The organism is Candidatus Acidiferrales bacterium (assembly GCA_035934015.1).
Classification (GTDB): Bacteria; Acidobacteriota; Terriglobia; order Acidiferrales; family UBA7541; genus DAHUXN01.
Genome location: DASYYH010000027.1, coordinates 230687 through 288357 on the forward strand (window position 1 = coordinate 230687; position 57671 = coordinate 288357).

The 57671-nt window shown below is 57.7% G+C and carries 55 protein-coding genes and 1 tRNA gene (1 of these 56 cut by a window edge); 27 read left to right on the forward strand and 29 right to left on the reverse strand.

Translation table 11 applies throughout. From position 1 onward, the window contains the following. The first annotated feature begins 208 nt into the window (after positions 1–208). Genes VGR81_14030 through VGR81_14045 form a run of 4 tightly spaced genes read left to right on the forward strand, consistent with a single transcriptional unit; the run spans position 209 to position 4848 of the window. Positions 209–2380 (forward strand): hypothetical protein, encoded by a 2172-nt coding sequence (locus VGR81_14030; protein ID HEV2290058.1) that lies wholly within the window; start codon positions 209–211, stop codon positions 2378–2380. Between the two features lie 2 nt (positions 2381–2382). Further along, the gene (locus VGR81_14035) at positions 2383–2955 is read left to right on the forward strand and encodes a hypothetical protein (protein ID HEV2290059.1); all 573 of its coding nucleotides are present in this window, start codon (positions 2383–2385) and stop codon (positions 2953–2955) included. Continuing rightward, entirely contained in the window at positions 2952–4202 is a 1251-nt protein-coding gene (locus VGR81_14040; protein HEV2290060.1) for a matrixin family metalloprotease, read from the forward strand. Before VGR81_14035 ends, VGR81_14040 begins: the two co-directional genes overlap by 4 nt. A 40-nt stretch (positions 4203–4242) precedes the next feature. Continuing rightward, the gene (locus VGR81_14045) at positions 4243–4848 is read left to right on the forward strand and encodes a hypothetical protein (GenBank protein HEV2290061.1); all 606 of its coding nucleotides are present in this window, start codon (positions 4243–4245) and stop codon (positions 4846–4848) included. Here the strand turns inward: VGR81_14045 and VGR81_14050 are convergent. From VGR81_14050 to VGR81_14115, 14 genes are all read right to left on the reverse strand, one after another. Then, positions 4845–6032: an ArgE/DapE family deacylase gene (locus tag VGR81_14050; protein HEV2290062.1), complete on the reverse strand. Its 1188-nt coding sequence runs from the start codon at positions 6030–6032 to the stop codon at positions 4845–4847. The genes VGR81_14045 and VGR81_14050 overlap by 4 nt on opposite strands. An 11-nt stretch (positions 6033–6043) precedes the next feature. Beyond that, entirely contained in the window at positions 6044–6463 is a 420-nt protein-coding gene (locus VGR81_14055) for an isoprenylcysteine carboxylmethyltransferase family protein (GenBank protein HEV2290063.1), read from the reverse strand. Between the two features lie 101 nt (positions 6464–6564). Beyond that, positions 6565–6639, reverse strand: a tRNA-Glu gene (locus tag VGR81_14060). Between the two features lie 128 nt (positions 6640–6767). After that, a complete protein-coding gene (locus VGR81_14065) occupies positions 6768–7502 on the reverse strand; it encodes an alpha/beta fold hydrolase (protein HEV2290064.1) in 735 nt (244 codons plus the stop codon). A 137-nt stretch (positions 7503–7639) separates the two neighbouring features. Next, positions 7640–8173, reverse strand: coding sequence for a bacillithiol transferase BstA (gene bstA, locus VGR81_14070; GenBank protein ID HEV2290065.1), 534 nt, complete (start codon positions 8171–8173; stop codon positions 7640–7642). A gap of 46 nt (positions 8174–8219) precedes the next feature. Beyond that, a complete protein-coding gene (gene iscX / locus VGR81_14075; protein HEV2290066.1) occupies positions 8220–8438 on the reverse strand; it encodes a Fe-S cluster assembly protein IscX in 219 nt (72 codons plus the stop codon). 65 nt (positions 8439–8503) lie between these two features. Continuing rightward, positions 8504–8914, reverse strand: coding sequence for a 2Fe-2S iron-sulfur cluster-binding protein (locus VGR81_14080; protein ID HEV2290067.1), 411 nt, complete (start codon positions 8912–8914; stop codon positions 8504–8506). A 10-nt stretch (positions 8915–8924) separates the two neighbouring features. Further along, positions 8925–10766, reverse strand: a complete 1842-nt coding sequence (gene hscA, locus VGR81_14085) for a Fe-S protein assembly chaperone HscA (protein HEV2290068.1) — start codon at positions 10764–10766, stop codon at positions 8925–8927. A gap of 145 nt (positions 10767–10911) precedes the next feature. Then, positions 10912–11610, reverse strand: coding sequence for a Fe-S protein assembly co-chaperone HscB (hscB, locus tag VGR81_14090; GenBank protein ID HEV2290069.1), 699 nt, complete (start codon positions 11608–11610; stop codon positions 10912–10914). A gap of 66 nt (positions 11611–11676) precedes the next feature. Continuing rightward, positions 11677–12027, reverse strand: coding sequence for an iron-sulfur cluster assembly accessory protein (locus tag VGR81_14095; protein HEV2290070.1), 351 nt, complete (start codon positions 12025–12027; stop codon positions 11677–11679). 138 nt (positions 12028–12165) lie between these two features. After that, on the reverse strand, positions 12166–12600 hold the full coding sequence (gene iscU, locus VGR81_14100) for a Fe-S cluster assembly scaffold IscU (protein HEV2290071.1): 435 nt from the start codon (positions 12598–12600) through the stop codon (positions 12166–12168). 185 nt (positions 12601–12785) lie between these two features. Beyond that, positions 12786–14009 carry an IscS subfamily cysteine desulfurase gene (locus VGR81_14105; protein ID HEV2290072.1) on the reverse strand — a complete coding sequence of 408 codons (1224 nt, stop codon included), beginning with the start codon at positions 14007–14009 and terminating at the stop codon, positions 12786–12788. Between the two features lie 85 nt (positions 14010–14094). Beyond that, positions 14095–14532, reverse strand: a complete 438-nt coding sequence (locus VGR81_14110) for an SUF system Fe-S cluster assembly regulator (GenBank protein HEV2290073.1) — start codon at positions 14530–14532, stop codon at positions 14095–14097. 255 nt (positions 14533–14787) lie between these two features. After that, the gene (locus VGR81_14115; GenBank protein ID HEV2290074.1) at positions 14788–15645 is read right to left on the reverse strand and encodes a thioredoxin family protein; all 858 of its coding nucleotides are present in this window, start codon (positions 15643–15645) and stop codon (positions 14788–14790) included. Positions 15646–15818: 173 nt separating this feature from the next. Here VGR81_14115 and VGR81_14120 point away from each other — a divergent pair, with 173 nt between their 5' ends. The 8 genes from VGR81_14120 (at position 15819) to VGR81_14155 (ending at position 26746) form a co-directional block, all read left to right on the forward strand. Continuing rightward, positions 15819–16268, forward strand: coding sequence for a BlaI/MecI/CopY family transcriptional regulator (locus VGR81_14120; protein HEV2290075.1), 450 nt, complete (start codon positions 15819–15821; stop codon positions 16266–16268). After that, positions 16265–17245, forward strand: a complete 981-nt coding sequence (locus tag VGR81_14125; GenBank protein HEV2290076.1) for a M56 family metallopeptidase — start codon at positions 16265–16267, stop codon at positions 17243–17245. The genes VGR81_14120 and VGR81_14125 overlap by 4 nt, the downstream gene beginning before the upstream one ends. A 139-nt stretch (positions 17246–17384) precedes the next feature. Further along, positions 17385–20459, forward strand: coding sequence for a carboxypeptidase regulatory-like domain-containing protein (locus tag VGR81_14130; protein HEV2290077.1), 3075 nt, complete (start codon positions 17385–17387; stop codon positions 20457–20459). 311 nt (positions 20460–20770) lie between these two features. Further along, on the forward strand, positions 20771–21244 hold the full coding sequence (locus tag VGR81_14135) for a DUF2844 domain-containing protein (protein ID HEV2290078.1): 474 nt from the start codon (positions 20771–20773) through the stop codon (positions 21242–21244). Next, on the forward strand, positions 21241–22467 hold the full coding sequence (locus tag VGR81_14140; GenBank protein HEV2290079.1) for a DUF3443 domain-containing protein: 1227 nt from the start codon (positions 21241–21243) through the stop codon (positions 22465–22467). The genes VGR81_14135 and VGR81_14140 overlap by 4 nt, the downstream gene beginning before the upstream one ends. A gap of 249 nt (positions 22468–22716) precedes the next feature. Beyond that, complete coding sequence (locus tag VGR81_14145; protein ID HEV2290080.1) at positions 22717–23493, forward strand: sulfite exporter TauE/SafE family protein; 777 nt, start codon at positions 22717–22719, stop codon at positions 23491–23493. Positions 23494–23680: 187 nt separating this feature from the next. Next, the gene (locus VGR81_14150; protein ID HEV2290081.1) at positions 23681–24010 is read left to right on the forward strand and encodes a PadR family transcriptional regulator; all 330 of its coding nucleotides are present in this window, start codon (positions 23681–23683) and stop codon (positions 24008–24010) included. An 84-nt stretch (positions 24011–24094) separates the two neighbouring features. Continuing rightward, positions 24095–26746, forward strand: a complete 2652-nt coding sequence (locus VGR81_14155) for an ABC transporter permease (GenBank protein ID HEV2290082.1) — start codon at positions 24095–24097, stop codon at positions 26744–26746. Between the two features lie 23 nt (positions 26747–26769). Here the strand turns inward: VGR81_14155 and VGR81_14160 are convergent, their stop codons facing one another. After that, positions 26770–27120: an STAS domain-containing protein gene (locus VGR81_14160; protein ID HEV2290083.1), complete on the reverse strand. Its 351-nt coding sequence runs from the start codon at positions 27118–27120 to the stop codon at positions 26770–26772. Positions 27121–27246: 126 nt separating this feature from the next. On the opposite strand from VGR81_14160, the gene coaD reads away from it, so the two are divergent. The 7 genes from coaD to VGR81_14195 all read left to right on the forward strand — a co-directional run bounded on the left by coaD (position 27247) and on the right by VGR81_14195 (position 33935). Beyond that, complete coding sequence (coaD, locus tag VGR81_14165) at positions 27247–27750, forward strand: pantetheine-phosphate adenylyltransferase (GenBank protein HEV2290084.1); 504 nt, start codon at positions 27247–27249, stop codon at positions 27748–27750. 21 nt (positions 27751–27771) lie between these two features. Next, on the forward strand, positions 27772–28971 hold the full coding sequence (locus VGR81_14170; GenBank protein ID HEV2290085.1) for a pyridoxal phosphate-dependent aminotransferase: 1200 nt from the start codon (positions 27772–27774) through the stop codon (positions 28969–28971). Positions 28972–28975: 4 nt separating this feature from the next. After that, the gene (locus tag VGR81_14175; GenBank protein HEV2290086.1) at positions 28976–29956 is read left to right on the forward strand and encodes a type I phosphomannose isomerase catalytic subunit; all 981 of its coding nucleotides are present in this window, start codon (positions 28976–28978) and stop codon (positions 29954–29956) included. 30 nt (positions 29957–29986) lie between these two features. Beyond that, a complete protein-coding gene (locus VGR81_14180) occupies positions 29987–31102 on the forward strand; it encodes a mannose-1-phosphate guanylyltransferase (GenBank protein HEV2290087.1) in 1116 nt (371 codons plus the stop codon). Between the two features lie 97 nt (positions 31103–31199). After that, complete coding sequence (locus tag VGR81_14185) at positions 31200–32609, forward strand: phosphoglucomutase/phosphomannomutase family protein (GenBank protein HEV2290088.1); 1410 nt, start codon at positions 31200–31202, stop codon at positions 32607–32609. 51 nt (positions 32610–32660) lie between these two features. Then, positions 32661–33020, forward strand: a complete 360-nt coding sequence (locus tag VGR81_14190) for a cupin domain-containing protein (protein ID HEV2290089.1) — start codon at positions 32661–32663, stop codon at positions 33018–33020. Between the two features lie 33 nt (positions 33021–33053). Then, positions 33054–33935 (forward strand): PhzF family phenazine biosynthesis protein, encoded by an 882-nt coding sequence (locus VGR81_14195; GenBank protein HEV2290090.1) that lies wholly within the window; start codon positions 33054–33056, stop codon positions 33933–33935. An 89-nt stretch (positions 33936–34024) separates the two neighbouring features. Here VGR81_14195 and VGR81_14200 read toward each other — a convergent pair whose 3' ends face one another. The 7 genes from VGR81_14200 to VGR81_14230 form a co-directional block, all read right to left on the reverse strand. Next, complete coding sequence (locus tag VGR81_14200) at positions 34025–34381, reverse strand: hypothetical protein (GenBank protein HEV2290091.1); 357 nt, start codon at positions 34379–34381, stop codon at positions 34025–34027. An 86-nt stretch (positions 34382–34467) separates the two neighbouring features. Continuing rightward, positions 34468–34875 (reverse strand): transcription antitermination factor NusB, encoded by a 408-nt coding sequence (gene nusB / locus VGR81_14205; GenBank protein HEV2290092.1) that lies wholly within the window; start codon positions 34873–34875, stop codon positions 34468–34470. A gap of 2 nt (positions 34876–34877) precedes the next feature. Beyond that, entirely contained in the window at positions 34878–35477 is a 600-nt protein-coding gene (gene ribH, locus VGR81_14210) for a 6,7-dimethyl-8-ribityllumazine synthase (GenBank protein HEV2290093.1), read from the reverse strand. A 17-nt stretch (positions 35478–35494) separates the two neighbouring features. Then, the gene (locus tag VGR81_14215) at positions 35495–36277 is read right to left on the reverse strand and encodes an enoyl-CoA hydratase-related protein (GenBank protein HEV2290094.1); all 783 of its coding nucleotides are present in this window, start codon (positions 36275–36277) and stop codon (positions 35495–35497) included. 28 nt (positions 36278–36305) lie between these two features. After that, positions 36306–37190: a 3-hydroxybutyryl-CoA dehydrogenase gene (locus VGR81_14220; protein ID HEV2290095.1), complete on the reverse strand. Its 885-nt coding sequence runs from the start codon at positions 37188–37190 to the stop codon at positions 36306–36308. Between the two features lie 42 nt (positions 37191–37232). Beyond that, positions 37233–38420 (reverse strand): acetyl-CoA C-acetyltransferase, encoded by a 1188-nt coding sequence (locus VGR81_14225; protein HEV2290096.1) that lies wholly within the window; start codon positions 38418–38420, stop codon positions 37233–37235. A 24-nt stretch (positions 38421–38444) separates the two neighbouring features. Continuing rightward, positions 38445–41036 carry a tetratricopeptide repeat protein gene (locus tag VGR81_14230; GenBank protein HEV2290097.1) on the reverse strand — a complete coding sequence of 864 codons (2592 nt, stop codon included), beginning with the start codon at positions 41034–41036 and terminating at the stop codon, positions 38445–38447. Between the two features lie 219 nt (positions 41037–41255). On the opposite strand from VGR81_14230, the gene VGR81_14235 reads away from it, so the two are divergent. Then, a complete protein-coding gene (locus VGR81_14235; protein ID HEV2290098.1) occupies positions 41256–42428 on the forward strand; it encodes a M20 family metallopeptidase in 1173 nt (390 codons plus the stop codon). 112 nt (positions 42429–42540) lie between these two features. Beyond that, on the forward strand, positions 42541–44982 hold the full coding sequence (locus tag VGR81_14240; GenBank protein HEV2290099.1) for a M1 family aminopeptidase: 2442 nt from the start codon (positions 42541–42543) through the stop codon (positions 44980–44982). A gap of 30 nt (positions 44983–45012) precedes the next feature. On the opposite strand, the gene VGR81_14245 is transcribed toward VGR81_14240, so the two are convergent. Further along, a complete protein-coding gene (locus tag VGR81_14245; GenBank protein HEV2290100.1) occupies positions 45013–45876 on the reverse strand; it encodes an ATP-binding protein in 864 nt (287 codons plus the stop codon). Between the two features lie 266 nt (positions 45877–46142). On the opposite strand from VGR81_14245, the gene VGR81_14250 reads away from it, so the two are divergent. Continuing rightward, positions 46143–46532: an RNA-binding protein gene (locus tag VGR81_14250; GenBank protein ID HEV2290101.1), complete on the forward strand. Its 390-nt coding sequence runs from the start codon at positions 46143–46145 to the stop codon at positions 46530–46532. 55 nt (positions 46533–46587) lie between these two features. Here VGR81_14250 and VGR81_14255 read toward each other — a convergent pair whose 3' ends face one another. The 4 genes from VGR81_14255 to dnaK all read right to left on the reverse strand — a co-directional run bounded on the left by VGR81_14255 (position 46588) and on the right by dnaK (position 50653). Next, on the reverse strand, positions 46588–46983 hold the full coding sequence (locus tag VGR81_14255) for a helix-turn-helix transcriptional regulator (protein ID HEV2290102.1): 396 nt from the start codon (positions 46981–46983) through the stop codon (positions 46588–46590). Between the two features lie 12 nt (positions 46984–46995). Then, positions 46996–48156, reverse strand: coding sequence for a molecular chaperone DnaJ (gene dnaJ / locus VGR81_14260; protein ID HEV2290103.1), 1161 nt, complete (start codon positions 48154–48156; stop codon positions 46996–46998). Positions 48157–48236: 80 nt separating this feature from the next. Beyond that, positions 48237–48620 (reverse strand): hypothetical protein, encoded by a 384-nt coding sequence (locus VGR81_14265; GenBank protein HEV2290104.1) that lies wholly within the window; start codon positions 48618–48620, stop codon positions 48237–48239. An 83-nt stretch (positions 48621–48703) separates the two neighbouring features. Continuing rightward, entirely contained in the window at positions 48704–50653 is a 1950-nt protein-coding gene (gene dnaK / locus VGR81_14270) for a molecular chaperone DnaK (GenBank protein HEV2290105.1), read from the reverse strand. Between the two features lie 353 nt (positions 50654–51006). Here dnaK and VGR81_14275 point away from each other — a divergent pair, with 353 nt between their 5' ends. From VGR81_14275 to VGR81_14295, 5 genes are all read left to right on the forward strand, one after another. After that, the gene (locus VGR81_14275) at positions 51007–51717 is read left to right on the forward strand and encodes a thioredoxin domain-containing protein (protein HEV2290106.1); all 711 of its coding nucleotides are present in this window, start codon (positions 51007–51009) and stop codon (positions 51715–51717) included. Between the two features lie 4 nt (positions 51718–51721). Next, positions 51722–52459 carry a thioredoxin domain-containing protein gene (locus VGR81_14280; GenBank protein ID HEV2290107.1) on the forward strand — a complete coding sequence of 246 codons (738 nt, stop codon included), beginning with the start codon at positions 51722–51724 and terminating at the stop codon, positions 52457–52459. Between the two features lie 4 nt (positions 52460–52463). Beyond that, positions 52464–53012: a MauE/DoxX family redox-associated membrane protein gene (locus tag VGR81_14285; protein HEV2290108.1), complete on the forward strand. Its 549-nt coding sequence runs from the start codon at positions 52464–52466 to the stop codon at positions 53010–53012. A gap of 50 nt (positions 53013–53062) precedes the next feature. Further along, the gene (locus VGR81_14290) at positions 53063–53641 is read left to right on the forward strand and encodes an FmdE family protein (protein ID HEV2290109.1); all 579 of its coding nucleotides are present in this window, start codon (positions 53063–53065) and stop codon (positions 53639–53641) included. A gap of 160 nt (positions 53642–53801) precedes the next feature. Next, positions 53802–54749: an MBL fold metallo-hydrolase gene (locus VGR81_14295; protein ID HEV2290110.1), complete on the forward strand. Its 948-nt coding sequence runs from the start codon at positions 53802–53804 to the stop codon at positions 54747–54749. A gap of 40 nt (positions 54750–54789) precedes the next feature. On the opposite strand, the gene VGR81_14300 is transcribed toward VGR81_14295, so the two are convergent. Together VGR81_14300 and VGR81_14305 are read right to left on the reverse strand one after the other, a co-directional pair. Further along, complete coding sequence (locus VGR81_14300) at positions 54790–55272, reverse strand: DUF983 domain-containing protein (protein ID HEV2290111.1); 483 nt, start codon at positions 55270–55272, stop codon at positions 54790–54792. 145 nt (positions 55273–55417) lie between these two features. After that, positions 55418–57671: the 3' portion of a protein kinase gene (locus VGR81_14305; GenBank protein HEV2290112.1), read on the reverse strand. It continues 713 nt past the right edge of the window; 2254 of the gene's 2967 nt are visible here — the last part of the coding sequence; its start codon lies off the right edge, out of view — the gene reads right to left on this strand; it ends in the stop codon at positions 55418–55420.

A 57671-nucleotide genomic window follows, 5' to 3' on the forward strand; every position in this document is an offset into this window, starting at 1 on the left:
TTCGTACCTTTACCCGCTACTGGGTCACAACAACATGAGCTTCTCTCGCGGACACTTTAACGAACGAAAGACATCCATTCATCCGGCGCGTTCTCGAATTCTTCTGCCGCAGAGGTGCCTTGCGCTGCTCATCATAGCTCTGGGCGCTTCCATCCCTTTTGCCGGATGTGGCCTCACTTCCGGACCATCCACAGGCGAACAGTCAACTGTGACCGTAACGGTCCAGCCTCCAAACGCCACCGTGCTCATTGGACAGTCCGAACAATTTACCGCCGCGGTTTCCGGCGTCGCATCCAACGCCGTCATCTGGAGCGTCAGCGGCATCGTCGGCGGCAATTCAACCGTCGGCACAATCTCGTCCGCAGGCCTTTACACCGCTCCCTCGTCGCTGCCCAATCCGCCCAGCGTCTCCGTCACCGCCTCAAGCCAATCCGTGCCTTCGGCGTCAGGCTCCGCGACAGTGCAACTCCAGAGCGGCATCATTGTTTTTCTCTCGCCCAATTCCGCGAATCTCGCTCCCGGCGGTTCTGCAGATTTCACCGCCAGCGTCACCGGCGTGTCCGTTACAAATTCAGCCGCCAGCTGGAGCGTCAACAATGTCCCCGGCGGAAATTCCACACTCGGCACAATCGCCTCGACCGGCGCCGATTCCGCTACGTACACCGCTCCCGCGATTCCGCCTTCTCCTGACGTTGTCACGATCAAAGCGACCAGCGTCACGGATTCCTCAAAATTCGCTTCAGCCACTGTCACGATTTCTTGTGTTGCTCCAAATTCCCTTTCGCCGGCGACGGCAAGCGTAGATCTCGGCGCCGCCCAAAGTTTCTCAGCGTCGCTTTGCGTAGCGCCTGGCACCCCCATCACATGGGAAGTCAACAACGTCACCGGTGGCAGTTCTACTCTTGGCACGATCTCCTCCACGAGTTCTGGCGCAACGGCGGCAATTTACACCGCTCCGTCTGTGATGCCCACCGTGAATCCAGTCACGATCCAGGCAGTCGCTGGCTCGCAATCCGCTTCCGCCACGATCACCATTGTCAACACAGGCTCGATCTCGCTTTCCCTTACGCCATCTTCCGCCACGCGCGCGCCGGGCCAAACTGCACTCTTCACCGCTTCTGTCACTGGCGCTGCAAATTCAATGGTCACTTGGACCGTCAATGGCATCGCCAACGGCAATTCCACTGTTGGCCAGGTCTGCGCACTGTCCTCAAACTCTTGCGCTCCGCCGTCCGGCACGCAGGTGTCGGTCGACTATCTCGCGCCGCAATCTCCGCCGCAGCCAAGTATCGTCACGCTAACGGTCACGAGCACGATTGCACCTGCGGCCACAGCCAGCGCTCAAATCACGATCCTTCCTCCCGCTCAGCCGGGAATCAGCATCGCTCCGTTCTATACTTTCCTTGCGCCATCGCAACAATTCCAATTTCTCGCCGATACTTCTTCTCTCGCAAGCTCTGCCGTCTCGTGGAGCGTTTCCTCTGCTGTTCCCGGTCAGGGCTGCTCCGGCGCACTCTGCGGTTCCATCGACAACTCCGGCAATTTCGCGGCACCCGCCGCCGCGCCATCTCCCAATGCCATTGCCATCACGGCGGCAAGCGTCGCGAATCCATCGCTTTCCGCCACAGCCACTGTCGCGCTCACTTCCGGACCTGTGATTGAAAGAATTTTGCCCTCCGCCGTTGTCGCCGGAGCTCAAAATACCTTCACACTCGCCGTCAACGGCCTCAATTTTCTGCCGACCACAAGCAGCGGTTCGTCGCAACTCCTCGTCAATGATTCTCCGCGCACCACAAACTGCTCCACATCCTCGGCCTGCACCATCACCTTGCAACCCTCCGACGTCGCAACAGCCGGCACGCTCACCATCGAACTCCAAAACCCGGGCGCTCCCACTGCACTTTCCAATCCCGTCTCGTTCGTTATCCTCCCTGCGCCTTCATCCCCCTCGCCGATATTGCTAACGGCCGCCGCTCCCCTCGCTCAGAAACAAGACATCATTGTTCCCGAGCCCACCACCGCTGGCGCCACCACATCGCCGATGAGCGTCGATTTCGTCGGCATGGTTAGCCCCGGCGGCTCCACATGCACGATTCAAGGCTCGCCGCTCTTTGTCGCACTCCCCGCTTCCGGTAGCACAACCATCAGCATTTGTGTGCAGGGGAACTTCCTCGATCCGACTTTCTCTTACTCCTTCACTTCCCCGCAAACCGGCGGCGACATCGGCATCACCACGGGATCCATGGCCAGTCTTTTCCCGAATCTCGTCGAATTGACGCTCACTCTTTCCAGTTCCACGGCACCGGGTCTTCGCTCTCTTTTCATCACTTCGCCCAATGGCGACATTGCTGTCGCTACGGGCGTCCTCGAGGTGCAATAGCCATGAAGCTCATCGCCGCCGAATTGCTTTCAATTCTGCTTGTCGTAGTATTCGCCGTTCTGCTCACACCACTCGCACGCTCCACAACTCTCGCGCAGCTTTCTCTCCAGCAGCTTGCAGCATCCGCGCACTTCGTCGTCCGCGTCCTGTGCCTCTCGAATGAATCGCTCTGGCGCGAAGGCGAAATCTGGACCATCACTTCGTTTCGCGTCCGCGAAAATTGGAAAGGAAATTCCCCCCGGGAAATTCAGGTCTGGATGATCGGCGGCAGCATCGGCCACATCACAAGTTATATTCCCGGCGCGCCGCGTTTTCTCGCTGGTGAAGAGGCCGTTCTATTCCTCGAACCCACACGCGACGGCTCGCTTTCCGTCACAGCGTGGGGCGAAGGCACTTTCCGCATCCGGCGCGACGCGAATAATGGTGAAGCTGTCGTCACGCAGGACACCGCTCTCGCGCCTGATTTCGATCCTGCGACTCACGCGTTTCGCGCTGCGGGAATTCGCGAACTGCCTCTCGCTCGGTTCAAATCCCGCGTTCTTGCCGCGGAAAAATCACAGCGGTGCACGCAATGAAATGCTTTTTTTCACTTCGCCGCGCTTCGCGCTTGTTTGCAATTTCTACATGCGCTTTGCTCGTGCAATGCTGGCTCGCGTCCGTTGCTCTCGCCTATACGCGTGATTTCATTTTGCCCGCTTCCGGCGGCTGCCCGGTCGTCGAACGCCAGAATTTCTCCGTCGGCGCCGCGCCATTGCCGATTCAATGGAGCACTTCGCTCCCGAACCTTAATCCTCCAGTGATTCTCACCGCCGCCGCGCCGGGCACTGCCGCGCAACTCACCGAAATCGAATCCACCATCGCGCAATCCTTCGCCATCTGGACCGGCGTCATCGGCACGCTCGTCAACGCCTCCTCCTATCCCAACGCTCTCGCGCCGCTCGCCGCCACGTCCGTGCAAAACGCCTGCTCCTCCGATCCGGTCAATGGCACTCCCAATAACGTCGATGGCGTCGACACCATCTGCTTCAATCAATCTTCGTCTGCTTTCACCACCGGCGTCCTTTCCTTCACGCGCATCGTCGTCGCCAACGCTCCTTCACAATCCTTCGGCACCGCCCCCGCTTCGATTTTCGCCGGGCAAATCGTCGACGCCGACATCTACTTCCGCAATGACGGTCAGGCCACTTTCGCCACGCCTGCCGCGCTCGCGTCGAATCCGGGCGCCTACGATCTCGAATCGCTCCTTGCCCACGAGCTCGGCCATCTCTTCGGCCTCGATCACTCTGGAGTCTGGCGCGCCATCATGTTTCCTTACGCGCCGCCTCCCGGCTCATTCCTCGCCACTCGTCCCACCGCCTCCGCGCCCGATGCGCCTCTCTCCGATGACGACCGCTCCGGCCTCCGCTCGCTCTATCCCGATCCTGCCGATACAGTTGACGTGGGCTGGATCTCCGGCCGCGTTCTGCCCGCGAATCCCTTCGCACTCGCCGATTTTCCGGCCACATCCGCCGGCCAGTACGTCACCGGAATTTTCGGCGCGCAGGTCGTCGCCGTCGACTCCTCCTCCGGCTCCGTCATCGCCGCCACTCTCGGCGGCTGGACATGCGACCCCGCGAACCCTCCCGCACAGTTCGACGGCTCCTACACGCTCGGCCCGCTCCCCGTCGGCCACAGTTACGTCATCTACGCCGAGCCTTTCGTCGGTCTCGTGCAGGCCAGCGACATCGCTGGCGCCTTCGCCGGCGTCTGCTCCTCCAGCTCCTCTTCCCTGTGCACCCTCCCCTCGCCAAATACCAATTTCGCTCCCCGCTCTCAGCAATGACTCGCTTGCATCCGTCGGAGGAAGGGAGCAAATTATCTTCATGCGCGATGCCGCAATTGTTTTCTCCCTTTTTCTCCTTAGCGCAGCGCCAGCTTCTTCCCAGCAGTCGTATTTCCCAACCGATGACTTCATCGGATATCGGTTTGATAATTCCTTCACGACCGAATTCTACTCACGGAATTTGCGGGCATTGGATGAACCTTCGCTCTGGGAAGTTTCACAACAGGACAAACAGACTGTCGTTTATCGCTTCCTCTGGATACGCACGTTTGATCATCCAGTCGCCGTGCGCGTGACGATTGCGCCGAACAATACTGGCACGGTGGTCGTCAAGATGAGCGATGGATTCGGAGAGGCCGGTCCTGGCCATCTGATTAAAGACGAAAGTCACACCCTTCCCGCAACGGAAGTCGCGGATTTAATAGCACGAATCCAGCGCGCAAACTTCTGGGATGTTCCGACGGTTGAACCAATGAAAGGAACTGGCCTCGACGGCGCGGAATGGGTTCTCGAAGGCGTCAGCAGCGGAAATTACCATGTCGTGACTCGGTGGTCTTCTCAAGCAAATGGCAGCTACCGCAAGCTCTGCCTGTTCTTCGTACACGATCTCGCGCACCTGAAGATTCCGCGTTCGCGCATCTACTAGCCACAAAACTCCAAAATCATTTCCCTCAGCGCGTCGGCGCACTTTCCCACCGAGTCAATCTCCACATACTCTTCCGCGCCGTGCAGTCCGCGTCCGCTCGGCCCGAAGACAACTCCCGGAATCCCCGCCTCCGCGAGCAGCGCCGTATCGGTCCACGCCGCCATCGCGCTCAATTCGCACGCGCCGCACGCGCGCCGTATCGCATCGCTCGCGCGCTTCACCACGGATGATTCTTCCGCAATCTGATACGCCGGCCGCGAACCCAATCCGCCGCGCAGCGTCGCGCGAAATTCCGCATCCTGTTTCACCAGCGCGTCCAGCATCTCGCGCAACTCCGCCTCCACGCTCGCTTCCGTCTCTCCCGGCAGCATTCGCCGTTCGAGCTGCAATTTGCATTCCGCCGGATAACTCGAAAGCTCCTGCCCGCCTTCGATCATCGATGCGTGCAGCGACGCGCCTCCCAGCCGCGCATGCCTCGCTCGCGACGCAATTTTTTTCTCCAGCGCCTCCAGCGCCACAAGCACGCGTCCCATCATTCGAATCGCGTCGCGGCCTTCGCCCGGCAAACTCCCGTGCGCCGCGCGTCCATGCGTCACGATCTCAAACCACGCATAGCCCTTATGCGCAATCACAAGCTTCAAATCCGTCGGCTCCATCACAATCGCCGCCGCGGCCTTGTATCCACGCTTGAGCAGAGCTTGCGTCCCCAGGCTGTTGCACTCTTCGTCCACAACTCCCGCGATCACGAGCGGTTTCGCCAGCCGCACTCCATCTCGCGCAATCGACGCAGCCGCCGCGCACATCGCCGCCACGCCGCTCTTGATGTCCAGCGCGCCGCGCCCGTACATTTTCCCGTCGCGCACGCGCGGCGTGAAGGGCTCGCGCATGTCGCCCGCTCCCACCGTGTCGAGATGCGCCACAATCATCAGTCCCGGCATCGCGGATTCCGTCCGCGTGCCTCCGATCGTCGCCACCACGTTTGGCCTGCCCGCCGTGGCAGGCCTGCTCGCCGCCGCTTCTTCCAGTTCCGCCGCGATTCCGTTCGCACGCAAAAAATTCCGGACATGCTCCGCCGCGCGCGCCTCTCCACACGCGCCGGGCACCAGCGTCGAGTTCACCGACTCGATCGCCACGAGTTCCTCGAGCAGCTTTAGTGTCGCTTTTGGATCGATTGCCATTGCCATCGGCGGGCTTCTCAGAACCAGGTTTTCTTGCGGTATTCCCGGTAGGTGTCGCCGAACTTCGCTTCCAGCACGCGCCGCTCTTCCCGCACGCGCACGATTTGCATCGGAATGATGATAAGAAAGATAAGGAAAAGCCGTGGCTGCCCGAAGTACACGAGCGCGCCGAAGATCAGAATCGCGCCAAACACATACACGGGATTCTGAATCTTCGAATACAGCCCGTGCGTCACCAGTCCTTTCGCCTGCGCGCTGATTGAAAATGATTTCCCCAGTTGCAATCGTGCCAGAGCCCAGAGAAAAAACGCCGGAATCCCAATCACCAGTCCCGCAATCTGATGCGCGCTCCACGTCGCCCCGTGCGTCGTGTACGCGCCGTAACTCACTGCGCCCACTGCGGCTAAGATCCATATCCACGTCTTGCAATCTTTCATGCCCGCAGTCTACACACCTCGCCCGCACTTCGCCATCTCAGGAATCAACCGGTGCGATTCCTTCAGGCGTTGCCACTGCAAACTTGTTCGTTACGATTTTATGGTAGCGCCAACGGGAGTCGAACCCGTATTACCGCCTTGAAAGGGCGATGTGCTAACCATTGCACCATGGCGCCACGGCGTGCGCAGCGCCGAATCGCGCCGCGAAACTGCAAACTATTATTCAGGATTCCCCGCGAATTGACAAGGCGCGACCCTGTTCCGCGAAGTTGAGGGCCAAATGAAATGGCTGTGCGCGCAGCCCCTACTTTCCCAGCGTGCTTGTCAGCCAATCCGTCACAGTTCGCACGAGCCATGGCCTGCTTGTGCTGAATCCGTGATCGCTTTCTTCGCTTCGCGCCCATTGGACGTTTGGAAATCCCTTGATGGATTCCGGATAGTGCGAAGGCGGAAAGATTTCGTCTTTCCCCGCAGTGATCAGCAGCAGCGGTCGCGGCGCAAGCGCGTGCATCGAGTCTGAGAGAGGCTGCAAGCCCTTCCATTGTTCTTGCAGATCCTGGCCTGTGACTCCATTCAGCATTTCCGCGAAGCTACGGGCCATCTCATCGGAAAAATGGAACGCGCTTGGTTCGATCAGCGGGCTAATGCCCACGACCGCTCGAATGCCCGGGTCGGCAGCCGCATGGAGAAGCGCTGGATACGACCCCGTGCTGCCAGCAATCAGGACAATCCGATTCGTGTCGACCGAAGGCTGCTTCCGAATCCATTCCACCGCGGCGCGAGTGTCGTCGGCCAATCCCGCAAGCGAATACGTTCCTTGCGAACCCCAGCAACCGCGAAAGTGAAAGTAGAGGCAATTCCAGCCAAGACCGCGCAGCGCATAAGCAATGTCCAAATGCTTTTCAATCCCGGGCAAACCGTGAAGCAAAATCGCGGTCGGCCGGGGCATTTCTCCCGCGGCTTTGTAAAATCCACCCAAAAGCTTCGAGCCGCCGGATGGGAACACAACTCCATCTAGTCCCGCTTCAAACTTGCCCATGAATTCACCATGTCGAAGGATTCAAAAGCGCGCCATGCGAAAAAAATGAGAGGTTCGCTAGGAGCAGATGCAAACTCGCGTCGCCGCAGCGCGTGGCCGTCATCCAACACCCATCTTCTGACTTCTCACTTCCAATTTTACTTCCAGCCTTTTCGTTCGCGCAGGCCGGTGATGTGCGCCACGTGGTGGCGGTCGTGCCAGGCGTGGAGGCCGAGGTAGTCATCAAGAGTCATCGTGCCGCGCTCGAGGTGCTTCATCTTTCGCGAAAAGTCAGATGGACTCATTCCGCGCACCAAATTGACCCACCGTTCGTCCAGGCCGTCCAGCAGCGCCAGCGAACTCTCGACAGGCGTGGTCTTCGAATCGCTCAGTTCCGCCCAGCGCGTTTCGTTGAAAGGCATAATCGCCGGTTCATCTTCGGTCAGCGCAAACTTGAAACGCGTGTAGGCGTTCACGTGGGCATCGGCCAGATGATGGACAACCTGCTGCACCGTCCAGCCGCCGTCGCGATAGGGCGTCGCAAGCTGTTCGCGCGACAATCCCGCCACGGCCGCGCGCAGTTTCTTTCTTGTCCCTTCGACTTGCGCTATGAGTTGTTTGCGATTTTCTTCGCTCAGCTTTTCGACGGGCTGATACTCTCCGATGGGATACCGCAGTTCCGCGTCGCTCATCTCTGGTCTCCTTGCCGAGTTTAGATGCGAGTTCGGCCCAGGAGATTCAGCCGTGATTCTCCTGATATTCCTCGTGCCAGGCCATCTGAATCGCTTCGAGCTTGCCTTCGTTCGAGGCGTTCGCATCGCCAGCGAATCCGTCAAGCTCGATCACCCATTTGCGCAAATCCGTGAATCGCACTGTGAGCGGATCAACATCCGGAAATTTTTCCGCCATCCGTATGCCAATTTCTTCCGCGTTGTCCCAGTCCAATGTTCCCGGCATTTTCTCTCCTGTCGGAATTTGTCCGCGCCGATTTGCAGTTCGCAATTCAGACCTTGAGCGTTGCTTTAGTGCTCCGCTTCTTTCGCGTAATTTTTATTCCATGACGGAATTTCGACAACAATATCTTTGGTGCCGTCGGGCACGCACTGGCACCCCAAGCGCGATTTCGGCGTGACGCCCGGCGCTTCATCCAACTGATCCAGTTCCGCATCCGTCGGCTCATTGCATGTTTCTAGGCCCTCGTGGACAATCACGTGGCACGTCGAGCACGCGCACACGCCGCCGCACGCGTGGTCCAGGCCCATGTGAAATCCCGTGGCGATGTCGAGAATGCTTCCCGGCAGACCATCGTGCCCGTAGGGAAATTTCGCCGGATCAACTTCGACCGCCTTCCCTTCCTTCGCGAACGTCACCTTGAATTTCTGCGTCGCAGGAGTGTATTTGGTCTCTTCGATATAAGGATTTTTTCCGCCCATCGCCGTGCTCCTAGACTTCGTCGAGCTTTCGTCCGCCTACCGCCGCTTGCAGAGCCTTATTCATCGCCAATTCCGCCAAGTGCGCCGTCGCTTTGTTCAACTCATCGGTGCGCTTGCGCACCAGTTTGTAATCCGTTCCCGCCGCTGCTTCGCGCAAGTGCTTCACCGCCGCGTCGATTTTCGCGCGCTCTTTCGCCGCGAGAGTTTGCGACTCTTCGCGCGCGAGCGTCTTCTCCGTCGCGCGCAAAATCGTCTCCGCCTCGTTCCGCGCTTCGATCAACTGCCGCTGCTGAAAATCCTGCTCCGCGAATTCGATGGACTCCTCGAGCATCCGCTCCATTTCCGTGTCCGTCAATCCGTAGCTCGGCTGCACTTCGAGAGAACTCTGCTCGCCGGTCCGCAAATCCTTCGCCGAGACTTGCAAAATCCCGTTCGCGTCGATCAGGAATTTCACTTCCACGCGCGCCAGCCCGGCGGGACCCGGCGGCATTTTCAACTGGAATCGCGAAAGCGAACGGCAATCCCGCGCCAATTCGCGCTCACCCTGCAAGATGTGAATGTCGATTCCCGTTTGATTGTCCACGCCGGTGGTGAACAATTCCTGCGCGCTCGCCGGAATCGTCGAGTTTCGCGGAATCAGCTTGGCCACCACGCCGCCCATCGTTTCGATGCCCAGCGACAGCGGCGTGACGTCGAGCAGCAGCATGTCCTTCACGCCGCTTTCGAGGATATTCGCCTGCACTGCCGCGCCGAGCGCCACGACTTCGTCGGGATTCAGCTCGCAATGCGGCGCGCGTCCGAAATAATCGCCGACGGTTTTGCGAACCAGCGGAATTCGGGTCGAGCCGCCAACGAGCACGACTTCATCGATTTCGGATGGTTTCAACTTTGCATCGGCGAGAGCCATTTTCACCGGCGCCATCGTGCGCGCGACGATTGGCTGAATCAGTTTGTCGAACTCCTCGCGCGTGATCTCGCGCGTGTAGACGCGCTCGTCTGGCAGCACGAACCGGATCGTCGCGCGTTCCGCGCTCGAAAGCTGATGCTTGGCGTGAATCAGAGCTTTGCGCAATTCCTGAACAGCTTCCGGATGCTTCGCGAGATCAATGGCAAACTTCCCCTCGATTTCTCCGCGCGCCGTGGCCGCGAGAGCGTTGTCGATGTCGTCGCCGCCGAGATGCGTGTCGCCGTTTGTGGACAGGACTTGATAGATGTCGCCCTCGGTGGTCGAAATCAATTTCAGGATCGAAATGTCAAACGTTCCTCCGCCGAAATCGTAGACTGCGACGCGGCCGCGCTTTTGCTTGTGCAATCCGTACGCAAGCGCCGCGGCCGTTGGCTCATTCACCAAGCGCAGAACTTCGAGTCCCGCCAGCCTTCCTGCATCTTTCGTCGCCTGCCGCTGCGCGTCATTGAAATACGCCGGCACGGTGATCACTGCGCGGTCCACCGTGTCCTTGAAAAATTCCTCGGCCCACGATTTCAGTTCCCGCAGAATAAAGGCGGAAATTTCCGGCGGCGTGAAATATTTGTCGCCGAGGCGGACACGAATCACGTTGCGCGAATTTTCATCGATGCGGAACGGGAAAATTTTCAATTCGTCGCGCACATCTTCGACACCGCGCCCCATGAGGCGCTTCACGGAATAAATCGTTCGCTCCGGCTGCGTCAGCAGGCGGCGGCGGGCGGGTTCGCCGGCGATGACGGTTCCGTCGGCGTCGAGGCTGACCACGGAGGGGCAGAGGGTCTCGCCGTAAGGGCCCGGGATGCACCGCGGGGCACCCGTCGCAGGATCGACGAACGCAATCAGGCTGAAGGTTGTGCCCAAATCAATCCCGACTGCTTTACCCATTTCTTCCCTCTCTGTCCCTCGAAGAGCGTTTGCCAAAAAACGTGCAAAAATTATCGATTAGAAAAAACGATGTCCTTTGTTTACAACCACTTAGGACAAATCCTAATTTCACGCATGTGGCGATTAGAGTTTCGGCTACTGGCCATCAGCTTTGCCCCAATTCCTCGCCGACACTGCGGACGAGATTGCGAATATAGGAGCGGCGATTGAGTACTTCGTTCAATTTGGCCATGACGGCACGCTGGGTCTGGTCGTCCGCGGCCGCGTCGATGGCAGCGTCCCATTCGCCGAAGACGCTTTGCAGTTCTGCGTCGACTTCGTCGAGCTTTTCCTGGAAATTTTTCCGGGCGTCGGCGAGGCGCGCGCGAAGCTCGGTTAAATCACCACCGTCTGCTTTCGCCTCGCGCAACTCGTCGAGCGATTCATTGAGTTCAAAAACTTCCTCGAGCAACTCTGGCGGAGCTTGCTGCTTGGTCGTGCCTTCCTTGCGCACGCCGGCGCGAAGGAGAAGATATTCGACGCGCAAGATGGGATCGCGCAACGTGCGATAGGCGTCGTTCAATTCGGAGGAGCGCTCCAGGGCCAGATTCCGCTCGTATTCTGGTGCAGCGACGAAATTATCGGGATGCAATTTCCAGCTCAACTGATGAAAGCGCTGCTCGAGACCGGGTTCGTCGATTTTCAATTTCCGCAGCAGTGCGAAAAATGCGAAGTAATCAACGTCGTCGCCGAGCGGCTGAATTTTCCCGCAGGCGGCACAGAAATGACCGCCTCCTGAGGAAGCCTTGCAGCTCCAACAGGAAAGCAAAGGCGCAGCCTCAGTTTGTGTTTTCGTAGCGCTCATCGAATTCTCAGGATTTCCCCCGCAGAGGACTGAAACGCAGGAGCCGGCCTACCTCTCATACAATTCTCACGCAGTGAAGGAGCTGCCGCAGCCGCAGTTTCGCGTCGCCTGCGGATTCTGAAAGATGAATCCCTGGCGTACGAGCGTCTCTTCGAAGTCCAGCGTGGTCTCCGAAAGATACAGAAAGCTCTTGGGGTCCACGAAGACGCGCGCGCCGTTCTCTTCAATCACTTTATCGCGATCGCGCGCATGCGTCTCCAGACGCATGGCGTAGGAAAGCCCCGAGCAGCCGCCGCCCTGCACGCCGACGCGCAGTCCGCCGGAGTCCGCGGGCACGCCTTCCCTGGCGAGCAATTCGCGGATTTTCTGCGCCGCTTTTTCGGTGACGCGGATCATGGGTTTTTGAACTGGCGGCATAAAGCCACCGCTACAAAACCTAACTGCAGATTCCTCGTCGCTGCTCCGCGCTTCGCACGGAGCAAAACGCTCCTCGGAATGACAACTGAAACCATCAATGCGAGATCCTTCTCTACGCTCAGGATGACAGCAAAGCTGTCAGCTGTGCGACGCCTGCGTCGCGCTGGCTTCGGTCGTCGCGGACTCTTCGCCGGCCTTGTGCTTCCAATCGGAGATAGCCGCCTTGATGGCGTCCTCGGCGAGCACGGAGCAATGGATCTTCACCGGCGGAAGCGAAAGCTCGCGGACGATGTCCGTGTTCTTGATGGCGAGCGCCTCTTCGACGGTCTTGCCGCGGACCCATTCGGTGGCGAGCGAAGAACTGGCAATCGCCGAGCCGCAGCCGAAGGTTTTGAACTTCGCTTCCTCGATGACGCGGGTATCGGGATTGATTTTCATCTGCAGCTTCATGACGTCGCCGCATTCCGGCGCGCCGACGAGGCCGGTGCCGACGTTTTTATCCTTCTTGTCGAGCGAGCCGACGTTGCGCGGATTATTGTAGTGATCGATCACTTTGTCCGAATAAGCCATCATGCCCTCCAAAAAAATTTGTTCAGTTCTGCATCGCAGAACCTATGAACTTCAGGGGTTAAAACCCCTGAAGAACCGAAGCCGATACGCCGGAGCTAAAGCTCCGGCCCCCTAAAACTGCATATTCCCTGCCTGCCCGCCACGGCGGGCAAGCTCGTCGCCGCACCTCGGAATGACAACATTACAAATCACGCTGTTTTCCAATTCATTTTGCTGACGTCGACGCCTTCTTCCTTGGCCATTTCGTAGAGCGGCGAAAGCTCGCGGAGACGCCTCACGGTCTCGACGACGCGATCGGCAACGTAGTCCACTTCTTCCTGCGTGTTGAACCGGCCCAGGCCAAAGCGAATCGAGGTATGCGCCAGATCTTCGCCGACGCCGAGGGCTTTTAGGACGTAACTTGGCTCGAGCGTCGCCGAAGTGCACGCGGAACCGCTGGACACGGCGACGTCGTTGATGCCCATCAGGAGCGACTCGCCTTCGACATAGGCGAAGCTGATATTGATGTTGTTGGGCAGATGATGCTCCATCGTGCCGTTGATGAATGTTTCGTCGAGCTGCGACATGATGCGCTCCTTCAGGCGGTCGCGCAGCGCGCCGAGCCGCTTGGCCTCTTCTTGCATCTCCAGGCGACAAAGTTCGCAGGCCTTGCCGAATCCGACGATTCCGGGCACGTTCAGCGTGCCGGAACGCATCCCGCGTTCGTGGCCGCCGCCATCAATGATAGCGGTCAACTGCACGCGCGGATTCTTGCGGCGAACGTAGAGCGCGCCGACGCCCTTCGGGCCATAGAGCTTGTGCGCGGAAATGGAGAGCAGATCGATTCCATCTTTCTGCACATCCACTGGCACCTTGCCCACCGCCTGCACGCCATCGCTGTGGAAGAAAACGCCCTTCTCCTTGGCGATCTTGCCGATTTCCGCGACCGGCTGAATGACGCCGATTTCGTTATTGGCGTACATGATGGTGATCAAAATCGTCTTCGGCGTGATGGCATTGCGCAGCTCGTCGAGGCTGATGCGACCGTCCTTGCCCACGGGAAGGTAGGTCACTTCGTAGCCTTCTTTTTCGAGGCGCTTGCAGGTGTCGAGTATGGCCTTGTGTTCGGTGACCTGCGTGATGATGTGGTTGCCCTTTTCGCGGTACATCTCCGCGACGCCCTTGATGGCCAGATTGTCGGATTCGGTGGCGCCGCTGGTGAAGACGATCTCCTTCGGCGTCGCGCCGATGAGCTGCGCTACCTGCGCGCGCGCGTTTTCGACTCCCTCTTCGGCCGACCATCCGAAAGCATGATTGCGGCTGGCGGCGTTTCCGAATACTTCGGTGAAGTATGGCGTCATGGCGGCGACAACGCGCGGATCCACCGGCGTGGTCGCATGATTATCCATATAAATCGGCAGCTTGATTCCCATTCTCATCTCCTAGATTTTCGTAATGCGTCAGTTTGAATTTTGACTCTTTGTGTCACGATCAAGAAAATTCAAACTGACCCATGGCCTAAATTCGCAGCTCGACCACCTCGGAAGCCGGGGCGTCGTCCGCCATCTGTGAAATCGTTACTTTGCTCAACATTTCGAGAATGCTGTTGTTCACTTTGCGCAGCGGTTCTTTGATGGTGCACGTTTTGGACTGCTCGCAGTTTCCGTGATGCGTGACGCAGGACGTGAGCGACAACGGGCCGTCGATGGCGTCAATGGCTTCGAGGGCGGTGATCAGCCGCGCATCGCGCGCCAATGTGTAGCCACCGCTCGAACCGTGCCGCGCGACGACGATTCCCACGCGCGCCAGCCGCTGCAGAACCTTGGCCATCAATGGCGTGGAGATGCCGTACGCTTCGGCGATGTCCGCTGCGCTGCACGAGCCTTCCTCGGCGTGCAAGGCAAGATGCTTCAAAGCGATCAGCGCGTAATCGGATTTTTTCGACAGTTTCAGCATGTCGTCGCGACCATATACGACTGCTCAAGTCGCATATTTATATTAGGCCTTTTCTCCTGGGGTTGTCAAGAGCTAGATTTGAAGCAAACCTATTGCTAACATGCAGTTAAATCAGGACTAATTGAGTCCAATTTGGCTGGTTTGGTTCGCACAGCGAACGGCAATTTGGCGCGGTTGAATGGCAAACTTTCGGCGTCGAACCGTCATTTCTATTGCCACCGCCAAAACCCATTTTTCCGGCTCGCGAGCGGAGTTTCAAGGTTTCCACTTCTCGAGAAAATTTTCGACATCCTTCGGGGCAATTTTCGTCGTGTTCTCGAAATCGCCTTGCTTCTGGGAGACGAGCAAATTCCCATTGGCGTCGAGCACGGCCAGGCTGGGAACACCTTTTTTCAGGGGAATCTGATATTTGCCGGCAAGGTCCAGATTTTTGTCGTACTGGCCGATATTGATGTGCACGACGACGTAATTCGGATCGAGGATTCGCTCAATGGCCGGATAGTGAAACGAAGCGTCCAAGACATGGCAGTCGTAGCACCAGTTGCCTCCGAAATCGAGGAGCACGCGCTTGTGCTCACGTTTGGCAACGGCCAGACCCAAGCCAATGTCCGTTCGCGCCTCGGTCGGATCGGGATAGAGGTCCGGCTTTGACTCGACCGGCTGAGGCATGGTCCCGAGATACGATCGTGCCGTAGCTACAATCAGCGGCTTGCTGTTTTCGTCCATCCAATACTGGGCGATGGTCGCAAAACGCTTCGTGATTCCATCGTTGACGCGCAGAGTCGCTTCAAGGGTGAACATCACACTCTGCACGCCCGGCTGCGGCGACTGAATTCGCAGAATCTTCGTGTCGAGGCGCTCGAGGCCCACTGGTTTCAAGGCCGACCAAAAATCCGGCTCGGCCGCGGGGTTGGGATCGTCGCCTTTGGGTGTGCGCAGCGTCGCGGGCGGTTCCGTGCTATAGAGGGCGCGCAGAGCGGCCGCGTCTCCGGAAAGCACCGCCGCTTTCCAAGTCTCCAGCGGTGCAAAACTTTCCGCGGCTGATGAACCTTGTGCTTGCGCTGCGCTCGCCATTGCGGCGCAAACTAACAACGCCGCCAGAACAGCGCCCATTCTTAGCTTGCCTATTTTTATCATGTTCGCCCGCTTTCCCAGCGCACGCCCACAAATCAGAATCCGGCCGCAACAAATTATACGTTTTCGTCGCGCCTCCGAAAGCGATAGAATTCCGGCACGCGTATGCCGAGAGAGGATGTCGGCCACGATACTAAGGATGCGCGATTCGAATGACGCGATTCATCAAAAAGCCGACTGAGGACGCGACCGACTCGCCAATTGGGCTGTTCGACCTTGGGCAGCTCGAACTCGGCGTTATGGAAATTCTCTGGCGGCGGGGAGAATCAAGCGTTCGCGACGTGGTGGGGAAAATCGCGCGGCCTCTGGCGTATACCACCGTAATGACCACGCTCGACCGGCTGTATAAAAAGAATCTGCTGGAACGGCGCAAGTCAGAGCGCGCATTCCTTTATTCTCCGCGACTCTCGCGCGCGGATTGGGAACGCAAACGCGCCGGCAATCTGGTCGCAGGATTCCTGGGAGGCACGCAGCCTTTGCGTGACCTTCTGATTTCCTGTCTTGTTGATGCCGTGGGCGAAAACGACCGGGCGCTGCTCGACGAGCTGGAAAAGAAAGTCCGCGAACGGCGGAAGGAACTTTTCCGAAGAGGGCGCTCATGACACTGCCCTATGCGCTCCGGCTTCTCTGCCTCTGCTTCGCCGCATTTTTCCTGATTCATGCGGCACTGAGCCTACTGGTTCGTTTTTTTTCGCCGGCAGCGATTCGTTTGAGCGAATCCGTGCGTCCGCGCCTCGCCGCACGCGTTCTTTTTTTTCTGCGGCTGACGCCTTTTGTTTTGACCATTTTCGCCGTGGCGGCCTTCTGCATACCAAGCTATCTGTGGTTTGAAGCCAATGCCGCTCCTGAACAAGTCGGCATCCTTTGTGTCTTCGCCGCGATCCTCGGACTCGCGACTTGGCTTTCGTCCATCAGCCGCGTCGCTTCCGCGTGGTTCAAGTCGCGCCGCAATCTGCGGCATTGGGAGCGCTCTTCTCTCAGAAGACAAATTGGAGGTGAAGATTCGCGCGTCCTCGTCGTGGCCAGCGAAGCCCCGCTGCTGGCGCTCGCTGGCGTCATTCGCCCGCGCATTTTCGTCGCCAATCGTCTGTTGCACGCTTTGCCGCCGGAACAACTGGATGCCGCTTTGCGCCACGAGCGCGGGCATACCGTCTCGCACGATAATCTCAAGCGTCTCGTTCTTCTTTTCGCTCCGGGAATTCTGCCCTTCTTCCGCGGCTCTTGGCTGCTTGATCGTTCCTGGGCGCGATTCTCCGAATTGGCCGCTGACGATTTCGCGGTCGCGGGCGATTCCTATCGGTCGCTTTCTCTTGCTGCTGCGCTTGTTCGCGCTGCGCAACTGGGTTCCTCTCCGGCCATTTCACCATTCGCCAGTTCCCTGCTTGCCAGCGCCAGCGATCTCTCCGAACGCGTTGACCGCCTTCTCGGCGCGCAGCGGCCGGTTCGTTCGTTGCACAAAGGAACGCATTTCTTTTTTGCCGGCGCTGGTCTCGCCGCGCTCATTCTTCTGATTGCCGCCCTGTCGCGGCCCGAAACCTTTCATTCTGTTCACAGCCTCCTCGAACTTCTCATTCACTAAATCCCTAACTTCTTCGCTTCCGCTCAACCCTTCCGCGCTACCTGTCGTCGTCCATACGAGTTCTAATTACGACCTGTGGTAGTAATTCGGCGCCTGCATTAATTTCCATTTGTTTCTTCTATTTCACGAGGGGCCGACCTTGAGGAATTGGCGGATTGCAATTCTCCTTCTTGCGCTTTTCCTATTTTCTCCGCCCGGCCAGGCGCAGGATTTTCGCGGCAGCATCGTCGGTGAGATCGTAGATGCGACCGGTGCGCGGGTTCCCTCGGCGAAAATCGTGGCTCGCTCGACACATACTTCCTTCGAGCGAGAGACGACCTCCGATGCGCACGGCGAATTCCGCCTGGAGGATCTTCCTCCGGGCCCGTACCACCTGACCGTTACGGCTTCAGGCTTCGCGGAGGCCACGTCTGACGTCTCTGTTGTCGTGAGCTCCGTTCAGGATGTTAGCGTCACATTGCGGCCCGCGTCGCTTCAGCAAAGCGTCACAGTTCAAGGACAGTCTTCTTCCATCACCACCGAACCAATCGACATTACCAGTGCGGTCCACGGCGGCGCAGTCACGCCGCAGGATCTTGCGACCATTCCGCTGGCGCATCGCACATTCGCGAATATTGCTTTTCTTGTGCCCGGGACGGAGCCCGTTGAGCCCTCCGACCCCACAAAGGCGCGCATTACCGCCGTTTCCTTCGGCGGCAGTTCGGGACTGAATGACGTCCTGAGCGTGGACGGCGGCGATAATTCGGACGACTACATCGGAGGCTTTCTGCAGAATTTTTCGCCGGACGCGATCCAGGAATTCGCTGTTCAGTCCTCGCAACAGAATGCGGACACGGGACGCACGGTCGGAGGTTCGGTGGAAATCACGACGAAGCGCGGCACAGATGAGTGGCACGGCGAAGGCGCCTTCCTGGAACGCGCGGCAGCCCTGAATGCGCGGTTCCCCATCGAAAATCCCGCGCCGCTTCCGAAGCAGCCTTTCTCTTCCCAAGATTACTCCGCCACGCTCGGTGGCCCGATCGTGAAGCACAAGCTGTGGTTTTTCACGTCGTTCGAATACCAGCACGAAAACGCCAGCATCGGCTACAGCCCGGCGAGCCTGACGCAGTTCAACGCGCTCGCTTCGATTGCCACGGATGGACTGATTCCTGGCGTGAATTCGATCGCCGTTCCGAACAACGTCCCGGTGCCTTTTCGCGACGCGATGGGTTCCGCGCGCATCGATTGGTCGCAGTCCAATCGCTCGCAGTGGTTTTTGCGCACCTCGGAGGACAATTACACGGCCAACAACTTCGCGGTGCAGCAAGGCACCCTGCCATCGACTGGCGCCGACTGGCACAGCAATTATCTGAACATGGTGATCAGCAACCTATTCTCGTTCAGCCCGACGTGGCTTGGTTCGTTCGTCTTTGACGCCAGCGGCCTGCACCTGACGGAAGTTCGCAATTCGGACTACGGTTTCGCGCTCGCGTTTCCCTTCAGCGCGACGTCGCAGACAATTTCCGGTTATGAAACTTTTGGGGACAACCAATTCGTTACGCCGATCACTGCATTCCCGGTTCTGCGCAACCAGGAAAAATACCAGTTTCGCTATGACGTCACTCATGCGACGGGCGATCACAATCCGCACTTTGGCGTGGATTTCATACACGAACCGGTGCTGAGCGGAGCGCTCTCAGGGACGGCGGAAACCTTGATCACGTATCCGAATGATCCCGCTTTTTATGCCGCGAATCCGTCCCAGTTCTATTTTAGCTCGCAATGCGCGACAGCACCATCGGATCCGGCCATCACATGCACTCACACGCCGCAAAGCAATGGCAGTTTTTCGCAGGATATACAGCGCCTCGGCTTATATGCCGAGGACTTCTGGCGGGTAACACCGCACCTGACGATTGATCCGGGAATTCGTTACGACACGACATGGGGACTGTTCACCGGCTCGGGGCAAACGCAATCGCAGAATCCCGCGTATCTGACACTGCAAGCGCTGCAAATTCCGCTTATCAACGGCGCGCCGCATGACGATCGCGGACAGATCGCACCGCGCCTTGGGATTGCGTATTCGCCGGGTTCCTCGGAAAGCACGGTGATTCGCGCCGGCATCGGCCTGTACTTCGACGACCTGGCGCAAAACGGCTGGGTTACCGCACTGCAGGCCGTCAACACGGTCCCCGGGCGTTGCACGGTTGTGAGCAATGTGCCGACAGGCTCGGGATGCTTGCCCGGAGGGGCCGAAGGCTCGATCATCGCACCCGGTTATAAAACGCCCTACGCTCTGCACGCGAGCGCGGGCGTGGAACACGCGTTCAACGAATCCTGGTTGATGAGCGCGGACTGGACGCATGAGGAAGGTAATCACGGATTCCGGCGCTATCAATACGAAGCGGGATACACGCTGACCACGCCGCTGATCCCGACATCCGATCCGAATTATCGGGCGGATCAGCAGGCCGTCGTTCCGAATTTGCAGATTTTTCGCAGCGACAATCGTTCGCGCTATGACAGTCTGACCATCCACCTGCAAGGCAACGTGACGCGACATGTCAACTTAATCGTGAATTACACGCTGTCGAGGGCCGACACGTGGGGCTGCGTTCTTGCCGAGCTATTCGATTACGTAAACGGGGTTTGCAATCCGCTCAATCCATTCGGCCCGGGAGATTACGGGCCATCGGGCGAAGATGTGACCCATCGCGCCGTCGTCGCGGGAGTTTTTCATTTGCCGGGCGGATTCGAGGCAAGCACGCTTTCACAATTCGAAAGCGCGCGTCCGTTTACGATGACAACACCCGTGGATGTAAACGGGCTGGGCGATACAGTGGACGATCGTGCAGTCATCAATGGAGTGCAGACTTCGCTCGATGAATTTCGCGGCACGCCCTACATCCAGGCGGATGCGCGCATCATGCGGCCTTTCAAAATCAATGAACGCTACACGTTCATGCCCTACATTGAAATGTTCAACCTCTTCAATCGCAACAACCCGGGAGCGAACTACGTGACGAATCTCGCGGCGCTGCCCACGCCAGTGAATAACCTCGCCAATGCCACGGCGCTGTGCATGAATCCTCCGGCCTGCACGACGATGCAGCCGATTACGAGCCTCAATCAACTGCGCGTGGCGGCAGGGGGACTTGGCGATTTCTTCGGACCAGGGACGACGGTGGGGATTCCGTTCGCGGCGCAAATCGGCGCGCGACTGACGTTTTAGGGGTTTTCGGGAATAACGCACTCCGAGAAAAGCTGTGGGCCGGGGAATGGTGCGGTGGCTCTGCTTTTCGAGCATCTGAATCGCCTGCTGTAGTTTATCCAAGCAATCGAGCAATCTCCCCTGTCGCTGTTGCACACCACACGGCCCAGAAAATACAGGCTGGAAAGCCAGGAATACGCGCTGCCTGCACGCCGGCGCGATGAGTGGCTGGTCCCTCGGACAGGCTTGCGATGGAAACCGACGCGGTGAATGACGGAGCGGAAAATTTGGCGAGAGTTAGAATCGGGGAGAGACGAGGAAGGAGCGATCCCGTGAGGCGAATCCTCATTGCAAGTGCAACATTCATCGGCGCGATGATTGTGATTTTGACTGTTCCCTTTTCTGCGAGGGCTTCGCTGGGAGGAAGCGCCGTCTCCGTGATCGCGGACCAAGCGCACATGCAAGGAAAACTGATGAGGACGGCCAAGAGCGCGTACACGGTGCAGGAGATTCAGGCGCCGACGGGAGTCGTGGTGCGGGAATATGTCTCGCAGAGCGGAATGGTCTTCGCTGTCGCCTGGCAAGGGCCGACGCAGCCGGATCTGCGGCAGGTGTTGGGGACGTACTTCACGACGTTTACGCAGGCCGTGCAAGCGCAACGAGCAACGCGCGTCGCGCGCGGGCCACTGGTGATCAAGCAGCCGGGGCTCGTGGTGGAAATCGGCGGGCATATGCGGTGGTTCGTGGGGAGAGCCTACGTTCCCGGGATGGTTCCAGTGGGAGTGGCGCTCGAGGAGATCCGATGATGCGGAATGCGGCGCGAGAAATTCTCGTCTGGGCGATGAGCGGAATGATGGCGCTGTGGGCGACGGGCTGCTCCCATGCGAATGTAGGCGGAGGAGGCACGCCTCCGGGAACGAATAACGTGCTGGCGATTTCCGTGAACACAGGACCGACGGCGGCGATGGGGTCGCCTTACATTAATGGGGCGTTTACGAGCGTCACGGTGTGTGTGCCGGGGAGCACGACGCAATGCCAAACAATCGACGGAATTCTCGTGGATACCGGTTCGCCGGGATTGCGCCTCCTGTCTTCGGAGCTGACAGTGGCGTTGCCGCAGCAAACCGATTCGAGCAACAACCCGGTTGTGGAATGCGCGCCGTTCGCGTCGGGCGTCATCTGGGGGCCGGTGCAGACTGCAGATATGACCGTGACGGGAGAAAAGGCGAGTTCACTGCCGATTCAGGTGATCGGGACGAACAGCTTTCCGAATATTCCCGCGGCGTGCTCGAATCAGGGCACGCCTGTAGAGGATCTGCAACAGCTGGGAGCCAACGGAATCCTGGGGATTGGTCCGTATCAGCAAGATTGCGGCGCGGCCTGCGCGACAAGCGGAGCGACAAACCCGGGCGTGTATTACACGTGTCCTGCGACGGGCTGCGTTGTGGCTGCGGAGCCGCTTGCGTCACAAGTGACGAATCCGGTGGTGATGTTTCCGAAGGACAATAATGGAACGATCATCGAATTGCCCGCGCTGAGCGGATCAGCCGCCAGCGTGAATGGACAATTGATATTCGGCATTGGCACGCAGTCGAACAACGGCCTGGGCAGCGCAACGATTTATACGATGGACCCTGCGTCAGGCAACTTTTCGACGGTGTTCAACGGACAGACATACACCAATGAGGCTTTTCTCGACAGCGGATCGAATGCCATGTACTTCCTAGATTCGACGACTACGACCATCCCTACATGCACAGATTATACGTTTTGGTATTGCCCCGGCGGCACGCTGAATTTCTCGGCGACCAATATGGGAGCGAACGGGAATTCAGGCATCATCAATTTCTCAGTGGGAAATGCCGATTCGCTGGTGGCAAATCCCGGGGATGGCGCTGCAAATGGTTTGGCGGGACCTTTCCCGAGCACCTTCGACTGGGGATTGCCGTTCTTCTACGGGCGAAATGTGTACACGGCGATCGATGGGATGAGTACGCCGGGAGGAACCGGGCCATATTGGGCGTATTGAAGAAGACTGGCAGCAGGAGGAAAAGTACCCTTGCGACGACGATTTGCCTCCTGAATGCCAATACGCCTCGTGACGACTGACTCCTGTGCGCTTGTTTTTCTTTCCTTCCAGATTCTTTCACACCGGCAATACGAACCAACGACGGGTCGCGGGTAAAACCATCGGTCATTGGATATTTTTCGCGCCGTGTGAATCACAACCCAATTCAAAGGAGAATGACAGCACGCAAAGGAAAAGATATTCTGAGGCGTGCACCTAGGCGAGGGGGTTTTCCTTTTCTTTGCGGCGCTGGTAGCAGGCGCGCTGAATGCAGTGGCGGGCGGCGGGAGCTTCATTTCGTTTCCGTCGCTGCTATTTGCGCGCATCGCGCCGATCTCCGCGAACGCCACGAATACGATGGCGCTGTGGCCCGGGACGATCGCGAGCACTGTAGCCTATCGCGACGCACTGAAAGATCCGCAAGCGCGCGAGCTGCTGCTGCCGCTGCTGGTGAATGGAGTTTTGGGCGGCATTCTGGGCGCGTACATCCTGCTGCGTACGCCGCAACATATATTCATGGAACTTGTGCCGTGGCTGCTGCTGGGCGCGACGCTCCTGTTCATGGCGAGTGGGCGCATTACGGCGTGGGTTCGCAGACAGGGCGGACATGCACACGAAAAGCGAATGCTCTTCACGGCGGGGCTGGCGCTGGAGCTGCTGATTACGGTTTATATCGGATATTTCGGAGCGGGTGCAGGAATCTTGACGCTCGGAATGTTGGCGCTGCTGGGTATTGAGGACATCCATGCCATGAATGGAACGAAGACGCTGCTGGTGAGCGTGGCGAATGGTGTGGCGCTGATCCTGTTCGTGAGTGCGAAAGTGATTGTCTGGCCGGAAGCGATCGTGATGCTGGCGGGAGCGGCGGCGGGCGGGTACGGCGGGGCGCATTACGCGCAAAAAGTGAATCCGCGGACGATTCGAGCGCTCGTAATTGTCGTGGGTTTCGGGGTGGCGGCGTATTTTTTCGCGACGCAGTTCGCATAAGCAGTTTTCCTTTCATAGCAAGACAATCCCAAGAGACAACTGAAGATAGCGGCGACGCGCGAAGACGAGGCGGATCGCTGCGAGAAATATCGAGCGCGGAGGGAACATTTGCGGCGTGTGGGACGTATTGACATTCGATAGGAGCGAGAGTAACCTAGCGTGCTACAGAACGTCTATAGGAGGCAAGATGACGCGGGAACAAACCGAATTGCTGCAAGGAACGCTGGACATGCTGATTTTGAAGTCGCTCGCCCTGGGAGAAATGCACGGGCTGGGCATTTCGCGGCGCATCGAGCAGATCACCAAGGGGACGTTTCAAGTGAAGCCGGGGTCGCTCTTCCCTGCTCTGCACCGGATGGAAGAAGAGCGATGGCTGGAAGCGTCGTGGGGCGAATCGGAGAATAACCGGCGCGCAAAATACTACCGGCTGACGAAGGCGGGCCGACGGCAGTTCGAAACGGAAACGCTGCGATGGGGGCGAATTTCGCTGGCCATCGAGCGAGCGCTGGAAGCGTGAAAGCAGTGGCTAGTGGCGCTTCGTTCCCGCCCAGGCGGGCGAGCCTCAGGGCAAGCAAGTGACGAGTAAAGGCGACTGCAACCAATGTGGATAAGAAACGCAATTCGGAATTGGCGTCGGAAGGCGCGGGCGGATGCGGAGCTCGACGAGGAAGTGCGCGGGTACGCCGAGATGCTCGCGGAGGAAAAGATTCGCAACGGCAGTGATGCGCAGGAAGCGCGGCGGGAGGCCAAGATGGAACTCGGCGGCGTGGAACAAGTGAAAGAACAGACGCGGGAGGTTCGCGCCGGACATTTTTTCGAAACGCTGTGGCAAGACGTTCGCTATGGCGGACGGATGCTGCGGAAGAATCCGGGATTCACAATCGTCGCGGTGCTGACGCTGGCGCTGGGGATTGGCGCGAACACCGCCATTTTTAGCGTTATCGAGAGCGTGCTCTTGCGACCGCTACCCTATGACCATCCCCAAAGCCTCATCGAGATTTGGAATACGTACTTGCCGGCAGTTCCTCTCGGGGGATTGTCGCCGGGCGACTTTCGCGATTGGCAGAGAGAAACAACGACGGTCTCGGAAATGGCCGCGTACGCCTGGATTCAGCAGGGCGCAAATTTTACGGGTGACGGCGATCCGCAGCGCGTGGAGCTGAACTGGGCAACTTCTAATTTTTTCCCGATGCTGGGCGTGAGACCTGCAATCGGACGGCTCTTCGCACCAGAGGAAGATCGGCCGGGGAGCGCACCGGTCGTGGTTCTTTCACATCGATTCTGGCAAAGCCGCTTTGCGAGCGCTTCAAATGTTGTTGGCCGCGTTCTGACGCTTGACGGATTGCGCTACACGGTTATCGGCGTTCTCCATGAAGGATCGCACTTGCTCGATGCGCCGGATATGTGGATGCCGATGGGCCAGTTCGGGGACGATTTGACGGAGCATGTCCATCATGAATTCGTGGGAATCGCGCGACTCAAACCTGGCGTGAAGGTTGCACAAGCGCGAGCGGAGTTCGAAGCGCTAAACCAGCGGTCCGCCATCGCGTACCCCAAGGAGCACAAGAATTTTGGCTTGGTTGTGCGACCGATGCAGGATCCTTCCGCCGCCCAACTGCGCGGAACTTTGCTGGTCCTGTTTGCGGCGGTGGGACTGGTGCTGCTTATCGCGTGCGCCAATATTGCCAATCTGCTCCTGGCGCGGAATGCGAGCAGGGAAAGAGAAATCGCGCTGCGCACGGCGCTTGGAGCTCATCGCGGGCGGCTTATTCGACAGTTGCTAACCGAAAGCATCCTGCTTGCGCTGCTCGGAGGAGCGCTTGGGATCGCGTTCGCGGCTGTGGGCGTGCAGATTTTGGGTGCATTGGCACCACGGAATATGCAAGCGGTGCAGCAGATAGGGCCGGATGGCACTGTATTTCTTTTTACGATCGTCATTTGCTTCGCCGTTGGCGTGATCTGTGGCTTATTGCCGGCGCTGCAGATAAGAAAAACGAACGTGAACGTCGCTTTGAAGCAGGGAACGCGAGGAAGCGGCGCGTTCGCTAGCCGCAAACTTCACAGCACACTCGTAGTCTCCGAAATTGCGCTGGCGCTGGTTCCGCTCACTGGCGCGGGCTTGTTGCTGCGCAGTTTGCGCGATTTGCTGAATCAAAGCCCCGGGTTCCGCGCAGAGCATCTGCTAAGTATGAATATTCCACAAGCAGCTGTTCCGCCCGCTGAACTCATTAAAATGACTCCTGCTCAGCAACAGCAGTTAGCTCAGAAGCAATCTCTTCAGTTTGAGCAAATCATCGAGGGCGTCGAAGCCCTGCCCGGAGTGAAATTGGCCGCGGGCATCGACATCTTGCCGCTCGGCACGCAACTTCAGGCGGCCGCACGGTTCGTTATTGAAGGGAGGCCTATTCCGGACGCAGGCGTCCGGCCCCTCGCCGAACTCCGTACTATTACTCCCGGATATTTTTCGACGGCAGGGGTTTCTCTGCTTCGCGGACGGTCGCTCGACGCGGAGGACGCAGGCAAGCAGAATATTGATATTAATGAAGCGATGGCGGAACGATTTTGGCCGCAGGGCAACGCAATTGGCAGTCGCATCAACATCTGTTCGCTCGATCCGAGCCCGTGCTGGTTTTCGATTGTCGGAATTGTCGGCAACGTTCATGAATACGGACTTGATGCGGCTCCGACCTATGATGCTTATTTTACCGGCGGCTGGACCCCGAACCTGCTCATCCGCACCGCCTCGGACCCTCATCGCACAGAAATCGCGGCCGTAAACGTGATTCATAAAATTGACCCGGCCTTACCTGTGACCTCAGTGATGACCATGGACGAATTGGTTGCGGATTCTGTTGCGCCCCGCCGATTTTCCGCAGTTCTTACCGGAGTGTTTGCGGCGCTTGCGCTGCTCCTCGCGACCGTTGGAATTTATGGTGTGATGAGTTACATGGTTGGGCGCCGCACGAATGAGATTGGCATCCGCATGGCTCTCGGGGCGCGACCGCGCGATGTTCTCAGGTTGGTTGTAGCGCATGGCGCGAGACTGGCGCTGATCGGCGTAGCCTTCGGAATTTGCGGATCGCTGGCGCTGGCCCGCTTCATCTCCAGCATGCTTTTTGGTGTTCGTTCCTACGACCCGCTCACGTTCATCGTTGTGGCGTCGCTCCTATCGGCGGTGGCCATTGCGGCCTGTTACGTTCCGGCGCGGCGGGCGATGAAAGTCGATCCGATGGTGGCGCTGCGGTACGAGTAAAGCGGCCGAATGCGCATGAGGCGCTAGGGTAGAGCGACCTCTGCTTCAACGCGCGAAGCGTACATCGGGAAGAATTGCTCCAGATTCGACATGCGAATCAGAGCGGCGACGCGCTCGGAAACGCCAACGAGGACGACTTTGCGGTTCGCGTGACGCGACGAAATAAACGCGCCAACGAGTGCGCCCAAGCCAGCGGAATCCATGTAAGGAACCTGACTGAAGTCGACGAGAACGGCACCCGAGCCATTGAGTTCGCGGACGACGCCTTGAAATGTGAAGAGCGTTTGAATGGTGAAAGGACCCTTGCAGGTCAGGACGACGTGGTGTTCGCGAGAACCAGAAGAACGTTCGACAGTTAGCTTGTCATTTGACATGGATGGCAGAGTATTTTGAACAATCCGTCACAATGTTAATGAAGGATTAATTCTGTGTAAATTCGCTGCTGCGGAAGCTGGCGTGCCGGCTGAATTTTGAAGCGACGGCCTGTTTTCTAGGTTAGAATGCGGCTCGTGACTGCCGCAGGAAATCCAGTACTGGCAATTTATCCGGGGTCGTTCGACCCTGTCACCAACGGACATCTTGATTTGATCGGCCGGGGTGCGAAGATCTTCGACCGCCTGACCGTCGCCATTCTTCGCAATATGGAGAAGGACCCACTGTTCACGGTAAGTGAGCGGCTGGAAATGCTGCGGGAAGTGACGCGACCGTGGCCGAATGTCGAAGTGGATGTGTTCGAAGGACTGCTGATGGATTACGCGAGGCGAAAAAATGCTCATGTCGTGCTGCGTGGCATTCGCGCCGTTTCGGACTATGAATATGAGTTGCAGATGGCGCTGATGAACCGCAAGCTGGAGCCGAAAATCGAAACTGTTTTCATGATGCCCGCGGAAGCGTACAGCTATTTGAGCTCGCGGCTTGTACGCGAAATCGCGCGGCTCGGCGGGTCAGTGAAGGATCTGGTGCCGCAAGTTGTGGAAGAGCGTCTGAAAGCCAAGGTAATCTGAGTTCGAACCGGGAGCGTGGAAATGGAGCTATCGGAGCGTGTAAAGCGCATTGAACCTTCGGCGACACTGGCCGTCTTGAACGAAAAAGAGAAGCTCGTAGCACGTGGAATCGACGTAGCCGACTTTGGGCCGGGCGAGCCGGATTTTCCGACGCCCGAACACGTCAAACGCGCCGCCATTCGCGCCATCGAGGAAAACAAGACGAAATACACGGCCGCGGGCGGCATCATGCCTCTGCGGGAGGCGGCCGTGGAATGGCACGCGAAATATCTGGGCACAAGTTACGGCGCGAGACAATGCGTTATCAACGTTGGAGGAAAGCACTCGCTCTTCAACGTGATTCACGCGCTGATCAATCCGGGAGATGAGGTCTTGATCCTCGCACCATACTGGGTGAGCTATCCAGACATGGTGAAATGTGCGGATGGGACTCCGGTCATTGTGGAAACGGATGCCAAGGAAGGATTTATCGCACGCGCGGCGATGATCGAAAAGGCGATCACGCCGAGAACGAAAATCCTGATCATCAATTCGCCATCGAATCCAACGGGCGCAGTAATTCCCGAGGATGAATTCGCAAAAATTCTCGAAGTGGCAAAGAAGCACAACGTCGCGCTGCTCTCCGACGAGTGCTATTCGCACTTTGTCTATGGAAAGGCGCGGCCTTTTTCGATCGCGAGCTTGCCTGGGGCAAAAGACCACGTGATTATTTCCGGCTCGCTTTCGAAGACTTTTGCGATGACTGGATGGCGCATGGGCTACACACTTGCCCCGCAGTCAGTTGCGGATGCAGTGCTGAAACTGCAGAGCCAGTCAACTTCGAACCCCACATCGATCGCGCAGTACGCGGCGCTTGAAGCGCTGCGTGGCGGGATGGAAAGCACGGATAAAATGATTGCCGAGTTCGCAAAGCGGCGCGCGAGAATCATCGCCGGCTTGCGAGAGATTCCTGGCGTGACCTGCCACGAGCCGGATGGCAGCTTCTATGTGTTTCCGAACGTGGCTGCGGCAGCCTCGGGGATGAACACGGTAAAACTGGCGAAAGAACTGCTCGAGCAAGCGCACGTCGCCGTGATTCCAGGCGATGCGTTCGGAGCACCCGGCTACCTCCGGATCTCTTACGCAACTTCGATGGAAACGATCGAAGAAGGCTTGCGGCGGCTCAATATTTTTTTTCGCGCCCAGACGGCAGCGGTGAGTTCCGCGGCGAACCACGGATAATCGCGTGGCGCTGCGGCCGGTTCGGCTCGAACCGATATTTGTTCCGCGCATTTGGGGGGCGCGAAATCTCGCGCCTCTTTTTCCAGAGATGAAATCCCTCCGCGAGCCGATCGGAGAAGTGTGGCTGACGGGAAATGAGTGCCGATTCGCTGGCGGACCGTTTGCGGGCCAGAAGCTTGGCGAGACTTGGCCACAGATGAGCGAGGAATGGGCGGGAGAAAATGCGCGGCGTGACAAGCCTTTCCCTGTGCTGGTGAAATTCCTTTTCCCGGAAGACAAACTTTCTGTCCAGGTCCATCCAGATGATGAATACGCTGCGAAAAACGAAGCAGCGGCAGGCGGAGTCGGAAAAACGGAAATGTGGTACGTGATTTCGGCGCGGCCTGGCGCGGAAGTGCGCGTCGGTTTGCGCGAATCGACGACGCGCGGAGGGTTTCGCCGGGCAATTGCAGAGGGAAATGCGGAGGAGCATGTCGAACGAGTTGCGGTGCAAGCGGGCGATGCGATTTTTGTGCCGGCTGGTACTGTGCACACGATCGGCCCGGGAATGATTCTTTGTGAGGTCCAGGAGAACTCGGACTTAACCTATCGGGTCTATGATTACAACCGACGAACAGTGGAAGGAAAACTGCGCGAACTGCACGTTGAGAAAGCCATGGACGTGATTCGCTTCGGCAAGCAGCAAAGCGGCAAAGTGGGGCAAGAGTTACGCGAAGATTCTTCTTCTGGAATCACGATTCTCGCAGATTGTCCGTACTTTAGCGTCGTGAAGCACACTATCAGCGAGTCGCGATACTTGGTTAAACCTAAGGGGCGCCTTGAAATCATTGTAATTCTTGAAGGGCGCGGCGAGCTATGCACGAACTTGAATGACGAGCGCGTCGAATACGGACCAGCGGAAGCATGGGTCATTCCTGCGGCAGTCAGGGATTGCATCTATGATCCGCAAAAGACGACGACGCTGCTATCAATCGCAGCTCCTTAGTAAGTTCGATGGTTGCGGGACAATTTTGAAATGACGAAAAGCAAAAATACCAATGTGTGTGCGGTGCTTCTGGCTGGAGGGCGTGGAACACGGTTCTGGCCGCGAAGCCGCACGCGCTCGCCGAAGCAATTGCTCGACATTGTGAGCACGAAGACTATGCTGCGCGAGACGGCCGATCGCGTGGCACCGCTCTTCAAGCCGAATCAGCTGTGGGCGGTTACAAACGCTGAGCAAATTGCTGCGGTTCGGTGCGAATTGCCCCGTGTGCCAGGCAGCCAGATTTTGGCCGAGCCAGTTGGGCGGAATACTGCGGCAGCGATTGGTCTGGCTGCGATTCACATCGCGCATGCCGGTGGCGACGCGATCATGGCTGTGTTGCCGGCGGATCATTACGTCGCGAACGCGGCACGCTATCGCAAGATTGTCCGCGCGGCGATGGAGATCGCGAGAAAACAAGGAAACTTGGTCGTGCTGGGAATTCCGCCGACACGGCCGGAAACAGGATTTGGGTACATCGAGCGAACGGACGCAGCGGAGCGAGCGCGGGGATTTTCAGTGCACCGGGTGAGGCGATTCACGGAAAAACCACAATTCGAGATCGCAGAAAAGTACGTGAAATCCGGACGATATTTCTGGAATGCGGGAATGTTTTTCTGGCGCGTCTCGACATTTTTCGAATGCTTGCGAAAATATTTGCCGAAGGCATGGAGCGCCCTGGGAGAGCTGCAGCAATCCATCGGTACGCCGAACTATTCGCGCGCACTCAAGAAAATCTATCCGCGGCTTGAGAATATTTCCGTGGATTACGCCATCATGGAGCTTGCGACAAGGCGTGGAAGCACGGAAAGCGTATACGTGCTGCCCGCTGCGAAAATCGGCTGGAGTGACATCGGCTCGTGGGCTGCGGTTTACGAGCTTCTGGTGCAAAGAAAAGAAGCAAATGTCGCGGCAGGGGATTCCTATACGCTGGATGCCAGTGGAAACTTCTTGTGGAGTCCGAAGAAATTTGTCGCTGCAATCGGTGTGCGGAATTTAATTGTAGTAGAAACTGCTGACGCGTTGCTCGTTTGCCCTCGCGAACGCGCTCAGGACGTGGGCAAAGCGGTGAAATGGCTCGAAGAAAAGCGCCGCGACGAGCTCCTGTAGTCTGCCCGGCTGAGTCGTCGCTCTGTATTTCCTGTGTAGCTTGCCTGCCTTTGCGGCGTCTTTTCGGTCACGCGCGTATCGCATATACTTCTGAACCGTGACGAAAATCCACTTTGGAACCGACGGCTGGCGCGGCGTCATCGCCGAGGATTTTACGGCGGCGAATGTACGCAAAGTGGCGGCAGCGATCGCTCGCTACGTGGTGCGCGCCGAGAAATCGCGGAATGGCGTGATCGTGGGATATGACACGCGATTTGGCGGACCGATGTTCGCGCGCGCGGCTGCGGAAGCGGTATCCGCCGCAGGAATCCCCGTTTGGCTTTCCGATGAGCCATGCCCGACACCGGCCGTGTCGCTGCTCGTGAGGCAGCGCAACGCTGCGGGCGGAGTCATGATCACGGCGAGCCATAATCCCGCGAAATGGAGCGGCGTCAAATACAAGGCCAGCTACGGAAGCTCTGCACTTCCAGGAATTGTCGCGGAGATTGAAAAAGAGCTTGAAACCGTGCTGGCCGGCGGAGCGCCTGCCCTGCCGCCACGAAACGATTTGATTCAAACCCTGCATGTACGAGGGCCGTATCTCGAAGCGATCGACAAGCTCGTGGATTGGGAAAAGTTGCGAGAACGACAATTCCGGTTTGTGGCGGACCCCATGCACGGCGCTTCCTGCGGTTTCTTGCGTGAACTTTGCATGCGCCACGGGATTGTCTGCGATGAAATCCGCGGGACGCCCGACCCGCTCTTTGGCGGCGTGAATCCTGAACCGATCTTGCCGAACATCGCGGCGCTGCAGGAGGCGGTTGTCGCCGGCAAGTACGACGCGGGATTCGCTGCGGATGGCGACGGCGATAGAGTCGGAGCAGTCGACGCGGACGGCACGTTCGTCACACCGCATCAGATTTTCGCGATTCTGCTGTGGCATCTGGCGGGAACGCGAAAAATCACCGGCGACGTCGCAAAGACCTTTTCGACGACGAAAATGATCGACAAAATCGCCGCGAAATTTGGTCGAAAGCTTTTCGAGACGCCTATAGGCTTTAAGCACATCTGCGAGCTGATGCTCGAGCGCGACATCTTGCTCGGGGGCGAGGAAAGCGGCGGGCTCGCGACGAAACTTCATGTGCCGGAGCGTGACGCCACGGTGAGCGCGCTGCTGCTGGCCGAAGTGATGGCATGGCATGGAAAGCGGCTGGGCGAACTGCTGAAGATGTTGCACGACGAATTCGGCGAGCATCACTACGGGCGAGTGGATCTGGAATTGAGCGCAGGGCAGAAGGAAAAAGCGATCGCGCACTATGGATCGGAGAAAGTGAAACAGTTGCTCGAGTGGCCGGTCGAAAAACGCGAAGATCTGGACGGAGAAAAACTTTATCTGGGCGGAGCCGGTTGGGTGCTGCTGCGCGCGTCGGGAACAGAACGAATGCTTCGCGTATACGCGGAGACTACGCACGCGAAAACCACCGAGCGCGTTCTGAAAGAAGTGTGCGCAAAAGTTCGAAAGCTTTGACCTGCGGCAAGGCGCCCGGCGCGGGAATCACTTGGATCGAGATGTCGAACCATGGAAAAAGTGAACTTGAAAGAAAAATTTCGCCTCTTCGACGATGCGTGGAGCCCAAAAATCTTCGGTGAATTGAACGATTCTTATGTGAAAGTTGTGAAGTTACGCGGCGAATTCATCTGGCACCATCATGATAACGAAGACGAATTGTTTCTGGTCGTGAATGGCCGGTTGCGGATGCGCTTTTGCGACGGAGACGTAACGGTCAATCCGGGCGAGTTCATCATCGTGCCTCGTGGCGTCGAGCACATGCCGGTTGCAGACGAAGAGTGCCAGATTGTGTTGCTCGAGCCCAAGACGACACTGAACACCGGGCATGTGCAGAACGAGCGAACCGTGGCAGAATTGGAACGCATTTAGACAAGCAAATTTGGCAAATTTCGCGGGGACGAATTGAAGAGGCGTTTTTACCAACTGGATGTGTTCACGACGAAGCCGTTCGCAGGAAATCCACTGGCGGTTGTCACGGACGGCGATGGACTGACCGCACGGCAAATGCAGGCCGTGGCGCGCGAAATGAATCTCGCGGAAACAGTTTTCGTGCAGCGGCCGACGAACAATCGCGCTCTGGCGCGATTGCGAATCTTCACGACCACTCGCGAATTGCCGCTCGCCGGGCATCCGGTGGTTGGAACGTGGTTTCTCCTCGCGGAGCTGGGTGTGGTCCCTGCGTCGGAAGGAGAAGTGCTGATCCAGCAGCAAACCGGCGCGGGAATTTTGCCAGTCGAGATTTCGTTCCACGACGGCCGCCCCGCGCGCGTCACCATGACGCAGAAGGATGCGAAATTCAAGTCGTTGAAAATTTCGCGCGACGCTCTTGCCGAAACGCTGGGGTTGAAGCGGGAAGACATTGATCCCGAATTACCGATTGAAGCTGTCTCGACGGGAATTTTCAATCTAATGGTGCCGCTATCGGGCAGAGCGGCGCTCGGGCGCATCCGGCTGAACATGCACGCACTGTTTCGCGTGCTCGACGGCAACTGCACGATGGCTTATTGCTTTGCACTGGGCAAGCGTGGAAAAGCGTTCACCCGCGGCATGTTGCCATGGGAAATCGTCGAGGATCCGGCGACAGGCTCGGCCGGCGGATCGCTTGGCGCATATCTGGTGCAGCATGGGAAGCTGAAGCCGGGTGAAGAACTGTCGATTACGCAGGGCGTTGAAATGGGCCGGCCCAGTGAGATTCATGTGCGAGTCACAAGTAAGAAAGGCCGCTTGGTGCCGTACGTGAGCGGGTCAGCCGTGAGAATTCTCGAAGGTCACATCGAAATCTAGGGACGCGATTTCGGCTGCGAAAAAGCGACAGGGCCGGTCCAAAGCGAGCCGGCCCTTTTCATGTCTCTCGCGTTCTCGTGCGCTTATTGTCAGCGGCCGCGGCGATCGCGCCATAGCTCGCGTCGGTCCTGGCGAATATCACGGTTCATGGCGTAGCGCTGGCGGAAATCGCGGCGCATGTCACGTCGAATCGCGCGCGATTCCGGGCTGCGCGCGCCAAATCTGCGGTTCGAACGCCGCAACTGACGAAAATCGCGCCGAACGTCGCGGTTCATCGTGCGGCGTTCACGCAAGTCCTGCCGCAAATCCCGGCGGTCGTTCGGAAAATTCCGATAGGTGTCATAGCGCGGGGCTGCATTCGCCTGTTGAACTAAACCTCCCATGGCAAAAAGGCTCCCGCACGCAACAGCAAGAAAGCTTTGACGAATGATCTTGGCGAAATTCATGTGCGGCCTCCTGACGACCTGCCTCGAATCCTTTGCTGGCCAGGAAATAGAACACAAACCCCAGCGGGAAGTTGCGGCTTTGCGAACTAGCTCTTTTCAAAAGATTTGGAGGCGGCGTCGAGAACGCCATTCAGGAAGGGCACAGAGTCAGTCGTAGAGAACTTCTTGGCAAGCTCCAAAGCCTCGTCGATGACAACCTTCACGGGCGCAGTACCAGAGCGAAGTTCATAGATGGCTAGATGGAGAATGCTGCGGTCGATTTCGGGCATGCGCTCGAGTCGCCAATTCTTGGAAAGATCGGCGATCAATTTATCGGCCGACTCCTTCTGTGCGGCCGCGCCTTCAAAGAGCTGATTCGCAAAGCGGCGAGTGGATTCCGCGCCGCGGGCGGATTTCCAATACAAAGCTTCGACTTGAGCCGGCGTCAGGCGGTTCATATTCCACTGAAAGAGCATTTGCAGAGCGCATTCGCGAGACTTGCGGCGAAGGGTCATGACTAGTGGCGACGTCGAGGGCTCGATTTACGCGGGCGAGACCTACCATGGGCCGTCGACCTGACAGTGGATTTAGCCGCAAGTTTGCGCGAGAGATTGGCGATTTCGATAGCAGTGAGTCCGGCGTCGAAGCCTTTATTGCCGCTCTTCAGGCCCGCACGGTCAATTGCCTGCTCAAGCGTGTCGCAGGTGAGAACACAAAAGACCATCGGCACACCGGTATCAAGTTGGGTGAGTTGCACGCCGCGCGCGACCTCATTGCAGACGTAATCAAAGTGCGCCGTAGTGCCGCGAATCACGCAACCGATGCAAATGATGGCGTCACAGCGGCCCGTTTGCGCGAGTTTTTTTGCAGCAATGGGAATTTCGAGAGAACCCGGCACGCGAACGAGCTCGATTTGCTTTTCCGTGGCACCGGAGCGTTCGAGGGCGTCAAGCGCGGCAGCGAGAAGACGATCCGTAATGAATTGATTGAAGCGGCTGGCGACGATTCCGAAATGCAGCCCCGCGGCGGAAAGCTCTCCCGTGATAGGTTTGGGATGGAGATTGCTTGCGGCCTTCTCTTCTTTTCGCGTCGAATTTTCCGCGCTGTCTTTTGCCATGACCTCTTCCAAGCGGACTATTTCCCTTTGAATTGTGCCGGGCGCTTTTCGAGAAATGCGCGCGTGCCTTCGCGCATGTCCTCGGTAGCGCAGCAAAGACCGAAAAGCGTCGCTTCAAGGAACAGGCCTTCCTCCTGCGACATCTCCATGCCATGCTCGACGGCTTCCATCGCGAAACGTACGGCGAGCGGTGCATTGGCAATGATTTTCTTGGCGATGGATTCTGCTGTGGGAATCAGTTCCGCCAAATCGACCACGCGATTCACGAGCCCGATGCGCAGCGCCTCATCGGCGGAAATCATTTCGCCGCCAAGGATCATTTCGTGGGCCACGCCTTTGCCGCACAGGCGCGCAAGCCTCTGCGAGCCTCCATAGCCAGGCATAATGCCGAGTTTGACTTCCGGCTGGCCGAGACGCGCGTTCTTGCTCGCAATGCGCATGGTGCAAGCCAGCGCGAGTTCACAGCCGCCGCCGAGCGCAAACCCATTGATGGCCGCAATCGAAGGCTTACCCATGGTTTCGAGCTGATGCAGCACAGATTGCCCAGCGAGCGCATGGTCCTTGCCATCGACGGCCGTCCGCACGGCGAGCTCGTTGATATCCGCTCCGGCGATAAACGATTTTTCGCCCGCGCCGGTGATGATGAGGACGCGGACGGACGAATCTTCGTGCGCGCGGCCGAGAATCGCGCTGAACTCATTCATCGTCGGCGTATTCAGCGCGTTCAAGACCTTAGGGCGATTGAACGTGACATACGCGATGGAATCCTTCACTTCGTAGAGCAGATTTTCGTAGGTCATGCGATAGGCTCCGTCTGGCAAATTCGCATCAGGTCAGTTGCATTGCGCGCGGTTTGGCCGCGTCGGAATAATCGTAGAACCCACGGCCGGCCTTGCGTCCATTCCACCCTGCAAGAACCATGCGCTTGAGCAGCGCAGGCGGTGCGAAACGCTGCTCCTTGAACTCGTCGAACATGATGTTGGCGATGTAATAGGTCGTGTCGTTGCCGACGAAATCCAGAAGTGTGAGCGGACCCATCGGATAGCCGCAGCCGAGTTTCATGGAATTATCGATGTCTTCGACAGACGCGACTCCTTGCTCGAGAACGCGAATGGCGTCGAGGAGATACGGGACCAGCAGGCGATTGACAATAAAACCCGTGCGATCGGATGTGCGGACAGGCACTTTACCAACGCGGCCGGCGAACGCCACGGCATCATCAAAAACTTTCGGGTCCGTGGCGATCGTGCGAATCACTTCCACGAGCTTCATCAGCGGGACAGGATTAAAAAAATGCAGGCCGATGAAGCGGTCGGGGCGGGCGGTGAAAAAGGCCATCTCGGTGATGGAAAGCGAAGAAGTGTTGCTGGCGAAAATCGTGTGCTTGGGGCAGATTTTGTCGAGCGCAGCGTAAAGTTCACGCTTATCCGGCAATTGCTCGATGATGGCTTCGACGACGAGGTCGGAGTCCTTCAAATCTTCGAGTTTCGTTGTCCCGCGAAGGCGTGCGCGCGCGGCGTCGCGATCCGCAGCGGAAAGAGTTCCCTTCTCGACGAATTTCGCGAGGCTCTTTTCAATCGAGGCGATGCCTTTGCTCAGGCGCTCTTCGCTGACCTCACGAACAACGACTGAGCAGCCCGCCTGCGCAGCGATCTGTGCAATTCCAGAGCCCATCAATCCGCAACCGACGACTCCGACTTTTTCAATAGCCATTCCGTTCTCCTATATGAGTATGGAATCGATAAATCATGAATGCTACGCCATGGACTCGACGATCACGGCGATGCCTTGCCCGCCGCCGATGCATGCGGTCGAGAGCCCGTAACGCTGATTGCGGCGGCGCAGCTCCAAAAGCAGCGTGAGAATCATGCGCGTGCCTGTCGCGCCCAGCGGATGGCCGAGGGCGATCGCGCCGCCATTCACGTTGGTCTTATCACGATTCAGGCCCAGGGCTTTTTCGACGGCAAGATATTGTGGCGCGAAGGCTTCGTTCACTTCGATCAGATCGATTTGTTCGAGCTTAAGGCCTGCAAGCGCCAGCGCCTTCTTGCTCGAAGGCACGGGGCCAATGCCCATGATTCGCGGTTCGACGCCAGCGGTTGCCCACGAAACGATGCGGCCGAGGGGCTTCCAGCCACGCTGCTTGGCGACAGATTCTTTGGTCATCACGACCGCCGCTGCGCCATCAACGATGCCGCTCGCGTTGCCCGCAGTGACGATTCCATCCTTGCGGAACGCGGCGGGAAGCGCAGTGAGACTTTCCATGGTCGTGTCCGGACGGCGATGATCATCCTGAGAAAAAAGATGAGCTTTCTTGCCCTTGCCGACTTCGACGGGAATGATTTCTTCGCTCATACGGCATGCTTTGTAAGCAGCTTCAGCCGTTTGCTGGCTGCGGAGCGCGTATTCGTCGGCTTCCTTGCGCGTGATTTTGTATTCGACGGCGAGATTCTCGGCCGTGTCAGACATCGTGCAGCCGCTGATGGGATCGAGAAGGCCGGCCATGAGCGCATCTTCGAGTTTGCCTTCGCCGAGACGGAAACCGGAGCGCGCGCCGCGAATCACATGCGGCACTTGCGTCATGTTTTCCATTCCGCCCGCAAGAACCGTTTGGCACTCGCCGAGCAGAATACGCTGCGCGGCCTGGCTAATGGACTCCATACCGGAGCCACAAAGGCGGTTTACGGTTATGGCGGGAGTTTCCACTTTCAATCCGGCTTTCAGACCAACATGCCGCGCGCCATAGTGTGCGTCTGAGCTGCTTTGCTGTACGTTGCCGAAGACAACGTGTTCGATTTCGCCAGGGTCCACGCCGGAGCGCTTGACTGCTTCCTTCGAAGCAATTGCACCAAGGTCAATCGCAGAAATGTTTGCAAATTCTCCATTGTAGCGTGCCATAGGCGTGCGCGCTCCAGCGAGAATCACAACATCTGTGGGAAACATGATTCCTCCTCGAAATTATCCGTGCTATGCCGGCTGCGGCGCAGCCAGAGTTACCAGTGTATTGCCGCCACGATGACGGGTTTCATCCAATCCGGACTCCGCGCGGTTGATCCACTCTGTGACCCGGTCCTCATTTTCATCGGATGCCCGCGCAGCGGCATCGGCCACAACGGCGCTAAACGTGATTGGAGAACTGGCCCAGTTCGGCTGAACCTGAGCCGCCGCAAGGCGCAGCTTCGCCGCCAGCGCCTCGGCATTCTCGCGTGGCGTGTCTGGAAGCACAAAAGCGAGCGACCAGGTCGTATATTTCACGGCAAGGTCTCCCTGGCGAATAGAAGGCTCAAGCGATCGCGCGAGCTGGTTCAAATAAGCTTCGAGGACCCCGTCGCCTTCCTGGCGCAGGAGTTCCGGTCCGTGATCCATTTGCAAAATGATGAGCGTCAGGGGCGTGCCTTGCATGCGCGAGCGTTTGGACTCGGCAAGCAAACAATCGATGTAAGCGCCGCGCCCCAGCAGGCCGGTTTTCTCGTCGGCAACGGCGAGCGTGCGGACCAGCGAACGCAGCCGCGTGTGATTCACGGAGATCATTATCTGGTCGCCGATGGCTTGAAGGAAAAAGCTCTCATTGGGCTTCCACTGCCGCGAAACCGTATCCCCGAGAAAGAGCACGCCGGCAGCCGACTGCGTGTCCTTGTCCGTGAGAGGCACGCCGAGAATCGTTTCCACTTCGAGGGCGCGCATTTCGGAGAACTCCGACACGGTCATGGAAATTCCGCCAACCGCGTCGGGCGACGCCTTGGCAAGACGCGCAGCGACTTTCGCTACGGCCGCGGCAGCAGCCGCTTTCAGTCCGCTGGGTGAGAATTCCGAAACGATTGGAGCAGCCTTGCCGGGAGCGCCGACCACGGCGATGCAACGGCGAACGTTGAGATACTTGCCGATCTCGCGCACGGCGGTGCCCAAAACTTCGCGTGGCGTGACTTCGCGATACATCAGACGAGTAATTTCCGCGATTTCCGCCAAATCGCGATGCGTGTCGGCTGCCGCCGCGGCGCTTACGGCAGAGATTGGCAGAACAGCTCCCTGAGTGGGGGCCGCCGCCGAAGCTTGCGTACGGGCTGTCGAACCCTTGGGCCACCAATTCGCGCGTTCGTAGAGCAGCCGCAGGCGGTCATTCTTTTCTTCCTGCCCCGGATACAATTCGGCGATGCGCTCGAGGCGCTCCACGGCTTTGCTCTGCAAGGAATACTGCAGGAAGATCTCAGCCTGCACGATCAGATCGTCAATCGCGCGCTGTACCTTTTCTCCTGCACTCTCTTCCTCCGAGGCCTGTGCACGCACGGAATCGCCGAGGCCGAGGCCGGTACCGCCCGTGGCCTGCGTTCCCTGTGGGCCTCCGGAGGCTTTGGCCGCTCGAACACTTATGTTGCGCAGAAATGCAGGGCTGGCCTTGCCCTCAAGTTTCGAAATGCGTTCATGAATGCGGTAATCGTAGGGATCAATTTCCACCAAGCGGTCCAGCGCGTCACAGGCCGCGTCAATCTTGTTGCATGCCAAGGAAACATCAAAGAGGCGGACAAGCGCGTCGAAATATTTCACTTCGCGATTGAGCTGATCATAGACCTTGGCCCAAAACTGAATCAGCGGAAGACATTTGGGATGAGCTTCGACAATCATGTCGAGGCGCGTCGCGAAAATCGATTCGTTACGAATGGCAAGCATCCACTCTTTGGCTTGATCCAGGACGGACACGGCCTGCTCTTCTTTGCCTGCTTCGATGTAACGCTCCGCGAGCTGGAAAAGCATGTCAAAGCCCTCGGGCTTCTGCTTGCACAACGCGAACAGAACATCCCGCGCCGAATCCAGTTGATTCGTCAGCAGCAAAGCTTCGCCAAATGTTGTTAAGAAGGCTGTGTCCGCCGGATCTGCGGGAGCAAATGGCTGGAGCAAAGCAACAGCACCCGCAGCATCGCCACGATGCAGGCGCGCATCAGCAAAAAGCAAAGTTACACTGCGATCGCCTGGAGTAATGCGATGAGCATGGGAGAAAAGTTCGAGCGCGCGATCGTATTCTCCAGCTGCCTGCGCAAGCTGACCGCCCCTGAGATAGGCGCGACCGGCGGTCTCCGCATTGCCCAATTTCTCCGCCAGATTTGCCAGTTGCGTCTGGCGGTCCGCATTTTCCGGATCGAGATGAGCGACGCGCTGCAGACATTCGAATTGTGATTTCCAATCGTTTTGATCGCCAAACTTCTGCGCGGCCGCGACATAGCATTCGATCGCTTCAGTGGTGCGATTCTGCTTCTGGAGCAGGAATGCGTAACGGACGAGCCTGTGCCCCGGCTGCGGATACGATTTTAAGTGGCGGGTGAAAATCGCCGTGGCGCGGACCATATCTCCAGACTCCGCCAAGCGATCAAACTGCAATCCGTAATAATAGGCCGCCTGGACCAAATCTCCGCTGCGAACGTAAAGGTCTGCAAGCATTTGTGTCGCTTCGGGGTGATTCGGGAACGCTTCGAGCGCCGCCTGGTAATCAGCGATGGCGTCCTGAAGCTTGTTCTTCTCCAGGTGTTTGCGGGCCCTCTCGAGATATTTGGTGACGTCTTGGCTCATGCTTTTGACAGCGCTGCCGGCAACCACCGGGAAAGATGAAGGGCAGACAATCGCTTTCCCTGGCTAAAACTCCGAAGAAAATCCGCACAGGCGCGCTTAACCAATATACCGGACGCACCGGCGAGCACAAAACAGGAATTTGCGCTACCGTGCGGGTGAAACCAAATCAAAGCGCGCATGGCGTTGCTGAATGCCTGCGCGGTTGTTAGGATACGCCACATGATATTGGTCAAAGCAACGACGATTTCGATGAGGGATTTGCTCAACTGGATGAGCGATCACGAAACGTCAATCCTGCGTTTGATGAAAACCATGGTTGAAATCGAGTCACCCACAGACAATAAGGCGGCCGTGGACGAACTCGGCGCGATGGTTGCGAAGGAATGGAATCACCGAGGTGCGCGAGTCCGCCTCTTGCGGCAACGAGAACGTGGAAACCATATCGGCGCAGACCTGTGGCTTGGGCGCGGACGTCCTTCAGGGCAAATCATGATCCTTGGCCATCTCGATACGGTCTATCCGCTGGGCACGCTCAGGAAAATGCCATTCCTAATAGCGAATGGACGCGCGTGGGGACCGGGCACATTCGACATGAAAGGCGGGTTAACGATTGCGCTCGCGGCCGTCGACGCGCTGCGGGCTTTCGGCATCCGCCCGCGAAAGAAATTTACATTCCTGTGGACGTCGGACGAAGAGACAGGTAGCCATAGCTCTCGGAGAGCAATCGAAAACACGGCGCGCGAGAGCGACGCGGTGTTCGTGCTCGAACCTTCGTTTGGATTGGACGGCCGTTTCAAGACTCAGCGGAAGGGCGTCGGCGAGGCGCAGCTGACTGTCACCGGCCGCAGCGCACACGCGGGAATCGATCCTGAGCGCGGCGTCAATGCCGTGCACGAAATTTCACTGCAAATTGCGCGATTGATGGAGCTAAACAATCCGCGCCGGGGGATTACGTTGCAGGCGAATGTCGTCGAAGGCGGGACGGCGACAAACGTCGTCCCGGATCGCGCATGCGCGCGCATTGATGTCCGTGCAACGCGTGCGGAAGATGCTGCTGCGCTGAATCGGCGGCTCCATGCGATACGGCCAATTATGCCCGGTGCGAAAATTGAAGTCCGTGGCGGAGTGAACCGGCCGCCGATGGAACGTTCCGCGGGATCGCGCAAGCTCTTTCAGCTCGCGCGCGAACTGGCGCGCGAGATGGGGCTTGACCTCAACGAAGCATCGACGGGCGGGGGATCAGACGGCAACTTCACCGCCGCTTTGGGCATCCCTACACTCGACGGCATGGGCGCGGTCGGCGACGGAGCGCACAGCCCCAAAGAACACGTGGTGATTCGCGGACTTCTGCAACATGCTGCATTGCTCGCTGGCTTGCTCGCAACAATATAGAAGGCCGGCATTTCTCGTGCATCGGGACTGCTTCCATCCGCGCCACACTCACAAAGCAATACGTCTGCTCATGACTTGCCGGTATATGCCACAAGTTGCTAGAGTCAAAGACATGTTCGGCAGGTTCCTAATCATCGCGGGATTTTTTCTTGTCAATGGCGCCACGTCCGCGATGCAGGCTCCTCCGATGCCACAAACGCAGACTTCGGAGGAGCTCTATCAATCGTTGAGCACGGTCCAGGTGGATCCGTCGCGCATCTATGCAGTTCGAGACTTGACGCTGCGCCGCGATGGCGTGGCGCTCACTTTAGGGGATGGCAAGTTTGCTTTCTTGATGGCCGTCGACGGCCGCGTTACAGGAGCCGTTTTCCTTGGCCGAGGGCATTTCTTCGCGCTGCCGCCCAATGCCGCCGAGCGAGCCTCTGTATTTCGTTTTTTGAAAGTCCCCTTGATCGATCTGGACATTTCGCAGGCCTACCTGCGTTTCGATGATAGCTTCCGCAAGGAAATCGAGCGCGAGTTGGCGGACCAAAAGGCTACTGCGTCGAACGATCCTGAATTCGTGCGAACATGGGCGCCCATCGTGGCAAAACTAAATCCGGGATTGACACTTCGCGCGATGGAGGACTGGCTTTCGGCCTCGCCGAAACCTTATTTCTATGCCGCGCTAAGCTCAGAAACGATGGATCCTTTTGATGCCTATGTGGACGAGCAGCGCGCCGACACGGTGACCATTGGCCAAGTCCGCGACGCAAATGGCGCTTCTTATCTCGACACATGGAGCGCATTTGCCGCTCCAAATCTTCCCGCTCCGCTTGCTGAATTCACGCCCTTGGACTATGGGATAGACACAACGATCAACGACGACCTGAGCCTCTCAGGCACAACCGAAATTCATCTGAGGATTCATGGCAATTACGAGCGCATGCTCGAATTGGAGCTTTCACGGTCCTTGCGAGTACAGAGCGTCACGGATTCCGCCGGTCAGAAACTACCGTTTTTCCAGAACCAGGATTTGAGCCGTCAGGAAATCGCCCGAAGAGGAAACGATGCGCTATTCGTCGTATTGCCGGCCGAGGCCCCGCCCAACGATGAATATCGCCTCCGCGTAACATACTCGGGAACCGTGATTGAGGATGCCGGCAATGGAGTGTTTTTCGTTGGCGATCGCGGGAGCTGGTATGCGCGCGTGGCCGGACAGCAATTATTCGTGCCTTACGACTTGAAGTTCCGCTGGCCAAAGCATCTGACACTCGTTGCCACGGGGCAACAAATAGAAACGGCAGACGAAGGCTCAGCCCGCACGGGCCATTGGCATACATCTTCTCCTGTTGCTGTCGTAGGATTTAATTTGGGCGATTATGCCTCCCTGACTGTTCCTGGCAACCCGGCAATCAATCTTTTCGCAAACCACGATCTCGAGCAGGCGATCGTAAATCGATTGCAGCAGAACTCGACCGATCGTTTGTTACCTGGCCAGATCCAGCAGTCGATTGACGCTACCGGCACTCAGGGCCTATTGCCCAATCCCGCCGGAGTGTTGAAGGACCTCGGTAAAAGTCTTGCGGGCTCCGTGGATTACTACGAAAAACTGGACGGCCCTTTCCCTTTCCCCGAACTGGACGTCTCCCAAATCCCCGGCTCTTTTGGCCAGGGCTGGCCTGGCCTTCTCTATTTGACGACACTGGTTTTCCTTCCGCCACAGGCTCAACAGCAGGCAGGATTGGCAGTGGAAGCGCAGGAAGAAGTGCAAAGACTGGTTCCTTACCACGAAGTCGCCCACCAGTGGTGGGGCAACGTCGTCGACGCGGCAAGCTACCGAGACGTCTGGCTGGAAGAGGCCGTGGCCGATTATTTGTCTCTGATGTATGACGAGAGCCGCCATCCGGGGAAACATTCCATGGACCGCTGGCTTTCCATCTATCGCGATGCGCTCCTCGCGAAAGTGCCCTCTGGCGAAGAAACAATCGAGCAGGCCGGCCCGCTTGATTTCGGATATCGCGTGGATTCCTCTAGATCGCCCGACGCCTACAACACAATCATCTACGACAAGGGCGCCTGGGTGATTCACATGCTTCGCATGATGCTGCGTGATCCTCACGCAAGGAATCCCGACGCCCGATTCGCGGAACTCCTGCGAAATGTTCTCGAAAAATATCGCTTCCAGCCGCTCTCGACTGAGCAATTCGAAGAAGAGGTTAATCATGTCATGACGCGGTCCATGGATCTTGAGAATGACCACTCCGTGGATTGGTTTTTCGACGAGTGGGTGCGCTCCACAGGAATTCCGGAATACAGCGCGACATTTCATGTACGTCCGCGGGGAGATCAATTCGAAATCGAGGGCACGTTGCAACAGGATGGCGTCCCAGGCGCGTTCACGGAATCAGTCCCGATCTACGAAACTCTGGCAAACCCGCGGACAAAGGAAACGATTTACCTCGGCAATGTGGTTACGACGGGAAGCTCGACGGACTTCCGCTTCGAATCGCGCGTGCGTCCCCAGAAACTTGCGATCGATCCCGAACACACGATTCTCTGCCGTACAAAATAATTGTCAAATCCGGAGCGGCGGGAATCGAAACTATGCGTGAAAACCCGCGTGACGGACTTCCTTGCGGTAATCCGGCGCGACAATTTCGACTGTGCGGCACATTTCGTAGAGCCGCGAGCGAATGCGCATTCCGACGCGATCTTCGAGCGTATCGCCGCCGGGCACAGCAATGGCCTCCCCTGAAGGCAGAGTGGCAGCCGGCCGTTTAAAATCCTTATCCAGGAAGTTTGACGTCAAGAGCGTCACGCGGTGTTCGTTATAGCGCGTATTGAGAATGTGTCCAACGGTCTCGAGCGCCCACGGCGAAGGCTTCGAAGAGCCTACGTCATCCAGCAACAAGACTTCTGTTTTGAGCACGGGATCGAGGACGCTCATCTCCGTCGAATTGCTCTCCGGATTGTAACTATCCTGAATTTCCTTTAGCAGTTCGCGGTAGTCATAAAAAAGCCCAGAGTGGCCTCGTTGCACGATTTCTTCGAGCGCCGCAACCGCCAGATGCGTCTTGCCCACGCCGCATGGCCCCATTAACAATAGTCCATGCTCTGTGCCCACGGGAAAATCACGGGCAAACGCCTGCACAACAACCTTCGCTTGCGCCAAGCTGCGATTCCATGCCTTGGCTTCGCCGCTCCGGTAATCGAGGTCTGTGTCGTAGCTTTCAAAATTGCAGTGCAGGTAACGCCGTGGCAGCCGCGCGCGGTCAAGTACGCGGTCACGGCGATCTCCGGCGGTACAGTCACACGGGACAGCCCAGACCGTCTTCGGTTCACCTGCAGCTGAACCGGCACGAGAGCTATTTGCTGGTACGAAAACTTGCGCTTCAGCGTTTCCATCCGGCCGTTCGACAATTCTCCAGCCGGTCCCCTCGCAATTCGGGCAATCCGCTTGAGCCATAACGCAAGGATATGCGCAGCGTGCCACCCGCGCAAGCAGACATCCTGTGCACAGATGTGGAAGCTGTGGATACTCGACAGTTACGCATGTTTGGTTCTGATAGCCGCCGATTGGGCGGGCGCTACAATCGAGTTATTATATTTCCGTGCTATAATCCGCGCGTTTTCAGACAAAGATTCGATTTGCGCCGTAGCCGTTTGTCGTGCAGTCTGGCGCAAGGTCTCTGGCGAAGGCATCACGGTTAAGACCCAAGGAGCGAACCTGCCATGAAGAGTCTGTTTGTTGGCAACTTGAACTTTCAGACGACCGAAAATGAATTGCGCGAGCTTTTTGCTCCCTTCGGACAGGTGGCGCGCGTGCACATCGCCAAGGATCGTGAAACGGGACGCGCGCGCGGCTTTGCATTTATCGAGATGCCCAATGATGCGGAAGCATCTGCCGCGATCCAAGGCCTCGATGGAAAAGAAGTCGGGGGCAGAAATTTGAAGGTTAACGAAGCGCGCCCCAAGGGTGAAGCCGGCCCCAAGCGCGGCGGCGGATTTAACAAAGGTGGCGGGAACCGTGGCGGAGGAAATCGTGGCGGAGGCGGAAAAGATCGTTTTTCGACCGAAGATTATCGCGACTCCGCACGCCAGCCTCGCGAGCCTCGCTGGTAATTTCAAACCTGCGGTTAGCTGCCTCTTTCTATTTTCCTGTCGAAAGAAAAAAATCCTACTTCTCGATGTGAATAGCCTTCGGCGGAATGGCGCGGACAATGGCATTGCGCATTGCGCGGCGATCTTCGGCGCTAAAGCCTTTGGCCAGTTCGCCGCGCACGAACCCGATAAAGGCCTCCATCTGATGCTGCATCTCTGACATTTTGTCGCGCATGTTGAGGATGATTTCGATTCCCGCGAGATTCACTCCGAGCTCACGAGTGAGCGTCAAAATCACTTCGAGTCGTTCGAGATCTTGATCGGTGTAAAGGCGCGTGTTGCCCTGCGAACGTGACGGTTTCAGCAGACCCACGCGTTCGTAGAGGCGCAGCGTTTGCGGATGAAGCTTATACAGTTCCGCAACGGCGCTGATCATGTATCCAGCCTTGGCCCTTTTTCTCGGACGCGCCATTCGTCGTTCCTCTTATAGAGCGCCATGCGAAAAGATTTCTTTTCGCGGGTCTTCCGTGTCGTGTTTGGCTAAATCGCGCAAGAGTTGCCGCACTCGTTCGTCTTCCGGCCGTGGCACGACCACACGTACCTCAACCAGTTGGTCTCCGCGGTGTCCCTGCCGCCGCACTGATGGCGCGCCTTTGTCGCGCAGGCGCAGAACCTTGCCGCTACTTGTCCCCGGCGGAATACGCACTTGGGCGCGGCCGTCAATCGTAGGCACTTCGATTTTCGCTCCGAGTGCCGCCTCCGTCACCGTCACAGGCACGATCGTGTAAAGGTCGTCGCCGCGCCGCTCGAAAAATGGATGCTGTTCCACACGCGTGATGACGTAAAGGTCGCCCGCCGGCCCGCCAAGCGTTCCGGCATTGCCGCGTCCCGGAACGCGAAAACGCGAACCTGTCTGCGCTCCCGGCGGAATGCGAAAGTCAATCGTATCCGCGCGGCGCACACGTCCTTCGCCACCGCACGTGCGGCAAACCGTGTGCAACTTACCTGTGCCGCCGCAGCGTGAGCACGCAATCTGAAAACGCATGCCCCCGCTCACTTGCGTAATATGCCCTGAGCCTCCGCAGGTGGGGCAAACCTGCTGGCTCGTCCCCGGCTGCGCGCCCGTTCCGTGGCAGACGGAGCAAACATCCAGCCGCGCAATCGTAATTTTCTTCACTGCTCCGCGCATTGCTTCGGAAAATGAAATATCAATCTGATATTCAAGGTCTGTACCTGGCTCCGCTTGTGTCGCCGCGCGCGAAGCGTTCGCGCCGCGAAAGACCTGGCTGAAAAGGTCGCGAAAGCTCGTGCCGCCCGCTCCGCCAAAGTCGAAGCCGCCGAAATCGAACTGCACATCTTCGGGAGGCGCGCCCTGCCCCGCGTACCCATATCCGCCCGGTGCGCCTTGTGCATTTGGCCCGTTGAAGCCGAATTGGTCGTACATTTGGCGCTTTTTCGGATCGGAAAGCGTTTCGTAGGCTTCCTGAATCTGCTTGAATTTTTCTTCAGCCGATTTATCGCCGGGATTCAGGTCAGGATGATACTTGCGGGCAAGCTTGCGATAGGCCTGGCGAATGTCCTTCAATGGCGCTTTGCGCGGAACGCCAAGGAGTTCGTAATAATCTTGTTTGGTTGTTGTCGGCATATGTTGTTTGTATCAGGGCCGCGATTTCTGCGTTTCGTACATCCGAGCGTCAATTTCTCAGCGTCTGGAATGCTGGCAATCTAAAGCTTGGCCCAGCGGCCGTTCCACTGGCTCAATTCCTCAGTCTCGCGCGCCAGCTCTTCGCGCTTGCGGCGCTGCTCTTCATTGCGATTGCCCATGGCCGCATCTTTTTCGTTGGCGAAGGCAGTCCACTGGTCAATCAGCTTCACGCGCTGCTCCACCGCCTGCGGTTCTGTGCGAAAACGCATCAGCGCGCCGGAAATTTCCACCGAGCGCGGCTCAAAGCCGGTTCCCTTCTCGTGCCTTGCCTCATAGAAAAGCCGCCGCCAATCCGCGGAAGGCGAGGCCGTCAGCAAAATCTGCACAAGAAAATAATTCTCGCGAACCTTTTGGACCGCTTGCGGCGGACCCGACCTCTTGATTCCCCCCGAATCTTCCGTCAAAGCCGATCCCCCCTGCTTTCTTTTTGTGAAAAAAACTGTGCTCCGGGCGGAGTCACACCCACCCGAAGCACTTTGCGCTCGAATTAATTCGGCTTCTTCGACTCGTCAACGTCGACATATTCAGCGTCGACAACTTCGCCCTGGCCCGGCTTCGGATTGCTGTCCGCAGCCGCGCCCTGCCCTGTGCTTCCCGGCCCCGGCTGCGCTCCGGCAGCGGCGCCGGATGCCGCTTGCGCACGATAGAGAGCCTCGGCAAGTTTGTGCGACGCTTGCGTCAGCTGATCCACCGCTGCATTGAGTTTTTCCGCGCCGCCCTCGGCGAGCGCCCGCTTGGCTACTTCGATCGCCTCTTCCGCCGCTTTGACGTCTGCTTCCGCGAGCTTGTCGCGATTTTCGCGAATCAACTTTTCCGTCTGATATGTGAGATTGTCGCAACGATTGCGCGCTTCAGCTTCAGCGATTTTGGCCTTGTCCTCGTCCGAGTGCGACTCCGCCTCCTTGCGCATCCGTTCAGCTTCTTCCTTGCTAAGGCCAGTCGATGCTGTGATGGTGATCTTTTGCTCCTTGTTCGTAGCCATATCCTTCGCCGATACGTTCAAAATGCCGTTCGCGTCAATATCGAACGTGACTTCGACCTGCGGAACGCCGCGCGGCGCGGGAGGAATCCCGATGAGATGGAATTTTCCGAGCGTGCGATTGCCGCTGGCGACAGGCCGTTCGCCTTGCAGTACGTGAATCTCAACCGACGTCTGATTGTCAGACGCCGTCGAGAACATTTCCGCTTTACGCGTCGGAATCGTCGTATTGCGCGGGATGAGCACAGTCATCACGCCGCCCATCGTTTCGACGCCCAGCGAAAGCGGCGTCACGTCGAGCAGCAGAATGTCCTTCACTTCCCCGCCGAGCACTCCGCCCTGAATCGCCGCGCCGACCGCGACCACTTCGTCCGGATTAACGCCCTTGTGCGGTTCTTTGCCGTTGAAGAGGCTCTTGACGATGTCCACCACGCGCGGAATGCGCGTCGAACCCCCGACCAACACCACTTCGTCAATTTTGTCTGGTGTGATCCCCGCGTCGGAAAGCGCCTGCTTCACCGGCCCAACCGTGCGCTGCAGCAAATCCTCCATCAAGCGCTCCAGCGTTGCGCGGTTCAACTTCAAAACCAGATGTTTCGGCCCGGAGGCATCCGCCGTGATAAACGGCAAATTGATTTCCGTCTCCTGCAACTGCGATAGTTCGATCTTGGCCTTCTCGGCTGCTTCCTTCAGGCGCTGCAAAGCCATGCGGTCTTTTGTCAGATCGATATTCGGATTGTCTTTTTTGAATTCGGCAGCAATCCATTCGACGACTTTCTGGTCGATATCATCGCCGCCCAGATGTGTATCGCCGTTCGTTGATTTCACTTCGACGACGCCTTCACCGACCTCCAATATCGAAATGTCAAACGTCCCTCCGCCCAAGTCATAAACAGCAATCGTCTCGTCTTTCTTCTTGTCGAGGCCGTACGCCAGCGCTGCCGCGGTCGGCTCGTTGATGATGCGCAGCACTTCCATGCCCGCGATTTCGCCAGCTTGCTTGGTGGCTTGGCGCTGCGCGTCGTTGAAATACGCCGGAACTGTGATCACCGCTTTGCTCACTTTTTCGCCAAGAAAATCCTCCGCGGCGGTCTTCAGTTTCTGCAAAATCATGGCGGAGATTTCCGGCGGGCTATACGTCTTGCCGGAGATTTCCACGCGGGCATCGTCATGCGGGCCACGGACGACTTTATACGGCAAGCGCTTCATCTCCTCGCCAACTTCGTCATAGCGCCGGCCCATGAACCGTTTGATCGAGTAGACAGTATTCTCCGGATTCGTGATCGCCTGCCGCTTGGCTACCTGGCCAACCAGACGCTCACCAGTCTTCGTGATCGCTACCACAGAGGGCGTTGTGCGCGCGCCTTCCTGATTGGGGATGACGGTCGGCTCCCCTCCCTGCATAACGGCCACAACGGAGTTCGTCGTGCCGAGGTCAATTCCGATAATCTTGCTCATTGGTGATGCCCCTCCTGGGTCTTAATGACTCACATTGAAATTCGCCGAATCATAGCTATATGCTTACAGGAGTGCATTCTACACATTGAGCATGCTGTTGTCAAGTTTATTGAATGCGCTCGTATTATATTGTCGCGGAAGCACTTAGCCGCCACCGTCACATCTCTCTTCACCTTATCGATCCCCAAGCCAATAGATTCCATTGCGCAAGCATCGCGTTTCACTGCGCCCAGCATCTCACGTCGAAGCGTTCAAGGCTTTTCAATCTTGACAAGGGTTTTGGAATTCGAATTACTGCGGTTCCCGATTCGCGCTAGAATAAGGCTTCGTTTGGATCTCATTCGGAGGAACAGTTGAGTCGCACTAGCCTACGATTTCTAACGATAGTATCCGCTGCATTCTTGCTGACAATCGCGCTGGACGCCTTGCCTGTTCCCAAGGGCCCGCAAAAGTCAGCGACCACGCAGCCCACTGATCTTTCATCTCAAAAGTCTCTCGGCTTGCCAAGTGCGCCCATCAAAATAGAAGTCTTCGACGACTACGAATGTCCTTCCTGCGGTATGTTTTACGAGCAAACTCTCAAGCCAATGATCGACAGCTACGTCGCCGAGGGAAAAGTGTATTTGATTCATCGCGATTTCCCTCTGCCTATGCACGAGTATTCGCGCCAAGCGGCTCGCTGGGTGAATGCCGCGGCGCGTATCGGAAAATTCGAGGCTGTCGAGCGAGCGCTTTTTGATAATCAAATGGCGTGGTCAGAATACGGAACCGAGAATCCCAAGGGAAACATCAAGCCGATTGTGAAAGGTGCGTTGACGGCCGCCGAATTCGAGCGCGTGGATCGCCTGATGGAAGGTTGCGAATCGGATTCACACGATGAGCTCAAGGGCTGCGCTGTGGATGCCGCAATTCAGCACGACATTGCCATCGGCCAGTTGGTTCCAGTCACGCAGACTCCCACATTCATCATCACGTTCCGCGGGCAGCAGTATCCTCCGGGCGCGGGCGCGATTTCGTGGCCGCTGATGAAGCAGTTCTTCGACCAGCTCCTCAGCCAAAGGTAACCGCATGACGCTACCTGGCCGCTCAACAAACGAAAATCCCAGTCGCCATCACCTTCGGACACTAGGAATTGCCTCGGCGGCCGCGTTTCTCTGCCTGCTTCCCATTTTGTCTGTGCAATCGGTTTTCTCCCAGACTCCTGCCGAATTGGCGCGCTTTACCGCAGAGAAATCCCTTGGCAATCCGAATGCACCGATCAAGATGGAAGTGTTTGACGACTATGAATGCCCCACTTGCGATGAGTTCTACGAGAATACGCTCAAAGTCATGATCGATACTTATGTTGCCGAAGGAAAGGTCTACTTGATTCATCGCGATTTCCCTATTCCCGGCCATCTGTATTCCCGCCGGGCCGCGCGCTGGGTAAATGCAGCGGCGCGCATCGGCAAATTCGAAGCCGTGGAACGGGCTCTCTTTGACAATCAAATGGCCTGGTCGGAGTACGGCACAGAGAATCCCAAGGGCGTCATGGAGCCGTTTGTCAAAGAGGCGCTGACGCCTGCCGAGTTTGAACGAGTTCAGAGATTAATGAAGGGCTGCCTGGTCAATACGCAGGAAGAAATCAAAGGCTGCGCCCTCGATGCCGATATTCAGCATGATGTCGCGCTCGGCGAATTGATTCCGGTCAATGGAACTCCTACTTCGATTATCACCCATCGTGGCGAGCGCTATCCTCCGATTGTCGGCGCGATGTCTTGGCCCCTGCTGAGGGAGTTTTTTGACCAGCTCCTGAGCCAGAAATAATCCCATGCCCACTGCCACACAATGGACGAAAGGCCGCATCTTGCTTCTGATTGGCCGGCTGGCTTTGGCAGTCATATTTCTTGCCGCAGCTTACGGCAAACTCCGCCCGTTGAATGCCACGCCTTGGACCTTGCGCTCACTGGAAGTCACGCCGTCGTCCCTCAATTTATCCATGACGTTTTTCGCCATGCAGGTCGATTCGTATCAGATATTGCCTGCCTGGGCTGTTTCGCCCTTTGCGCATACCCTGCCGTGGCTGGAATTGGCTGTGGGATTGCTTCTTCTCGCGGGATTTGCACTGCCCTACGTGTGCATTGCGGCGACTCTCCTGCTCACGATGTTTTACGGCGTCGTGATCCGCTCTTACGCACTGCATCTCGCTATCAATTGTGGTTGTTTCGGTCCGAATGAGAAGCTCGACACGTGGACGCTGGTGCGCGATGGCCTTTTTTTTGTCTTCGGCATCGCCGTAACCATCGGTGCATTCGTCATGCGCAAGCGGAATCGTCCAGCGGTTTCTTCTTCCACTCGAGCCGAACTGTCCGCGCAATAATTTTGCTGTCCCTCGGCCGTCGCTGCGCCGTATGATTCGCACAAGCCGCGATGAAAACTCTAGATGAATATCTCGAACTGGCCGCACAGGCGCACGGTCACATCTGCGCAGGACAAATCCTCGGAGTGCGTCTGGCGATGCTGGGGCTGCGCGAAATTGGCATCGAAGATCCTGAGCGTGAGCGCAAGCGTTTCGTCACGTACGTTGAGATTGATCGCTGCGCAACGGATGCTGTGGCTCTCGTCGCAGGCTGTCGCCTCGGCAAGCGCAGTTTGAAATTTCTCGACTGGGGCAAAATGGCCGCCACGTTCGTTGATTTGCAAACCGGCCGCGGCGCGCGAATCGTAGCGCGGGAAGATTCCAAAACCCGCGCTCAGGAAATGTTTCCGGCACTGGACAAAGAGCACGCGCAGCAAAACGCATACCGCATACTTTCGGACGAAGAGTTGTTCGATAAAAGCATCGTGCGCGTGGAAGTGCCCGCCGAGGATTTGCCGGGCTTCAAAGCTCCGCGCGTGATCTGCGAAAAATGCGGCGAAGGAATCAACTTCAAGCGCGAAGTGGTCGTCGCCGGCCGTACGCTCTGCCGCGGCTGCGCCGGAGCAAGCTACTACTCTCTTCATCCATAGTTCTTCCCATCAGATTTTGCGGTGAGTCATCGGCAGTCCGAAGATGCTATTTCATTGGCCAGAGTCGCGCCCCAAGATAGAATAGCCGCCTTTTTGAAGTCGGGCCGAGCGGACAAAGTGAGATTTGCCTGCGCGAATTTTTGAGAAGGAGAAGATAACCATGCGAATCAAATTTCTAGCGCCGCTTATACCGATTCTTGCACTCCTGTGCGTGGCCGCGACAGCCGACGCGCCGGCTCCCTTCACGCTGCACGACCTCGGCAACGGCGCATGGGCGGCCATTGACAATCCCGATGCGAAAGCCGCGCGCGCGGGAGCAAACGCCGGATTCGTCATCAGCAATGATGGCGTGGCAGTTGTGGACACGTTCGAGCACGCTCCGGCAGCACAGGAACTTTTGAATCAGATTCGCGCGAAGACCAACCTGCCGATCCGCTTCGTCGTCAACACGCACTACCATCTCGACCATGTCGCCGGAAACAGCATCTTCGCCGCCGCGGGCGCGACCGTAATGGCTCAGGAAAACGTGCGTGCCTGGGAACGCACCGAGAATCTGAAATTCTTCGGCGCGAAAATCACGCCAGAACAGAAGGAAATGGTCGAGTCGCTCGGCCTGCCTTCGGTTACATACAAAGATGGCGTGGAGATTTATCTCGGCGCGCACAAGCTCATCGTGCGCTCGCTTCCCGGACATACGGGCGGCGATTCCGTCGTTTACGATCCGGCTGCAAACGTGGTCTTCTGCGGCGATCTGTTCTGGGATCACACGCTGCCGAATCTCATCGACGCGTCCACCAAGCCGTGGATCAAATCGCTCGATACACTCATCGCCGATTATCCGACCGCGACATTCGTGCCCGGTCACGGTGAAGTCGGCCACGTCCAGGACGTCCGCGATTTTCGCGGCTATTTGACCGATTTGCGTGACTTTATCGCGCAGGCGCAAGCACAGGGAAAATCGGGCGACGAGCTAATGAACGCAGTGCTGCCACAAATTCAGCAGAAATATGGTTCTTGGAACTTCTTCGGCTTCGCGAAAACTGATATTCAACTCACGGATCAGGAATTGCGCGGGCAGAAGCGCATCCCGCAGCCGCCGAGCCAATAACGGCCGGAAGAAAGCCGCACCCAGCCATGCGGACCAGCAATTAGAAGTTTTCAGAAGAGTGCGGCGAATCTTCGTGCGAATCGCGACCGCTGCCGCTGCGAATCGTCAGGCTCACAAGTGGAACTTCCAGGCGATCTTCCTCTTTCTTGGCGGGTGGCTCCGCCTTCCACGGCGCGACCCAAAAATCAATCGCGAGCCACAGGCTATAAGAAGGCTTGGCCATGCCGAGGCACACAACCGCGCCAAAGAGAACCCACAGGAGATCCTTCTGCATGTAGGTAAGGTGCGTGAACGTGGGCAGGAAAAGCGAAGGAACAAAAATCGCCAGAAAAATTCCCGCGGAAATCATGTAATCCAGATACATTGCGCCCGCGTAGTAGCCCGACTCCGGGTAAAACGAGAGTCCGCACACGGAGCAATTGTCGTTCATCTTGAAAAAGCTGGAAAAAACGCTGCCCTGCCCACACTCAGGACAACGGAAGCGCAGCCCGCGGCTGATTGTCCGGCGAAATGGCGGCTTCATCGTCGTTCTCCTCGCAGGGCCGAAAAATTGTCTTTTCTCTCATGCCCATTATGAGATCTTGGGCTGCCTGCCGGCCTTTCAATACTTTGATTCTCCGGATGCGTCCTAAGTTTCCTGCAATTCTTGCGTCCTCTGGCTCGGAGCTTTAATGAAGCTTCGCGTACTCCGCCTTGGCTTGCATCAGGATTGGAATGTTGGGATCTGCATCCTTCCAATAAGCAAAAAAATCCTGATAGGCCGTCCGTGCTCCGGCGGTGTCTCCTTCCAGCATTTTCGCCCGCGCCAGGCCCACATAAGCGAGCGGGTAGGTCGGATCAAACGAGTACAGTCCGGGATTATTGAGCACAGCCTGAAAGTTCGCCGCTGCTTCGTTGCCTTTTTTCGCCTGCAAATCTGCCAGTCCTTCAACGTACAGATAATCGCTGCCCGGCGACAGACGATATGGCTCTGCTGGCTGCAAGAGTGCTATTGCCCGCTGTGGATCATTGCGATCGAGCGCCACAATCGCACGAACGATTGGCAAGTTAACATTGTTGAGGAGCCAATCTTGTGGACTCGCCTTGGCCAAAGCGGCTATCGCAGCTTCGCCCCTCGCAGCGTCTCCGCAAACGGCAAACGCTCCCGCCACGGACGCATCTGCCTGAGTACCCGCGATCGCCGCCGTTTTTTCTGCGTCAGCGCGCCCAGCCTCCGTGTCGCCGTACTCGCATTCTGCGCCAGCTTGAAATGCGAGCGCTTCGAACGCCTGGCTCTTTGAGCCGGCAGCCGCAATTTGCTGGGCAAACAGCCTCTTGCTCTCATTCATCCGCCCAAGGCTCATGTCTGCGAAACTCTGCAGCCGGTCCGCACCCGCCGCCGCCACATCACTCGAGCGAAGCCAGTCCATCTCTGACTTCTGCGTGGCGGCATCTCCTCGCAGAAACGCAATCTGCCAGCGCAGCCCATGATACGCCGGGTTCTTAGGAGTCTTGGCCAAGCCTCGCTGCGCGACTGCTTCCGCCTCATCGAATCGGCTCGCCATGATATAAGCGTTGGTCAATTGGCTTAGCGCGACGACGCTGCTCGGATTGAGCTGCGCCGCCATCGACTCCTGCTGAATTGAGCCTTCCATTCTTCCCATCTGACGGTAGACGTTACCCAGATTGATCCACGGAACTTCGTCACGGGGATAGGTCTGCTCCCAAAGCAGGTACGTCTGTTCCGTTTTGCCAAGATCGTCTTCCACAAACTCATAATAATGCGAATCGATGTAAAGCCTTTCGCGTTCGCTGACCCGGTCACGCAAAGCAAAGGCCTTTTTCATGTTGTCCATCGTTTGAGGATTGTTATTCCCATTGTTTACATTAGAGTAAACAGTGGCAAGCGTCGCATAGGCCATTGCAAAATTCGGATCCAAACTGACCGCTTGCTGCAGCGGCGGAATAGCCGATGTGCCATAGCTCATATCCAGGTCTTTCCGTCCAAGGGAGTAAGCTTTCAAGGCATCGAGAGAACTTGTCGTCGCCATCTCGACTGGTACATCGAATTTCTGAATTGTCGCCAGCGATTCCCCGAGTTTCGAACGCATCTTCGACGCCACCTGTCCGAGCGCTGGCAACACGCTGTTTTTCCCATTCGCATTGACCTCGACGCTGGCAAGCGACGCGCCGGTCTCGCAATTCACAGCCGTCAGCGTCAAAGCATACTGATCGCCGATTCCCGCGATCGTTCCGTCCAGCACGGCCCGGCTGCCGTCGCGCTGGCAAACCTGTTGCGCCAGGTCGGGCGTCAGTCGCGCGTTGGGCTGCTGCTCCATGAAATGCAGTGTCTGTTGAATTGAAGAATCGGAAGTAACGTTCAAGTAGGGCGACTCTGCCAGTTCCGCCGCCAGCGCCTCCCGCAGCGAGCCATCGAAAACCGCGTCGCCGGTGGTATTCACGAAATCGGCAAGCACGATCGAGTCCTTCGCCGTCAGCATCGGCTTGCCATGCGCGGAGAAATATGCGCCCGCGGCAATCACGATAACGATCACGGCAGCCAGCCCCGCATACAGCGGCCAGCGTTTCGCGGCAACGGCACTGACCGACGCTGCCGCTCCCGAAGCCTGCGTCGTGGCCGCAGCAGCCACGCCAGTCGCCGCTGTGAATTCCGAACTGACGCGCGACCGGCCTGTTTGTGACACGCCGGAAGGCGCTCCCGATTCAACCGCGCTCGTCCGCGCAGCCATTCGCGCTGACGTGCGGCCGGAATCCGTGTCGCGCTTCAGCCGCGCCAAATCCGCGCGCATCTCCGACGCATGCTGATACCGCAGATTGCGCTCCTTTTCGAGCGCCTTATTGATGACTTCTTCGAGCTTCTCCGGCACATCTGGATTCAAGCGGCTCGCCGGCGCGGGATCGCGATTCAGAATCGCTTCTTGG

Bases quoted from the DNA above. Each gene is read 5' to 3' on its own strand.
- VGR81_14080 (HEV2290067.1), bottom strand. From the start codon at position 8,914: ATGGGCGGAAAAAATCCTTATATCGAAGAGACCAAATACACTCCTGCG.
- bstA (HEV2290065.1), bottom strand. From the start codon at position 8,173: ATGAGCGACGCGGAACTGCGGTATCCCATCGGAGAGTATCAGCCCGTC.
- iscU (HEV2290071.1), bottom strand. From the start codon at position 12,600: ATGATGGCTTATTCGGACAAAGTGATCGATCACTACAATAATCCGCGC.
- VGR81_14035 (HEV2290059.1), top strand. From the start codon at position 2,383: ATGAAGCTCATCGCCGCCGAATTGCTTTCAATTCTGCTTGTCGTAGTA.
- VGR81_14295 (HEV2290110.1), top strand. From the start codon at position 53,802: ATGCGAATCAAATTTCTAGCGCCGCTTATACCGATTCTTGCACTCCTG.
- VGR81_14235 (HEV2290098.1), top strand. From the start codon at position 41,256: ATGATATTGGTCAAAGCAACGACGATTTCGATGAGGGATTTGCTCAAC.
- VGR81_14230 (HEV2290097.1), bottom strand. From the start codon at position 41,036: ATGAGCCAAGACGTCACCAAATATCTCGAGAGGGCCCGCAAACACCTG.
- VGR81_14150 (HEV2290081.1), top strand. From the start codon at position 23,681: ATGACGCGGGAACAAACCGAATTGCTGCAAGGAACGCTGGACATGCTG.
- iscX (HEV2290066.1), bottom strand. From the start codon at position 8,438: ATGCCGGGAACATTGGACTGGGACAACGCGGAAGAAATTGGCATACGG.
- VGR81_14160 (HEV2290083.1), bottom strand. From the start codon at position 27,120: ATGTCAAATGACAAGCTAACTGTCGAACGTTCTTCTGGTTCTCGCGAA.
- VGR81_14180 (HEV2290087.1), top strand. From the start codon at position 29,987: ATGACGAAAAGCAAAAATACCAATGTGTGTGCGGTGCTTCTGGCTGGA.
- VGR81_14055 (HEV2290063.1), bottom strand. From the start codon at position 6,463: ATGAAAGATTGCAAGACGTGGATATGGATCTTAGCCGCAGTGGGCGCA.
- VGR81_14280 (HEV2290107.1), top strand. From the start codon at position 51,722: ATGACGCTACCTGGCCGCTCAACAAACGAAAATCCCAGTCGCCATCAC.
- VGR81_14245 (HEV2290100.1), bottom strand. From the start codon at position 45,876: ATGGCTCAAGCGGATTGCCCGAATTGCGAGGGGACCGGCTGGAGAATT.
- VGR81_14240 (HEV2290099.1), top strand. From the start codon at position 42,541: ATGTTCGGCAGGTTCCTAATCATCGCGGGATTTTTTCTTGTCAATGGC.
- VGR81_14140 (HEV2290079.1), top strand. From the start codon at position 21,241: ATGATGCGGAATGCGGCGCGAGAAATTCTCGTCTGGGCGATGAGCGGA.
- dnaJ (HEV2290103.1), bottom strand. From the start codon at position 48,156: ATGCCGACAACAACCAAACAAGATTATTACGAACTCCTTGGCGTTCCG.
- VGR81_14050 (HEV2290062.1), bottom strand. From the start codon at position 6,032: ATGGCAATGGCAATCGATCCAAAAGCGACACTAAAGCTGCTCGAGGAA.
- VGR81_14040 (HEV2290060.1), top strand. From the start codon at position 2,952: ATGAAATGCTTTTTTTCACTTCGCCGCGCTTCGCGCTTGTTTGCAATT.
- hscA (HEV2290068.1), bottom strand. From the start codon at position 10,766: ATGGGTAAAGCAGTCGGGATTGATTTGGGCACAACCTTCAGCCTGATT.
- hscB (HEV2290069.1), bottom strand. From the start codon at position 11,610: ATGAGCGCTACGAAAACACAAACTGAGGCTGCGCCTTTGCTTTCCTGT.
- VGR81_14290 (HEV2290109.1), top strand. From the start codon at position 53,063: ATGAAAACTCTAGATGAATATCTCGAACTGGCCGCACAGGCGCACGGT.
- VGR81_14045 (HEV2290061.1), top strand. From the start codon at position 4,243: ATGCGCGATGCCGCAATTGTTTTCTCCCTTTTTCTCCTTAGCGCAGCG.
- nusB (HEV2290092.1), bottom strand. From the start codon at position 34,875: ATGACCCTTCGCCGCAAGTCTCGCGAATGCGCTCTGCAAATGCTCTTT.
- VGR81_14120 (HEV2290075.1), top strand. From the start codon at position 15,819: ATGACGCGATTCATCAAAAAGCCGACTGAGGACGCGACCGACTCGCCA.
- VGR81_14285 (HEV2290108.1), top strand. From the start codon at position 52,464: ATGCCCACTGCCACACAATGGACGAAAGGCCGCATCTTGCTTCTGATT.
- VGR81_14105 (HEV2290072.1), bottom strand. From the start codon at position 14,009: ATGGGAATCAAGCTGCCGATTTATATGGATAATCATGCGACCACGCCG.
- dnaK (HEV2290105.1), bottom strand. From the start codon at position 50,653: ATGAGCAAGATTATCGGAATTGACCTCGGCACGACGAACTCCGTTGTG.
- VGR81_14255 (HEV2290102.1), bottom strand. From the start codon at position 46,983: ATGGCGCGTCCGAGAAAAAGGGCCAAGGCTGGATACATGATCAGCGCC.
- VGR81_14220 (HEV2290095.1), bottom strand. From the start codon at position 37,190: ATGGCTATTGAAAAAGTCGGAGTCGTCGGTTGCGGATTGATGGGCTCT.
- VGR81_14170 (HEV2290085.1), top strand. From the start codon at position 27,772: ATGGAGCTATCGGAGCGTGTAAAGCGCATTGAACCTTCGGCGACACTG.
- coaD (HEV2290084.1), top strand. From the start codon at position 27,247: ATGCGGCTCGTGACTGCCGCAGGAAATCCAGTACTGGCAATTTATCCG.
- VGR81_14095 (HEV2290070.1), bottom strand. From the start codon at position 12,027: ATGCCGCCAGTTCAAAAACCCATGATCCGCGTCACCGAAAAAGCGGCG.
- VGR81_14110 (HEV2290073.1), bottom strand. From the start codon at position 14,532: ATGCTGAAACTGTCGAAAAAATCCGATTACGCGCTGATCGCTTTGAAG.
- VGR81_14200 (HEV2290091.1), bottom strand. From the start codon at position 34,381: ATGAATTTCGCCAAGATCATTCGTCAAAGCTTTCTTGCTGTTGCGTGC.
- VGR81_14155 (HEV2290082.1), top strand. From the start codon at position 24,095: ATGTGGATAAGAAACGCAATTCGGAATTGGCGTCGGAAGGCGCGGGCG.
- VGR81_14225 (HEV2290096.1), bottom strand. From the start codon at position 38,420: ATGTTTCCCACAGATGTTGTGATTCTCGCTGGAGCGCGCACGCCTATG.
- ribH (HEV2290093.1), bottom strand. From the start codon at position 35,477: ATGGCAAAAGACAGCGCGGAAAATTCGACGCGAAAAGAAGAGAAGGCC.
- VGR81_14215 (HEV2290094.1), bottom strand. From the start codon at position 36,277: ATGACCTACGAAAATCTGCTCTACGAAGTGAAGGATTCCATCGCGTAT.
- VGR81_14125 (HEV2290076.1), top strand. From the start codon at position 16,265: ATGACACTGCCCTATGCGCTCCGGCTTCTCTGCCTCTGCTTCGCCGCA.
- VGR81_14250 (HEV2290101.1), top strand. From the start codon at position 46,143: ATGAAGAGTCTGTTTGTTGGCAACTTGAACTTTCAGACGACCGAAAAT.
- VGR81_14190 (HEV2290089.1), top strand. From the start codon at position 32,661: ATGGAAAAAGTGAACTTGAAAGAAAAATTTCGCCTCTTCGACGATGCG.
- VGR81_14115 (HEV2290074.1), bottom strand. From the start codon at position 15,645: ATGGGCGCTGTTCTGGCGGCGTTGTTAGTTTGCGCCGCAATGGCGAGC.
- VGR81_14065 (HEV2290064.1), bottom strand. From the start codon at position 7,502: ATGGGCAAGTTTGAAGCGGGACTAGATGGAGTTGTGTTCCCATCCGGC.
- VGR81_14300 (HEV2290111.1), bottom strand. From the start codon at position 55,272: ATGAAGCCGCCATTTCGCCGGACAATCAGCCGCGGGCTGCGCTTCCGT.